The organism is Ruegeria sp. CE8 (assembly GCF_056537465.1).
Genome location: NZ_JBQFRP010000019.1, coordinates 1 through 57,247 on the forward strand (window position 1 = coordinate 1; position 57,247 = coordinate 57,247).

The 57,247-nt window shown below is 57.1% G+C and carries 51 protein-coding genes, 1 tRNA gene and 1 pseudogene (1 of these 53 cut by a window edge); 31 read left to right on the top strand and 22 right to left on the bottom strand.

From position 1 onward, the window contains the following. The first annotated feature begins 562 nt into the window (after positions 1–562). Positions 563–1,837 (top strand): adenylate/guanylate cyclase domain-containing protein, encoded by a 1,275-nt coding sequence (locus ACR0AA_RS22015; protein ID WP_480757446.1) that lies wholly within the window; start codon positions 563–565, stop codon positions 1,835–1,837. 569 nt (positions 1,838–2,406) lie between these two features. Here ACR0AA_RS22015 and ACR0AA_RS22020 read toward each other — a convergent pair. From ACR0AA_RS22020 to ACR0AA_RS22040, 5 genes are all read right to left on the bottom strand, one after another. Beyond that, entirely contained in the window at positions 2,407–2,784 is a 378-nt protein-coding gene (locus ACR0AA_RS22020) for a plasmid mobilization protein (RefSeq protein ID WP_480665995.1), read from the bottom strand. Then, positions 2,774–3,550 carry a helix-turn-helix domain-containing protein gene (locus tag ACR0AA_RS22025; protein ID WP_480665996.1) on the bottom strand — a complete coding sequence of 259 codons (777 nt, stop codon included), beginning with the start codon at positions 3,548–3,550 and terminating at the stop codon, positions 2,774–2,776. Before ACR0AA_RS22025 ends, ACR0AA_RS22020 begins: the two co-directional genes overlap by 11 nt. Next, positions 3,543–3,743, bottom strand: a complete 201-nt coding sequence (locus tag ACR0AA_RS22030; protein WP_480665997.1) for a hypothetical protein — start codon at positions 3,741–3,743, stop codon at positions 3,543–3,545. The genes ACR0AA_RS22025 and ACR0AA_RS22030 overlap by 8 nt, the downstream gene beginning before the upstream one ends. 29 nt (positions 3,744–3,772) lie before the next feature. After that, positions 3,773–3,849, bottom strand: a tRNA-Pro gene (locus tag ACR0AA_RS22035). A 99-nt stretch (positions 3,850–3,948) separates the two neighbouring features. After that, positions 3,949–5,064, bottom strand: a complete 1,116-nt coding sequence (locus tag ACR0AA_RS22040; protein ID WP_480665998.1) for a THUMP domain-containing class I SAM-dependent RNA methyltransferase — start codon at positions 5,062–5,064, stop codon at positions 3,949–3,951. A gap of 289 nt (positions 5,065–5,353) precedes the next feature. Here ACR0AA_RS22040 and ACR0AA_RS22045 point away from each other — a divergent pair, with 289 nt between their 5' ends. The 6 genes from ACR0AA_RS22045 to nqrF are packed head-to-tail and all read left to right on the top strand — an operon-like array spanning position 5,354 to position 11,214. After that, positions 5,354–6,697 (top strand): Na(+)-translocating NADH-quinone reductase subunit A, encoded by a 1,344-nt coding sequence (locus ACR0AA_RS22045; RefSeq protein WP_480757502.1) that lies wholly within the window; start codon positions 5,354–5,356, stop codon positions 6,695–6,697. A gap of 5 nt (positions 6,698–6,702) precedes the next feature. Next, positions 6,703–7,911, top strand: a complete 1,209-nt coding sequence (locus ACR0AA_RS22050) for an NADH:ubiquinone reductase (Na(+)-transporting) subunit B (protein ID WP_480757451.1) — start codon at positions 6,703–6,705, stop codon at positions 7,909–7,911. Next, positions 7,904–8,719 carry a Na(+)-translocating NADH-quinone reductase subunit C gene (locus tag ACR0AA_RS22055; RefSeq protein WP_480757453.1) on the top strand — a complete coding sequence of 272 codons (816 nt, stop codon included), beginning with the start codon at positions 7,904–7,906 and terminating at the stop codon, positions 8,717–8,719. Before ACR0AA_RS22050 ends, ACR0AA_RS22055 begins: the two co-directional genes overlap by 8 nt. After that, the gene (locus tag ACR0AA_RS22060) at positions 8,719–9,372 is read left to right on the top strand and encodes an NADH:ubiquinone reductase (Na(+)-transporting) subunit D (protein WP_170614094.1); all 654 of its coding nucleotides are present in this window, start codon (positions 8,719–8,721) and stop codon (positions 9,370–9,372) included. The genes ACR0AA_RS22055 and ACR0AA_RS22060 overlap by 1 nt, the downstream gene beginning before the upstream one ends. Next, positions 9,372–9,980 (top strand): NADH:ubiquinone reductase (Na(+)-transporting) subunit E, encoded by a 609-nt coding sequence (gene nqrE / locus ACR0AA_RS22065; protein ID WP_010441340.1) that lies wholly within the window; start codon positions 9,372–9,374, stop codon positions 9,978–9,980. Before ACR0AA_RS22060 ends, nqrE begins: the two co-directional genes overlap by 1 nt. A gap of 10 nt (positions 9,981–9,990) precedes the next feature. Beyond that, complete coding sequence (nqrF, locus tag ACR0AA_RS22070; RefSeq protein WP_480666001.1) at positions 9,991–11,214, top strand: NADH:ubiquinone reductase (Na(+)-transporting) subunit F; 1,224 nt, start codon at positions 9,991–9,993, stop codon at positions 11,212–11,214. A 355-nt stretch (positions 11,215–11,569) separates the two neighbouring features. Here nqrF and ACR0AA_RS22075 read toward each other — a convergent pair whose 3' ends face one another. The 4 genes and pseudogenes from ACR0AA_RS22075 to ACR0AA_RS22090 form a co-directional block, all read right to left on the bottom strand. Continuing rightward, positions 11,570–11,680: a hypothetical protein gene (locus tag ACR0AA_RS22075; protein ID WP_480666002.1), complete on the bottom strand. Its 111-nt coding sequence runs from the start codon at positions 11,678–11,680 to the stop codon at positions 11,570–11,572. A gap of 50 nt (positions 11,681–11,730) precedes the next feature. Continuing rightward, the gene (locus ACR0AA_RS22080) at positions 11,731–12,072 is read right to left on the bottom strand and encodes a hypothetical protein (RefSeq protein WP_480666003.1); all 342 of its coding nucleotides are present in this window, start codon (positions 12,070–12,072) and stop codon (positions 11,731–11,733) included. 156 nt (positions 12,073–12,228) lie between these two features. Then, positions 12,229–13,086, bottom strand: a pseudogene (locus ACR0AA_RS22085) (NAD-dependent epimerase/dehydratase family protein); the annotation flags it as partial. Between the two features lie 86 nt (positions 13,087–13,172). Then, positions 13,173–13,697 carry a CBS domain-containing protein gene (locus ACR0AA_RS22090; RefSeq protein ID WP_480666004.1) on the bottom strand — a complete coding sequence of 175 codons (525 nt, stop codon included), beginning with the start codon at positions 13,695–13,697 and terminating at the stop codon, positions 13,173–13,175. A 121-nt stretch (positions 13,698–13,818) separates the two neighbouring features. Here ACR0AA_RS22090 and ACR0AA_RS22095 point away from each other — a divergent pair, with 121 nt between their 5' ends. The 7 genes from ACR0AA_RS22095 (at position 13,819) to ACR0AA_RS22125 (ending at position 21,194) form a co-directional block, all read left to right on the top strand. Continuing rightward, positions 13,819–14,004 carry a hypothetical protein gene (locus ACR0AA_RS22095; protein WP_480666005.1) on the top strand — a complete coding sequence of 62 codons (186 nt, stop codon included), beginning with the start codon at positions 13,819–13,821 and terminating at the stop codon, positions 14,002–14,004. Positions 14,005–14,071: 67 nt separating this feature from the next. Next, positions 14,072–15,097, top strand: a complete 1,026-nt coding sequence (locus ACR0AA_RS22100; protein ID WP_480666006.1) for an FAD:protein FMN transferase — start codon at positions 14,072–14,074, stop codon at positions 15,095–15,097. Between the two features lie 15 nt (positions 15,098–15,112). Next, a complete protein-coding gene (gene nqrM, locus ACR0AA_RS22105) occupies positions 15,113–15,349 on the top strand; it encodes a (Na+)-NQR maturation NqrM (RefSeq protein WP_480666007.1) in 237 nt (78 codons plus the stop codon). 73 nt (positions 15,350–15,422) lie between these two features. Beyond that, the gene (locus tag ACR0AA_RS22110; protein WP_480757460.1) at positions 15,423–17,096 is read left to right on the top strand and encodes a sulfatase-like hydrolase/transferase; all 1,674 of its coding nucleotides are present in this window, start codon (positions 15,423–15,425) and stop codon (positions 17,094–17,096) included. A 103-nt stretch (positions 17,097–17,199) separates the two neighbouring features. Then, positions 17,200–18,717 carry a 2,3-bisphosphoglycerate-independent phosphoglycerate mutase gene (gpmI, locus tag ACR0AA_RS22115; RefSeq protein WP_480666009.1) on the top strand — a complete coding sequence of 506 codons (1,518 nt, stop codon included), beginning with the start codon at positions 17,200–17,202 and terminating at the stop codon, positions 18,715–18,717. Continuing rightward, on the top strand, positions 18,714–19,844 hold the full coding sequence (locus ACR0AA_RS22120; RefSeq protein ID WP_480666010.1) for a murein hydrolase activator EnvC family protein: 1,131 nt from the start codon (positions 18,714–18,716) through the stop codon (positions 19,842–19,844). The genes gpmI and ACR0AA_RS22120 overlap by 4 nt, the downstream gene beginning before the upstream one ends. Positions 19,845–19,850: 6 nt before the next feature. After that, positions 19,851–21,194 carry a S41 family peptidase gene (locus ACR0AA_RS22125; protein WP_480666011.1) on the top strand — a complete coding sequence of 448 codons (1,344 nt, stop codon included), beginning with the start codon at positions 19,851–19,853 and terminating at the stop codon, positions 21,192–21,194. Between the two features lie 50 nt (positions 21,195–21,244). Here the strand turns inward: ACR0AA_RS22125 and ACR0AA_RS22130 are convergent, their stop codons facing one another. From ACR0AA_RS22130 to ACR0AA_RS22140, 3 genes are all read right to left on the bottom strand, one after another. Then, a complete protein-coding gene (locus ACR0AA_RS22130) occupies positions 21,245–22,771 on the bottom strand; it encodes an MFS transporter (RefSeq protein ID WP_480666012.1) in 1,527 nt (508 codons plus the stop codon). A 90-nt stretch (positions 22,772–22,861) separates the two neighbouring features. Continuing rightward, a complete protein-coding gene (locus ACR0AA_RS22135) occupies positions 22,862–23,221 on the bottom strand; it encodes a hypothetical protein (RefSeq protein ID WP_480757467.1) in 360 nt (119 codons plus the stop codon). A gap of 10 nt (positions 23,222–23,231) precedes the next feature. Then, positions 23,232–23,993 carry a DUF6478 family protein gene (locus tag ACR0AA_RS22140; protein ID WP_480757470.1) on the bottom strand — a complete coding sequence of 254 codons (762 nt, stop codon included), beginning with the start codon at positions 23,991–23,993 and terminating at the stop codon, positions 23,232–23,234. A 244-nt stretch (positions 23,994–24,237) separates the two neighbouring features. On the opposite strand from ACR0AA_RS22140, the gene ACR0AA_RS22145 reads away from it, so the two are divergent. Genes ACR0AA_RS22145 through ACR0AA_RS22160 form a run of 4 tightly spaced genes read left to right on the top strand, consistent with a single transcriptional unit; the run spans position 24,238 to position 30,488 of the window. Beyond that, positions 24,238–27,336: an ABC transporter transmembrane domain-containing protein gene (locus ACR0AA_RS22145; RefSeq protein ID WP_480666015.1), complete on the top strand. Its 3,099-nt coding sequence runs from the start codon at positions 24,238–24,240 to the stop codon at positions 27,334–27,336. After that, entirely contained in the window at positions 27,329–28,225 is an 897-nt protein-coding gene (locus ACR0AA_RS22150) for a CPBP family intramembrane glutamic endopeptidase (RefSeq protein WP_480666016.1), read from the top strand. Before ACR0AA_RS22145 ends, ACR0AA_RS22150 begins: the two co-directional genes overlap by 8 nt. A 59-nt stretch (positions 28,226–28,284) precedes the next feature. Beyond that, the gene (gene accD / locus ACR0AA_RS22155; protein WP_480666017.1) at positions 28,285–29,217 is read left to right on the top strand and encodes an acetyl-CoA carboxylase, carboxyltransferase subunit beta; all 933 of its coding nucleotides are present in this window, start codon (positions 28,285–28,287) and stop codon (positions 29,215–29,217) included. Continuing rightward, on the top strand, positions 29,214–30,488 hold the full coding sequence (locus ACR0AA_RS22160) for a bifunctional folylpolyglutamate synthase/dihydrofolate synthase (protein WP_480757474.1): 1,275 nt from the start codon (positions 29,214–29,216) through the stop codon (positions 30,486–30,488). Before accD ends, ACR0AA_RS22160 begins: the two co-directional genes overlap by 4 nt. A gap of 9 nt (positions 30,489–30,497) precedes the next feature. On the opposite strand, the gene zapE is transcribed toward ACR0AA_RS22160, so the two are convergent. Next, entirely contained in the window at positions 30,498–31,556 is a 1,059-nt protein-coding gene (zapE, locus tag ACR0AA_RS22165; RefSeq protein ID WP_480666019.1) for a cell division protein ZapE, read from the bottom strand. Positions 31,557–31,702: 146 nt separating this feature from the next. On the opposite strand from zapE, the gene ACR0AA_RS22170 reads away from it, so the two are divergent. Then, the gene (locus tag ACR0AA_RS22170; RefSeq protein ID WP_480666020.1) at positions 31,703–32,941 is read left to right on the top strand and encodes an MFS transporter; all 1,239 of its coding nucleotides are present in this window, start codon (positions 31,703–31,705) and stop codon (positions 32,939–32,941) included. A gap of 1 nt (position 32,942) precedes the next feature. On the opposite strand, the gene ACR0AA_RS22175 is transcribed toward ACR0AA_RS22170, so the two are convergent. From ACR0AA_RS22175 to ACR0AA_RS22195, 5 genes are all read right to left on the bottom strand, one after another. Continuing rightward, complete coding sequence (locus ACR0AA_RS22175) at positions 32,943–33,563, bottom strand: HAD family hydrolase (RefSeq protein ID WP_480666021.1); 621 nt, start codon at positions 33,561–33,563, stop codon at positions 32,943–32,945. Between the two features lie 143 nt (positions 33,564–33,706). After that, on the bottom strand, positions 33,707–34,162 hold the full coding sequence (locus ACR0AA_RS22180; RefSeq protein WP_480666022.1) for a YaiI/YqxD family protein: 456 nt from the start codon (positions 34,160–34,162) through the stop codon (positions 33,707–33,709). Beyond that, positions 34,159–35,616: a Si-specific NAD(P)(+) transhydrogenase gene (gene sthA / locus ACR0AA_RS22185; protein ID WP_480666023.1), complete on the bottom strand. Its 1,458-nt coding sequence runs from the start codon at positions 35,614–35,616 to the stop codon at positions 34,159–34,161. The genes ACR0AA_RS22180 and sthA overlap by 4 nt, the downstream gene beginning before the upstream one ends. Positions 35,617–35,619: 3 nt before the next feature. Then, positions 35,620–36,453, bottom strand: coding sequence for an S-formylglutathione hydrolase (fghA, locus tag ACR0AA_RS22190; RefSeq protein ID WP_480666024.1), 834 nt, complete (start codon positions 36,451–36,453; stop codon positions 35,620–35,622). A gap of 102 nt (positions 36,454–36,555) precedes the next feature. Further along, positions 36,556–37,485, bottom strand: a complete 930-nt coding sequence (locus ACR0AA_RS22195) for an AEC family transporter (protein WP_480666025.1) — start codon at positions 37,483–37,485, stop codon at positions 36,556–36,558. Between the two features lie 207 nt (positions 37,486–37,692). On the opposite strand from ACR0AA_RS22195, the gene ACR0AA_RS22200 reads away from it, so the two are divergent. After that, the gene (locus ACR0AA_RS22200; protein WP_480666026.1) at positions 37,693–38,310 is read left to right on the top strand and encodes a TetR/AcrR family transcriptional regulator; all 618 of its coding nucleotides are present in this window, start codon (positions 37,693–37,695) and stop codon (positions 38,308–38,310) included. A gap of 81 nt (positions 38,311–38,391) precedes the next feature. On the opposite strand, the gene ACR0AA_RS22205 is transcribed toward ACR0AA_RS22200, so the two are convergent. Genes ACR0AA_RS22205 through ACR0AA_RS22215 form a run of 3 tightly spaced genes read right to left on the bottom strand, consistent with a single transcriptional unit; the run spans position 38,392 to position 45,307 of the window. After that, positions 38,392–39,762, bottom strand: coding sequence for an HlyD family type I secretion periplasmic adaptor subunit (locus ACR0AA_RS22205; RefSeq protein WP_480757484.1), 1,371 nt, complete (start codon positions 39,760–39,762; stop codon positions 38,392–38,394). After that, positions 39,759–41,516, bottom strand: a complete 1,758-nt coding sequence (locus ACR0AA_RS22210; RefSeq protein ID WP_480757487.1) for a type I secretion system permease/ATPase — start codon at positions 41,514–41,516, stop codon at positions 39,759–39,761. The genes ACR0AA_RS22205 and ACR0AA_RS22210 overlap by 4 nt, the downstream gene beginning before the upstream one ends. 59 nt (positions 41,517–41,575) lie before the next feature. Beyond that, positions 41,576–45,307 (bottom strand): beta strand repeat-containing protein, encoded by a 3,732-nt coding sequence (locus tag ACR0AA_RS22215; protein WP_480757489.1) that lies wholly within the window; start codon positions 45,305–45,307, stop codon positions 41,576–41,578. Positions 45,308–45,651: 344 nt separating this feature from the next. Between ACR0AA_RS22215 and ACR0AA_RS22220 the strand changes: the two genes are divergently transcribed. The 7 genes from ACR0AA_RS22220 to ACR0AA_RS22250 all read left to right on the top strand — a co-directional run bounded on the left by ACR0AA_RS22220 (position 45,652) and on the right by ACR0AA_RS22250 (position 53,389). Further along, positions 45,652–46,572, top strand: coding sequence for a LysR family transcriptional regulator (locus ACR0AA_RS22220; RefSeq protein WP_480666030.1), 921 nt, complete (start codon positions 45,652–45,654; stop codon positions 46,570–46,572). A gap of 227 nt (positions 46,573–46,799) precedes the next feature. Further along, the gene (locus ACR0AA_RS22225) at positions 46,800–48,383 is read left to right on the top strand and encodes an ABC transporter substrate-binding protein (RefSeq protein ID WP_480666031.1); all 1,584 of its coding nucleotides are present in this window, start codon (positions 46,800–46,802) and stop codon (positions 48,381–48,383) included. A 67-nt stretch (positions 48,384–48,450) separates the two neighbouring features. Next, positions 48,451–49,545, top strand: a complete 1,095-nt coding sequence (locus ACR0AA_RS22230; RefSeq protein ID WP_480666032.1) for a M24 family metallopeptidase — start codon at positions 48,451–48,453, stop codon at positions 49,543–49,545. After that, positions 49,545–50,552, top strand: a complete 1,008-nt coding sequence (locus tag ACR0AA_RS22235) for an ABC transporter permease subunit (protein ID WP_480666033.1) — start codon at positions 49,545–49,547, stop codon at positions 50,550–50,552. Before ACR0AA_RS22230 ends, ACR0AA_RS22235 begins: the two co-directional genes overlap by 1 nt. Next, entirely contained in the window at positions 50,552–51,454 is a 903-nt protein-coding gene (locus tag ACR0AA_RS22240; protein WP_480666034.1) for an ABC transporter permease subunit, read from the top strand. The genes ACR0AA_RS22235 and ACR0AA_RS22240 overlap by 1 nt, the downstream gene beginning before the upstream one ends. A 4-nt stretch (positions 51,455–51,458) precedes the next feature. Next, complete coding sequence (locus ACR0AA_RS22245; protein ID WP_480666035.1) at positions 51,459–52,436, top strand: ABC transporter ATP-binding protein; 978 nt, start codon at positions 51,459–51,461, stop codon at positions 52,434–52,436. After that, the gene (locus tag ACR0AA_RS22250; RefSeq protein ID WP_480666036.1) at positions 52,433–53,389 is read left to right on the top strand and encodes an ABC transporter ATP-binding protein; all 957 of its coding nucleotides are present in this window, start codon (positions 52,433–52,435) and stop codon (positions 53,387–53,389) included. Before ACR0AA_RS22245 ends, ACR0AA_RS22250 begins: the two co-directional genes overlap by 4 nt. A 12-nt stretch (positions 53,390–53,401) precedes the next feature. On the opposite strand, the gene ACR0AA_RS22255 is transcribed toward ACR0AA_RS22250, so the two are convergent. Next, positions 53,402–54,082, bottom strand: coding sequence for a GntR family transcriptional regulator (locus tag ACR0AA_RS22255; RefSeq protein ID WP_480666037.1), 681 nt, complete (start codon positions 54,080–54,082; stop codon positions 53,402–53,404). Positions 54,083–54,393: 311 nt separating this feature from the next. Here ACR0AA_RS22255 and ACR0AA_RS22260 point away from each other — a divergent pair, with 311 nt between their 5' ends. From ACR0AA_RS22260 to tcuB, 4 genes are all read left to right on the top strand, one after another. Then, on the top strand, positions 54,394–54,759 hold the full coding sequence (locus tag ACR0AA_RS22260) for a putative quinol monooxygenase (protein WP_480666038.1): 366 nt from the start codon (positions 54,394–54,396) through the stop codon (positions 54,757–54,759). A 249-nt stretch (positions 54,760–55,008) separates the two neighbouring features. Next, entirely contained in the window at positions 55,009–55,698 is a 690-nt protein-coding gene (locus tag ACR0AA_RS22265; RefSeq protein ID WP_480666039.1) for a GntR family transcriptional regulator, read from the top strand. 11 nt (positions 55,699–55,709) lie between these two features. Further along, on the top strand, positions 55,710–57,104 hold the full coding sequence (tcuA, locus tag ACR0AA_RS22270; protein ID WP_480666040.1) for an FAD-dependent tricarballylate dehydrogenase TcuA: 1,395 nt from the start codon (positions 55,710–55,712) through the stop codon (positions 57,102–57,104). Beyond that, on the top strand, positions 57,094–57,247 hold the beginning of the coding sequence (tcuB, locus tag ACR0AA_RS22275; protein WP_480666041.1) for a tricarballylate utilization 4Fe-4S protein TcuB. Its footprint extends 914 nt past the window's final position; only the first 154 of its 1,068 coding nucleotides appear in the window; its start codon is at positions 57,094–57,096; the stop codon falls past the right edge of the window. Before tcuA ends, tcuB begins: the two co-directional genes overlap by 11 nt.

Here is a 57,247-nt window from a genome sequence, read left to right on the forward strand (position 1 = left end):
AGATCATGTTTGGCAGGCTCAAGGATTGGCGCCGTGTGGCAACCCGGTACGACAGGTGCCCGAAGGTCTTCCTCTTAGCAATCGCCCTCGCAGCTCTCGTCATCTATTGGCGATCAGTCCTGACCCTAGGTTGTAGTGCAACTTGCTCAATGTGATGTTAGAAGCCGCTGGTTGTACAGGTTGTACAACCGCGACCAGGAACCCATCCAGACACAGGCTACCCCCTGTTTCGATCCAAATTTGGCGCAAACACATTTTCAGGTTTTCTGCTGAAAGGTTGCAGTGTTGGGAAGGTCTGCTTCGCGGACAAAGCGGCCGTTAGTTGCACCGCTGCACAGGACCTTGGAAAGACTACTTTAGAATTGAATAGTCACGTTTCTCTATCGACTGTTGCGCCTGGCACTTTTTCGTAGCTCGAAAAATTGACGGGTTTTGGCCAATATCGCGAGCGGACGCGCGCGAGAATTTTCAAACCCATCGCTAGAGAATTGAGCGTTCGCAGACAAACCGAATGACACGAGCCTTCGGCTGTAACAAGATGATGATGGTGGAGGTGTAAGTTATGGCGGATGTTTTCGACCGCATTGCAGATTGGCTGCAAAAGCTGGCCTTTTTTGATGCTGATCTTGGTGGACTAGTCGAGCAGTTAAGTAACAGGCTGATCGATGGTGGCGTGCCGGTCACGCGTGTTTCCTTGGGTCGCCTGATGATGCACCCTGTAATTGGATTGATCGATGCAACTTGGGATGCATCGAACCATCGTATTGAATGGACCGTTCTTCCACGCAGCTCAGTAACGGCTGATCTCTTCGACAAAGCACCCTTCGGAGAGAATTCGAAATTGGCCAATGAGATTGCGAAACAGCACTTTAATAAGGAAGTATGGGACTTGGCGGACGGACTTGCGAACGGTGCAATCAAGTTTCCTTTCATGCGAGCAAATCTGACTGACCAAGCGACCCGTGACAAATTTCCGCTATTCCGAAAACTCGCTGAAACAGGTGTCACCGACTATGTCGTATGCAGCGCACCATTCGGCAATCGTACCGTTGTCTTTGACGGAGAGATGGAGTGGGCTTTGGGCGCGTCCGTGTCTTTTGCTACAAAGCGTCGTTCTGGCTTCACAGACCGTGAGGTAGATGGTCTGTCGCGGCTATCGTTACCTTTGCTTGGTGCAGCACGTGTATTGTCGGAGCAGTTCTTGGCCGCTGAGTTGATGGAGGTCTATCTAGGCAAGTTGTCCGGTCGATCCGTACTGAACGGTCAAATAGCCCGGGGAGATGTCAGCATAATTGACTGTGCACTCTTGTTCAGCGATATGCGCGGCTCAACGGCTTTGAGCCAGCGCTTGTCATCGGAAAAATATGTCGCGACGGTTAACCAATTCTTCGATTGTGTCGGTGGGGCGGTACACGATCACGGCGGAGAGGTTCTTAAATTCGTTGGCGATGGGTTGCTTGCGATCTTTCCTTTTGATGGTCAACGAAGACTACCCGAAGACATGTGCGAAGCAGCCCTTTCCGCGGCGCGTGAAGCGTTCCAAAGGAATGAAGAACTTGATCCATCAGACCGTGCTGAATTTGGGGTTGGTTTGCACACTGGGGCGGCTGTCTACGGGAATGTTGGCACTGAAAAGCGCTTGGATTTTACGGTAACCGGCCCATCAGTCGCTATAGCCAGCAGGTTAGAGGGCCTGACGCGAAAACTGGAGGCGCGGCTTTTAGCAACGGGCGATTTTGTGAACTTGGTATCTGAAGAGCCGCAAAAATTGGGTCGGCATTCTCTGCGGGGTTTTGAGGAAGACTTAGAGGTCTTTTCTTACGAAATCATCACATAACGCTCAATTGCATTAGGCTTTTGGCAATCATTCGTTTTGGCGCGTTTTGAGGCGCAGCTACTGGAATGAATCCGTTCTGCTTTGGCTCGATGCAGTCATTCGCATGATTGCAGTGAATGTCTACTTTGCGGACAAAGTAGCCGTTTGGTTTCACCACCCAGTGACTACCTTTCGATGAAATGAAACTACGACCAATCGAAAAGCACTTTTCCATAAGTTGGGGGATGGCCCACTCACAAACCACCCCCCCCCCCAGCCGAACTGGACTGCAAAGGTCCAGGACGGTTGACTATAAGCCTTCAATCGCGGTTTCTACTTGGCCGCAAAACTAATCAATATCGCGCTCAAGCATACCGCTTTCTCGGGTCTCATCTCTGACCGCAGATAGTTCATCTACAACTACCCGCAAATCTTCTTCTGGAGCTGCCTCGGCGATGCGCACCAAAGCTCGAATAAGAGCGGCCGTTACGAGGCCATTGCCCCTGGCAGCGCGTCTCAGTGCCGGCATCGAGTCGTGAAACAGTGACTCTGCAGTGATGGTCGGGTAAACCACCCGCGCGACCCCGTCGTCATGCCGAACGAGGGCAGCTACTACGACGAATTAGCCAGCGGGCGATCTGATTGAGGTTGCCGCCGATGCGCCCAATGGCCAGCACCAGCGCTGGATCGACACGTGGCACGGGCTTACGGCGGCGCGCCTCGGTGAGGCCAAGCGCCTCACGCAAGAGAGTCGCGGCGGGTAGGCCAGCAGCCTCGGCCTTGGCGCGCAGCTCGGCCTTCTCTGCCGCCGTGCATCGGAAGACAAAGGTCTCCGTCAGCGGCTCTTTTGCGCGGGTCTTGCCCGCGCCGGTGGGGTTCGAAGGGGAGGCTTGCCGCCCCACGCAAGGTCCCGTGTCATCCGCGCCAGCGTATGACGCGGGTCGCCTTGCTGTTTGCTCAGACCGCATGGCGGTGCTCCACGGTTGCCGACGTGTCGCGGATCAAATCTCGCAGCGATTTGAGCTGGTCCTGCCATTCAGCGCTACTCATCGGGGCCGGTGTCCGTGCCGAAAGCCAGAAGCCCAGGTGATGTTTATGCGGTGACAGGGGCAGGCTGCGTTCCAGCGTTGTCATGCCTTCCCTCTCCAGCCTCTCGTTCCAGTCCCGGACAAAGCAGATGCCCCTCGGCACGAATGCCAGACGCTGGCCGCCTGGGGTACGTTCTAAACGTGTTCCGCCCGATTGCCCTTCATCGGGCAAATCCGGCGCGGACGCGCGCCCTTGTTCTTTTCTAAGTTCTTGTTCTCTGTTCGGGGGGCGATCCTGTCCCCCTTTGCCGGACAGGTGTGTCCCGCTTTGCGGACAGGATTGTCCCCCATTGGCACGGCTTAGCGGGACAACCTTGTCCCCCTCCCGGCGGCGTTCGGTGGCTCGTTGAATGGCCGCTTTGGTCGGACGGTAGCGAGAGGAATTGCCCTTATTGGTTCCGCGTTCGACGGTCATGTAACCCGCCGCTTCGACCTTGTTCAGCGCTCGCTTGACCGACTTGGCGTGTTTGCCGATAGCCGCGCCAATGGTCTCAAATGACGGACGGCTCTCCCCGGTTTCGTGATCGGCATGGGCAAGCGCTAGGTAGAGCGCCACGCGCAAGGCGTTGTCGTCCAGCTCGTGGTCGGTGACCATTTCCAGAAGGTATTGCAGCTTGATCTTGCAGAAAGCGAGAACCTCAGACATTGGCCCCTCCAGCGATTGCGATCATGTCCGCGATTTGGTATCCATTCAGTGCAAACTTTTCGATTTGGCCGTTGACGCGGGTGCCAGCCCGGTCAGCGGCCTTTCGGTTTCTGAGGGGGCTGGACTCACCGAAACCCGCCTCAAAAACCGCATAATCCGGATCAAATCCGGACCGACCCTTAACAAGGGTCATGACAAGATGGGCTAAGTATCTGGAATTATTGGTCGGAGTGAGAGGATTCGAACCTCCGACCCCTGCCTCCCGAAGACAGTGCTCTACCAGGCTGAGCTACACTCCGACCGTGGCGCGTGATCTATACCCGGCGATTTGGATGTGCAAGAGGGATTTTTGGCGGCCAGCCTGAATAGCGCGTGACCGCTCGTACCTTGGTATTGCGTCAGGTCAGAACATCGGTCTTGTACAGTCGGATTTTTGTACCTCCATGATCCACAACGGGGCCCGGCTGCAGCAGCGGCAGGCGCGTTGAACGGGCCAGGGACGTATTGCTGGTCACAATGCCGACACGCCAGCCTTTGAACCGGGTTTGCAAAGCCTTACCCAAGCTACCGTACACGGATCGCAAGCGTTTTTCATCTCCGATCCGCGCTCCATAGGGGGGATTGACGATGACAAGACCCGCAGCCTTCGATGGGGGTTTGATTTCGCTAACGGAACGTGTCTGAAACATGGTGACCTCAGCCACTCCGGCGCGTTCGGCGTTTTTGGTGGAAGCGTCTATCGCTCCGGCATTGCGGTCCGAGCCATAAAAAGCCAGGTCCGCTTTGATAACGGGCTGTGGCTGGCGCATCGAAGACCAAAGGTCGGGGTCGAAACTGACCAAATCCTCAAAGGCAAAGTTGCGAGAGCGGCCAGGGCGCAGCCCCAACGCGATCTCGGCCGCCTCGATGACAAAGGTGCCGGATCCACACATCGGATCCAAAACCGGCTCCGTCCCGTCAAATCCGCACTCCCGCAGAAACATCGCTGCCATGGTTTCGCGCATTGGGGCTTTGGCGACTGCGGGTTTGTGGCCGCGCTTGTGCAAAGGATCGCCTGAGCTGTCGATGGAAAACGTGCATAAGTCCTTTTCAATGCGCAGAAGAACACGCACTCGGGCATCACTAGAAATCGGCACACCGAGGGTTTCGGTGATCGCCCGCTCGACGCGTTGCCGTGCGGCGCCGGCGTGGTAGATCCGGGATTTGCGGCTCGTCGCTTCGACTTTTATCGGAACATCAGGGTGCAAAAAGTCGGCCCAAGGGAATTTTCGCGCCCTCTTGTCCAGTTGCGCCAAATGAACTGCCGGAAACCCGCCCACGCGTACCAGAACCTTGTTCGCGCCGCGCAGGCAAAGATTAGCGCGCCAGACCTCTTGCCAGTTTCCCTGGCAGGTCACGCCTCCCGATACTATTTTTGCGCCCGCGAATCCCTGTTCGACCGCCTCGGCATGCAATGGGCTTTCAAGGCCAGGCGTGGCCACCAGAAAGATTTCAAGATCGTTGTTTGGTTCCATATTCCGGTGCTTACACCGGAAGCGTTATGGGTGCGACATGCAATTTTGATCGGCGAAAATGCCGGGCTTCAAAGGAAAGTGACATTTTCTCGGTAATTTCGGCGGTAACGGGTTTGCGTTTGCGACCGTCCCCGCGTAAAGGGTCCCTGATCAAAACGAAGCTTGGAACGGAATGCGGCGGAATACGCCTTTTTCTGCTCGCAGGCTCCCACATACAGATCGTTTTGTGCCACTATGCAGTGGCTGTAACGATGTGTTGCAGGAAAGAGGCTTGGAAGACCGTAGCGACATGCAAACTTTCAAACTGAAAAAAGGGTTGGAGTTGCCGGTGCAGGGTGCACCTGAACAAACAATCCAACCGGGGCCTGAATTCAGCACGGTCGGGGTTTTGGGGGCCGATTACCTGGGCCTGAAACCGCGTATGCTGGTTCAGGAAGGTGAACTGGTTCAGCGGGGAACACCTCTGTTTTGCCACAAGGACGTACCAGAGGCGATGATGGTCGCCCCGCTCAGCGGCAAGGTCGTGGCCATCAACCGCGGGGCACGCCGGGTTCTGCAGAGTGTCGTTATCGAGGTATCTGACGCCAATGACACGGGTCTGGACTTCTCGGGGGTGGGTAACGCCGACAGTGCCGAAGGTGTGACCGCGCGGCTTTGTGCAGCTGGACTGTGGACTGCTTTCCGGACGCGGCCTTATTCGAAGATGCCCGCGCCAGGCACCAATCCTGCAGCAATCTTCGTGACCGCGATGGACAGCGAGCCTTTGGCCGCTGACGCTGCTGTCATTGTCAAGGATGCAGCCGACGCCTTTGCTGCCGGGTTGAGCGCTGTTACAAAATTGACCGAAGGCAAGACCTACCTGTGTCAAAAAGACGGTGCCTCGCTTCCAGGCGCTGATGTGCCGGGTGTTGAGGCCGCAGCATTCTCGGGACCTCATCCTGCAGGTCTGGCCGGAACGCACATTCACTTCCTTGAACCGCTGGCCGGTGAGAAGCAGGTCTGGACGATCGGCTATCAGGATGTCATCGCGATTGGCCGTCTGATGCAGACCGGCCACCTTGACCCGAGCGTTGTGGTTGCCTTGTCCGGCCCCGGTGCGCGCCAGCCACGTCTGATCCGCACGGTTATGGGTGCGTCGACCGACGATCTGACGCGTGACGAGATCAATGTGGACGGCACGGCCCGCGTGATTTCCGGCTCGATCCTGTCGGGGCGCCATGCCGAGGGACCGCAAGCCTATCTGGGCCGTTTTGCACGCCAGATCAGCATCATCCGCGAGGATCACGACCAGAATACGCTGGGTTGGATTCTTCCGATGCCATCAAAGTATGCCGTGCAGCCGGTGTTGGGTTCGGCCTTTGCCAAGAAGTTGTTTGCCCTTACGTCCAACCTGAATGGCGGACGTCGTGCAATGGTGCCAACCGGCACTTTCGAAGAGCTGATGCCGCAGGACTACCTTCCGACACAGCTGCTGCGGGCTCTGTTGGTGATGGACACGGACTCCGCGCAAGCGCTGGGTGCACTGGAACTGGATGAAGAGGATCTGGGTCTGGTGGGCTTTGCCTGTCCTGCAAAATATGAATACGGGCTGGCGCTGCGCGACTGCCTGACCAAGATTGAAAAGGAGGGCTGATCCGAATGGGTTTGCGCAACTTCTTTGACCGGATCGAGCCGAACTTTACCAAGGGCGGCAAGTACGAGAAGTATTTCCCCATCTACGAGATGGTCGAAAGCTTCATCTACACTCCGAAAACCGTAACCTCAGTCGCGCCCCATGCGCGGTCTTATGTGGATATGAAGCGGATCATGACTTACGTCGTGATCGCGACGATCCCCTGTATCCTGTGGGGCATGTGGAACACTGGTTATCAGGCCAACTCCGCCCTTGCTACACTGGGTCCGGACGCGGCCACGGGCTGGCGGATCGCTCTGTTGCAGATGTTTGGCATTTCTCTGGACCCGTCCAGCCTGTTTGCCAACGTGATGCATGGACTGCTCTATTTCCTGCCGATCTATATTGTCACTCTTGTGGCTGGCGGTATTTTTGAGGTTATCTTCGCCACTGTTCGTGGTCACGAAGTAAACGAAGGTTTCCTTGTTACTTCAATGCTTTACACGTTGATCATGCCAGCGACCACGCCGCTCTGGCAGGTGGCCTTGGGCATTATCTTTGGCGTCGTAATCGGCAAGGAAGTGTTTGGCGGTACAGGGAAAAACTTCCTCAACCCTGCGCTTGTGGGACGTGCGTTCCTGTATTTCGCTTATCCGGCGCAGATGTCCGGGGATGCGGTTTGGACGCCCGTTGACGGTTTCTCGGGCGCAACCGCGCTGGCCGTTTCGGCGGCAGATGGTTTCCAGGCGCTTGCGGCTGACGGTATCACCTGGTGGAACGCCTTCTTCGGGACCATTCAGGGCAGCTTTGGCGAGACATCCACATTGGCGTGTATGATTGGTCTGGCCTTCCTGCTGATGACCAAGATCGCCAACTATCGCCTGATCGTGGGCTGTTTGGGGGGCACAATCGCGTTCACGTTGCTGCTGAACCTGATCGGGTCTGACACCAACCCGATGTTCGCGATGCCATGGTACTGGCACGTAGTACTGGGCGGTTACGCCTTTGGTCTGGCCTTCATGGTGACCGAGCCTGTTTCGGCTAGCCACACTAATCTGGGTCGGTACATCTACGGTGCGCTGATCGGTGTCATGGTTGTATTGATCCGTGTGGTGAACCCCGCGTTCCCCGAAGGCATGATGCTGGCAATTCTGTTCGGTAACGTCTTTGCACCGTTGATCGACTACTTCGTCGTTCAGGCAAACATCAAACGGAGGGCGCGTCGCCATGTCTGATACGCAACCCCAAGAACCCAAGGGGGCGATTGCCCGGTTCCTGGCGGCCTCGCCGGACTCGGTTGGCAAGACGATCTTTGTTGCCGTCGCCGTCTGCCTGGTCGCTTCGATGGTCGTTTCAGCCGCCGCTGTCAGCCTGCGCCCGGTTCAGGAAGCAAACGCGCTGAAGGACAAGCAGGTCAACGTTTTGCAGGTCGCCGGTGTATACGAACCCGGCATCAATGTATCCGAGGCTTTCGCAGCGTTTGAACCTCACGTTCTGGAACTGGCTACCGGCGAATTCGCCGATGATAAGTTCGATCCGGCGACCTTTGACGACATCGCTGCCGCGAGTGATCCCGAGTTGAGCGTTGCTCTGGACAATGATCCGGCGGGTATTGGGCGCAAATCCAAATACCGTGTGATCTATCTGCTGCGCGACGACGCCGGCGACCTGGATAAAGTCATCCTCCCGCTGCACGGTTACGGATTGTGGTCAACGCTCTATGGCTTTATCGCGCTGGAAAACAACGGCAACGATATCTACGGCCTGCAGTTCTATCAGCACGGTGAGACCCCGGGCCTTGGCGCCGAGGTGGACAACCCACGCTGGAAAGCGTTGTGGAACGGCAAGAAACTACGTGACGATGCGGGCGATCTGCAGATCACCGTCTCCAAGTCGCAACCCGCCGCTGGTCCTGAGTTCTATGTCGACGCGCTGGCCGGTGCCACGCTGACTTCAGTTGGTGTCGATAACCTGGTGAAATTCTGGATGGGCGATGCGGGCTACGCTCCGTTCCTGGCCAAGCTGCAAGCAGGAGAGTTCTGATGTCTCAAACCAAGAAAGAGATGCTGGTCGACCCGCTTGTCGACAATAACCCGATCACCCTGCAGGTGCTGGGTATCTGTTCGGCACTGGCGGTGACCTCTTCGCTGCAGGTATCCTTCGTGATGGCGCTGGCGGTGACCTTCGTTACCTCGTTCTCATCCTTTTTCATCTCTTGCCTGCGCAACCAGATCCCGGGCTCTATCCGGATCATCGTGCAGATGGTGATCATCGCGTCGCTGGTGATCCTGGTGGATCAGGTTCTAAAAGCCTACGCGTTCGAGATCTCAAAAACCCTGTCGGTTTTCGTCGGTCTGATCATCACCAACTGTATCGTGATGGGCCGCGCCGAAGCGTTTGCGATGAAGAACCCGCCCGTCGCGTCCTTCATTGACGGTATGGGTAACGGTATGGGCTACGGTCTGATCCTGCTGCTGGTCGGTTTCATCCGCGAGCTGTTCGGCAATGGGTCGCTGTTTGGCGTCACCATTCTGGAGACCGTCAACAATGGTGGCTGGTATGTGCCCAACGGCATGCTGCTGCTGCCACCGTCAGCGTTCTTTATCATCGGTCTGATCATCTGGGCCTTCCGCACGTGGAAGCCGAACCAGGTCGAAGAACGTGAATACAAAATCCAGCAGGTAGAGGCGCACTGATGGAAGGGCTTATCTCTCTGGCCGTAAAGGCCATCTTTGTTGAAAACCTCGCGCTCAGCTTCTTCCTCGGCATGTGTACCTTCATCGCCGTGTCCAAGAAGATCTCAACCGCGCTGGGTCTGGGCATCTCGGTGATGGTTGTGCAGGCGATCACCGTGCCGACGAACAACCTGCTGCTCAGCTATCTGCTGAAGCCGGGTGCGCTGGCCTGGGCCGGCTTCCCGGATGTGGACCTGACTTTCCTTGGCCTGATTTCCTACATCGGCGTGATCGCCGCGATGGTTCAGATCCTTGAGATGGTATTGGATAAGTACTTCCCGCCGCTCTATAACGCGCTGGGGATCTTCCTGCCGCTGATCACTGTGAATTGCGCCATTCTGGGCGGCTCGCTGTTCATGGTCGAGCGTGACTATAACTTCGCTGAGGCAGCGACCTATGGTCTGTCTTCGGGCTTTGGCTGGGCGCTGGCGATCACTGCAATGGCGGGCGTGCGCGAAAAGCTGAAGTACTCGGATATTCCGGATGGTCTGCAGGGTCTCGGCATCACCTTCATCACCGCGGGACTGATGGCGATGGCCTTCATGTCCTTCTCGGGCGTGAAGCTGTAAGGAGGCGTCGATGGAAACTTTTAGCCTGGGCGTCGTCCTTTTTACCCTGATCGTTATTGCGCTGGTTGCCATCATTATGGCCGCGCGCTCGAAACTGGTTTCGACCGGAGATGTGAACATCACCATCAACGGTGAGAAAACCATCTCCGTTCCTGCGGGCGGAAAACTTCTGCAAACACTGGCGGCTGAGAAGCTGTTCGTCCCGTCGGCCTGTGGTGGCGGTGGTACTTGTGCGCAGTGCCGCGTGCGTGTGCATTCGGGCGGTGGGTCTATCCTGCCGACCGAAGAAAGCCACATCACCAAGCGCGAAGCTGCCTGCGGCGATCGCCTGTCCTGCCAGGTTGCGGTCAAGCAGGACATGGACATTGAAGTCCCGGAAGAGGTCTTCGGGGTCAAAAAGTGGGAATGCACGGTGCGTTCGAACGAGAACGTAGCGACCTTCATCAAGGCGCTGACGCTGGACCTGCCTGAAGGTGAGGATGTGAATTTCCGCGCCGGTGGCTACATCCAGATCGAAGCTCCTGCGCACCAGCTTAAGTACACTGATTTCGATGTGGAAGAAGAGTACCGCGAGGATTGGGATCGCTTCAATCTTTGGCAGTACGAGTCGGTTGTGAACGAGCCGATCGAGCGCGCCTATTCAATGGCGAACTACCCGGACGAAAAAGGCATGATCATGTTGAACGTCCGGGTTGCATCGCCGCCTCCGGGATCCGAAGGTATCCCGCCGGGTCAGATGTCGTCCTACATCTTCAACCTGAAACCGGGTGACAAGGTCACGATCTCGGGTCCGTTTGGTGAATTTTTCGCCCGCGAAACTGAAAAAGAGATGGTCTTCATCGGTGGCGGTGCCGGTATGGCGCCGATGCGCAGTCACATCTTCGACCAGCTCAAGCGTCTTGAGAACCGCAACCGCAAGATCAGCTTCTGGTATGGTGCGCGTTCGAAGAAAGAGATGTTCTTTGTCGAAGACTTCGACTCGCTAGCCGAAGAGTTCGACAACTTTGAATGGCACGTGGCCTTGTCGGATGCACAGCCTGAGGACGATTGGAAAGGCTATACCGGCTTTATCCATAACGTTCTTTTCGAGGAATACCTCAAGAACCACCCGGCACCCGAGGACTGCGAGTTCTATATGTGTGGTCCGCCAATCATGAACCAGTCGGTCATCAACATGCTGCTGGATCTGGGCGTGGACCGCGAAGACATCATGCTCGACGATTTCGGCGGATAAGAGACAAAGAAACCGGCGCTCATAGCGCCGGTTTTTACTTTGGCGTCACAGACGCAAGCCGCTGGCCTAAACGGGTAGAACGGATTTCACGTCGAATATGATGCTGGTTTCTTTCCCATAAGCACGGATCTTTGCAGGATCGACATCCAGAAACTCCCTATGTGCAGCGGCCAGAACCATCCCGTCATAGCTTCGCTCCGGTGGCGTTTCGACAAGTGAGATACCGTATCCGCGTGCTCCTCGGCCGTGTCGACGTGAGGGTCGTACGTATCGACCGCGATGCCATAGTCCTACAACTCGTTAATGATGTCGACGACCCGAGTGTAATGCAGATCGAGCCAGTTTTCCTTGAAAGTCAGTCCCATGACCAGCACCGGCGCCGATCCCATGTCGGTCCCGCTGCGCGTAGTACGGCGTTGGTATCAATGTCGAGACGCCCAAAGATCATCGCCAATTCGTTGACCAATGCGATGTTCAGATCGCGTCGCGTGTTTTCGATGACCTTCGCGGCTTTGGCTACGCGGATACTTCGGCTTTGCGCGTGCCAACGGCGACGATCCGGGCGTAAAGCGCGTCTATCAGATCGGCAACTTCCGGAGTTGAGCCTGAAGTCACCTTACAGATATCCGGAAACCGGTGTGTTTTGTCCCAAGGATTGATCCGTTCGGGGCGGTAGCCCGCAATGAAGTCCGTTTTGAACGCCAACCCGGAAACGCGTTTGAGTACTGGTACGCGGTCTTCTTCGGTTGCGCCGGGGTAGACCGTAGATTCGTAGATCACCAAATCGCCCTTTATCAGAAAGTGCCCGACGGTTTCGGACGCGCTTAGTAAGGGGGAGAAATCCGGTTGTTTGCCCACTGTGCTGGCGTTGGAACGGTGGAGATAAAGGTATCACATGCCGCCAAATCGGCGGGGTTCGTCGCAAAGGTCAGGCCTGTCGCTGCAGCCAGATCTTCCGGAACGATTTCCTGAATACTGTCCCGACCCGCGCGCAACGCCTCGGTTGATATCGAACCCGTCTTTTAAATCGGTCCGGGGAGGATACCCAGTCAAGTGTTGCAGCAGATCGTTGTTGGCCCAGGTCGCCGGGACGTCGCACATCTGCATCTGCATGTGGTTTCGGATTGCTATCTTTCCGACGGCTTCATTGATCGCATCACGAAATCCCTTTGCCGGATTTTTTTTCGCCATATACGATATTGACCACGCGCCACGGTGGGTTGTCGAAAGGCTGTCAACGTCCAAGGGCGGGACTTCAATCAGCAGTCTGATCCCCCGCACCAAGTCATCCACTCAGTTAAAATCCCGGTACATATCGCCGTGATCGCAGATATCGATCGGGCGATCATCCAGCATGGCATCCAAGAATTATGGAGCGCCAGGTCAGAGCGTTCCAAGGTGCCGTAAACGGTAAAGAACCGAAACATCGTTGTCGTCGGCAGGTTCCAAAGATGCGCGTAGGAGTGGCTCGTGGCCTCGTTCGACTTCTTGGTGGCGGCGTAGTTGGTCGGCGGCGTGTCAGCTTTTTCAACTTCGGCAAATGACATCAATTCAATTGCGCTGTAAACCGAGGACGTGGAGGTCATCAACAGGCGCTGAACTACATGTTGGCGCGCGACGTCCATGATATTGAAGGTGCTGACGATATTCGGGCGATATAGCTGCGTGGATTTTCAAGGCTGTATCGCACACCAGCTTGGCTTGAAAGGTGGACGATCACTTCTGGCTGAAAGTCCTCGGCAACCTGTAACGGTCTTTCAGCGTTTTCCAGCAAGTCCTAGGTCGCCGAGAACCCGAAATCCTTCGGCGAGGCAGCTTCGCCAGATGGAAGCCGATGAACCCTGCTGTGTCAGTAGCCAGAACCCGCTTCATTCCGCCCTCGACCTATGACCTGCTTTATTGCACCAGCAAGGGTACCTTCGGCCGCACAAGGTCAAGGGGAAATGCTGCCGGACCGGTCAGCCGACGATCATTTGCTTCATGCGAAGTGCTTCGTATTCCAGCTCCTTCAAGCGGTAATGAACCACGTCTCCAATTGTGATGATACCGCGCAGGTTGCCGTCGCTTAGAACTGGCATATGCCGGAACCGTCCTTCGGTCATGGTTTTCAGGACATCATTCAAAAGATCGTCCGGCGCGCATGTCTTAACCTCGCGCGTCATCAGATCCTCAACGGACTGAGGCAGAGTCTGACCGGGCGTATCTGCCATTCGTCTTACGATGTCACGCTCGGACAGGATGCCCTGCAATGCACCGTTCTGATCGGTCACGACAACGGCGCCGATCCGTTTTTCCTTGAGAGTGTTCACGACCGAGTGGATCGTGTCATTTGGGCGCACCGCAAAAACAGCATCCCCTTTGCCCTCAAGCAGTTTTGCCACTGTTGTCTGGGTGTGCGACAGGTTCGATTCAACCGACTGACTGTGCGTGGTTGTATCGGCCTTGTCGCCACGGGTGGGGGGCTGATATGAGGTTGGGGCCATTGGCAATCTCCTCTTATTTTTGAGATGGCTTTATCTACACCTTAGCGCAGCCAATCGGTCTGTATAGGGTGCAAATGCCGCAACAGGGGAAAACTGCCACAAAACAAGGATATCCAGCCTGTTGTCTGACCTATACCTGACACCGCCCATTGCCGCGCTGATTTTCTTTGCGGTCGTTGTCTGTGGGCATAATTTTCGAATGGCGTGGAAGCAGCAGGCCACGGGCTGGCAGAAAAAGGCCTGGTTGTTTGGCGTGCCTGCAGGCGTTGGATTGCTGGTGCTTGGGTTCCTGCCGCTAAAGCTCTGATGCCGGTTTGACTCTGCGGGGGGCCGCTGGCATATGCCGGGCACGGTTTTCCTCAGGAGGTCTCTCGATGCGCCTATTGCCTGTTTTGGCTGTCGCAACACTTGTTTCCGGCTGTCTCTTTGACAAAGAACCCGAAGTGGTGCGCCTGTCGGGTGAGACCATGGGCACCACCTTCAACGTCACGGCCATCGGCACGGATGTGGATGAGGACGCACTAGCCGTGGCAGTCGAAGAGACCCTGGCCGAAGTCAACGCCAAGATGTCCAACTGGGACCCGAATTCCGAGGTTTCGACTTTTTCCGCATCGACCAGTACTGAACCGACCGAAGTTTCGGACGAATTCGCATTGGTCATTGCTGCGGCAAACGATGTGCATGAAAAAACGGGCGGTACCTTTGATGTCACCCTTGGCCCACTGATCGAGCTTTGGGGCTTTGGTCCTCGCAAACCCGAAGATCCAGTGCCATCGGACGCCGAGATTCAGGCAGCACTCGACAGCGTCGGTCAGGCGCGTTTGCTGACGTTGAACAGCGAAAACGGTACCCTGGCAAAGTCGGATGCCGGGGTGGGTATCAATCTGTCCGCAATTGCCAAAGGGTACGGTATTGATGCGGTAGCCGGTGCCCTGCGCGACGCCGGGATCGAAAACTACATGGTCGAGATCGGTGGCGATCTCGTGACTATGGGCCAGAATGACAAGGGCGAGTCCTGGCGGATCGGGATCGAGAAACCGGAAGCAGGCGCCCAGAACATTCAACTGATCGTCGAGTTGGATAACCTCGGTATGGCGACCTCGGGCGATTACAAGAACTTCTTCGAACAGGACGGTGTGCGTTATTCGCACATCATAGATCCAACGACGGGACGCCCGGTCACGCATCATACGACTTCGGTGACTGTTTTGGCGGAAAATGCGATGATGGCGGATGCCTGGGCGACTGCAATGTTGGCTCTGGGTCAGGAAAAGGGCATGGAGCTGGCCGAAGAGAATAAACTTGCCGTGTATTTTATCTCGCGGGATGTGACAGGTGGCGAAGATGCCTATATCACGGTACACAGTACCGCGTTCAAAGACGCCTTGGGCACCAACTGACGGGTAGGGACCGGAATGAGCACCTTTATCATAGCTTTCTTTCTGCTGCTGATCATCGTGGTCGGCATGTCTCTTGGTGTTATGCTGATGGGTAAGACGATCAAGGGCAGCTGCGGCGGCCTGAACGCGATTTCGGGCGCGGACAAATGCGTGGTCTGCAAGAAAGATGTCGACCCGAACAGCCCCTTGCGCGATCAGTTGCAATGCAAACGCGCCAGGAAAATGCTGGACCAGATGGAACGTCAGGCCTAACGGCAGTTTGCGCTTCGCTCTTAGGGTGAAACTGGCTAAGTAATCCCCGAAGAAGTTCGGGGAGGACGCAGACTTGGCCGAAGCCAAAAACATCCTGTTCATCATGTTCGACCAGCTGCGCTGGGATTACCTGAGCTGTTACGGCCACCCGCATCTACAAACCCCGAACATTGACCGGTTGGCTGCGAAAGGCGTGCGGTTTAACCGCGCCTATATCCAGTCACCGATCTGCGGCAGTTCCCGCATGTCCTCGTATACGGGGCGCTATGTGCACTCGCACGGCGCCTCGTGGAATGGCATTCCTCTGAAGGTTGGCGAGATCACCATGGGTGATCATCTGCGCAAGGCCGGCATGGATTGCTTCCTGGTCGGCAAAAACCATATGCGCGCGGATGCTGAAGGGATGGCGCGGCTGGGTCTGGAGCCCGACAGCCTGATCGGGGCGCGTGTGGCAGAATGCGGGTTTGACGTATTCGAACGAGACGACGGAATGCTGCCCGAAGGTCCGGACGGCTATTACGATCCGGATGGAGCGAAGGAATACAACAAGTATCTGACCGCTAAAGGGTACGAGAGTGACAACCCCTGGCACGACTTTGCCAATTCTGGACTGGATGCGGATGGCAACGTCCTGTCTGGCTGGTTTCTGAAAAACTCGGCTGAGCCCGCGAATATCGCTGAAGAGGACAGCGAAACCCCCTATCTGACGGCGCGGGGCATCGAATTCATGGAAATGCATGATGGCCCGTGGTGCTGTCACCTGAGTTTTATCAAGCCGCATTGGCCTTACATTGTGCCGGAACCCTACGCTTCGATGTTTGGCCCCGAGCATGTGTTGCCCGTGGTTCGGTCCGAGGCCGAGCGTCAGAACGCCCATCCGGTTTTGCGGGCGTTCATGGACACGAAGATCGGCCAAACATTCTCGCGCCAGGACGTGCGCAATGCGGTGATCCCGGCCTATATGGGGCTGATCAAACAGGCTGACGACCAAATGGGACGCCTGTTCGATTGGATGGAGAAGACGGGCCGGATGGAGGACACGATGATCGTGCTGACCTCGGATCATGGCGACTTTCTGGGCGACCACTGGATGGGAGAGAAAACATTCTTCCACGATGCCTCAACCAAGGTGCCATTAATCATCTACGACCCGTCGCCCGAGGCTGACGCGACCCGCGGTACAGTCAGCGATGCGCTGGTCGAGTCTATCGACCTTGCCCCAACGTTTGTGGATGTGGCAGGCGGAGAGATCGCGGGCCACATCCTTGAGGGGCATTCCCTGCTGCCGATCCTGCAAGGGCAGCACGCGGAAACGCCACGTGATGTGGTGATTTGCGAGTACGACTACTCGGCCTCACCGATAGCAGACATGCTGAACGCCTCGGTCAGGGATGCGGTGATGTTCATGGCGGCCAACAAGAAATGGAAGCTGATCCATTGTGAAGGCGGGCACCGGCCAATCCTCTTTAATCTCCAAAACGATCCAGAGGAACTCACCGATCTCGGAGACAGAGCGGACCATGCTGATGTTATCGCCGAGATGTACGAACATCTGTTTGCCTGGACACGCCGCCAATCGCAGCGCACAACCCGATCGGAACAGCAGTTGATCGAGATGCGGACCAAAAGCCGGGGCAGGGGAGTTGTGGTCGGGGTTTATGACGAAAACGATGCGCCGTTGGACCTGACCATCAAGTATCGCGGCCGCAAAGCGCGCCCATATCAGGAAATCAGAAACAGGGAATGAGCCGTCGGGCATTAATTCTGGTCGCCAGCGCATAAAATACGGTTCAATTGCCAAAGGTCAGAAGATACAAGACCGAGAAAGAGCAGAAATCCGGAGAGCCTCAATGACCGCCCCCAAACCCGTCGTCCTGTGCATTCTTGATGGTTGGGGCCTGTCCGATGACACGCAATCCAACGCGCCTTATCTGGCGAATACTCCGACTTTCGATGCGATCATGGCCAACGGGCCGCACGCCACGCTGATCACGCATGGGCCGGATGTCGGATTGCCCAGCGGTCAGATGGGCAACTCTGAGGTGGGCCATACCAATATCGGTGCGGGGCGGGTTGTTGCGATGGATCTGGGGCAGATCGATCTGGCGATTGAGGATGGCAGTTTCTTTGAAAACGAAGCTTTGCAGGCATTCATCGCCAAGGTGAAGTCAGCAGGTGGGACGGCGCATCTGATGGGCTTGGTCTCGGACGGTGGGGTGCACGGTCACCTGAACCATATCGTTGCGGCGGCCAAGGCGATAACAGATGCGGGTGTTCCGGTGGCGTTGCATGCCATTACGGATGGGCGTGACGTTGCACCAAAATCCGCATTTACCTATCTGGCGGAGCTTGAAGATCGGCTGCCCGACGGCGCGCGTATCGTCACCGTCAGCGGGCGGTATTTTGCAATGGACCGGGACAATCGCTGGGAACGCGTCAGTGAAGCCTATGATGCGATGATCACCGGCCAAGGCCGTGCCGCCGCGACTGCGCATGGGGCTGTGGATCACGCCTATAATCAGTCGGAAACGGATGAGTTTATCGTGCCCACGGTACTTGTAGGCTATGACGGTGTAAAAGATGGCGACGGCTTTTTCTGCCTGAACTTCAGGGCCGACCGCGCCCGAGAAATCCTGCGGGCCATTGGTGAGCCGGACTTTGCAGAGTTCGACACTGGCCTGCGCCCGCAGTTGTCTGCTTTGCTGGGCATGGTCGAGTATTCAGACGGCCACAACGCCTACATGACGACCGTGTTTCCCAAACGGGATATCGTGAATACCCTGGGTGAATGGATTGCCAAGAAGGGTTTGCGACAGTTCCGTCTGGCCGAGACCGAGAAATACCCCCATGTCACCTTCTTCCTTAATGGGGGGAAGGAAACACCCGAGGAAGGCGAAGATCGCTACATGCCGAAATCGCCTAAAGTTGCGACTTATGACTTGCAGCCCGAGATGTCGGCACCCGAGGTAACCGACAAATTCGTCGAGGCCATCGAGGCGGGTTATGATCTGATCGTCACCAACTATGCCAACCCGGATATGGTCGGTCACACGGGTGATCTGCAGGCTGCCATCGAGGCCTGCGAGGCTGTCGATCAGGGTTTGTCTCAGGTTGTCGCCGCATTGAACAAGGTGGGTGGCGCGATGATTGTCACGGCCGATCACGGCAACTGCGAACTCATGGTCAATCCGGAAACCGGCGGCCCGCACACGGCACATACGCTGAACCCGGTGCCGGTGGCATTGGTCGGTGGACCAGAGGGCGCGGTTTTGCGCGATGGTCGTCTATCCGACCTGGCTCCAACGTTGCTCGACCTGATGGGGCTTGAACAACCGCCGGAGATGACGGGTCAGAGCCTGCTTTCATGAGGGTTCGCGCGCTTATCCTGGCGATGCTTTTGGCGTCGCCCGCCAGCGCTCAGAGCGATCCGTCAACGGCGGCGTTGAATGCCGCGCGGATGCTGGAACGGGCTTCGATCAACCTGACCGAAGCGGACGGCGCCCGTGATCGCGTTCGTGCCCTTACCGAGACCATTCAAGCCTATGAGGCCGGGTTGTCCGCGATGCGGGACGGTTTGCGCATGGCTGCGACGCGAGAGGCGCAGTTGACTGCGGAATTGCGTGCCCGGGAAAAGGACGTGGCGCAGCTGTTGGGCGTGCTGCAGACTATCGAAACAACGGCGCCCCCGGTTCTGATGCTGCATCCGTCGGGGCCCCTTGGGTCAGCGCGGGCGGGTATGATGTTGTCCGAGGTCACGCCCGGCCTGAACGCCCGCGCGCAGGCGCTGGCCCGCGATCTGAAGGAGGTCCAAACGCTCCGCCAATTGCAGCAAAGCGCCTCGGAAACCTTGGTCGAAGGCCTGACCGGCGTCCAAAATGCTCGCACCTGGCTCAGTGAGGCAATTGCCGACCGCACCGATTTGCCGCGCCGTTTCGTCGAAGATCCGGTGCGAACGGCGATCCTGATCTCGTCGACCGAGACATTGGACGGATTTGCCAGTGGCTTGTCCGAAATCTCCGAGGGTGAGATTGCCGAGACAAACGCAGATGTTTCGGACAGGAAAGGGCGGATTTCCTTGCCAACCCAAGGGGTCATTCTCCATCGCGCAAATGAGACCGATGCAGCGGGCGTGAACCGCCCCGGAGTGGTTCTGGCAACCCGACCACGTGCAATTGTTACATCCCCGACAGCAGCAACAATCCGGTACCGTGGACCGTTGCTGGAGCTTGGGAATGTGATGATCCTTGAGCCTCAACCAGGTTTGTTGTTCGTGTTTTCGGGCCTTCAGGAGGTTTATGGTGACACCGGTCAGGTGATTCCCGAAGGGACACCGGTTGGGCTAATGCCCGGTGAAACGCCTGAAATCGGCGCTATTTTGTCAACAAGCAGTGATGGCACTGGAACTGACCGGTCAGAAACGCTCTATATAGAGGTAAGACAGAACAATACCCCCGTGGACCCGGAAGCGTGGTTTCGGACCGACAAGGATGGATAAACGAGTATGAAGAAATTTCTGATGGCTGGCCTGGCCGGTACCGTGGCAGGCGTAATCGCAACAACACAGATCGCCGGGCCTTTGCTGGCGCAAGAGGCCGACCGTAAGGCCAGTGTTTATGAGCAACTTGATCTGTTCGGCGATATTTTTGAACGCATCCGCGCCCAATATGTCGAAGAAGTTGAGGCCGAAGAGCTGATCGAAGCGGCCATTGATGGCATGCTGACATCGCTGGACCCGCATTCCAGTTACCTTTCGCCCGATGATGCCGAACAGATGCGCGTTCAGACGCGGGGCGAGTTCGGCGGACTTGGTATCGAAGTCACGCAGGAGGAAGGCTTTGTTAAAGTCGTCTCGCCAATTGACGACACGCCGGCGGATGAGGCCGGGATCGAAGCAGGCGACTTCATCACCCATGTTGATGGTGAAAGCATTCTTGGCCTGACGCTGGACAAGGCCGTTGATCTGATGCGCGGACCGGTCGGGTCTGAAATCGTCATCACAGTTGTTCGGGAAGGTGAACAGGAGCCCTTTGATGTCACCATCATCCGCGACACGATCAAGCTGACGGCAGTTCGCGCCCGGACCGAAGGCACCAGCGTTGTTCTGCGTGTGACCACGTTCAACGACCAGACGTTCCCGAACCTGCAAGAGGGTTTGAACGAGCAGATCGAGGAGGCCGGCGGCCTCGAGAAGGTAAACGGCGTCGTTCTGGATCTGCGGAACAATCCCGGTGGATTGCTGACGCAGGCTATCAAGGTCTCGGATGCATTCCTGAACGAAGGTGAGATTGTTTCCACCCGCGGTCGCGACCCAAGCGATGGAGAACGGTTCAACGCAACACCGGGCGATTTGGCGGAAGGCAAGCCGATAGTTGTGCTGATCAATGGTGGTTCGGCCTCTGCTTCCGAGATCGTTGCCGGCGCGCTGCAGGATCACCGCCGCGCGATTGTCGTCGGAACCAAGAGCTTTGGCAAAGGTTCGGTTCAAACGGTCATGCCATTGCGTGGTGATGGCGCAATGCGCCTGACCACCTCGCGCTATTATACGCCGTCAGGGCGTTCGATTCAGGCGCTGGGTGTCAGCCCGGACATCATCGTTGAACAGCCACGTCCGACACCGGATGCCGAGGAAGACAAAGCAAACGCGCGCACACGGTCCGAAGCGGACCTGCGCGGCAGCCTGAACAACGACAGTCTGAGCGAGGACGAAGTCCGTCAGATCGAAGAAGACCGTGCCAAAGCCGAAGCTACGGCTGAGCTGCGGGAAGAGGATTATCAGCTGGCCTACGCCATTGACATCCTCAAGGGTCTGTCGGCGTTCAATCCTACTGGCGGGCCGTCCCAGTAAATCGGAAATAGAGGCCGCCGATATCGGCGGCCTTTTTGCAAGGTTAGGGCTTAGCTCTCGACCTTGTGGAGTTTCTCTTCGTCCAGCATCATCGCCAGAATAACTCCAATCGAGACCGAAATGGCTGCGAACACAAACGCCATGTTCATGCCGATGTCGAATGCGGAGGCGATGGCGGATTTGACTTTTTCGACCTCTTCCGAGCTCAGTTTTTCTATGACCGCACGGGCCGTGTCGGTTGTAAGCGACCCACCGTTGATGGCTCGTTGATCGGCCTCTGACATGTCTATCCCATCCGCTGCCAGTTGTTTGCCAAGATTGGACAGGCTGGTGGCATACATAATCGCCGTTGCGCAGGCGACGGATATCGCGCCATAAACCAGGTGCGTCATGAAGCTAAGGCCGCCAACAAGACCTGCGCGCTCGGGTTTGACTGCGCATACGGCGGCCGTGCCCGAGGGCCCTACGGTCAACGTTGCACCCAGCCCGATCATCGCCATTCCCGGCAAAATCTGAAAGTAACCCCATCCGATAGGCATAACGACTATGCTCAGCGCGCCGATCGTTGCGATCATGTACCCCCAGAACAGCAGGCGTTTCGGACCGAAATCGTTGTAAAGCGAGCCCGAGACAATCGAGCCGACGGCCAGAAGGACCGTCAGTGGAGCCAGTCCAACCGCCGATTCAAATACGGACCAGCCCAGAACTTTTTGCATGTATTGCGGAAAGTACAGCAGCCCGACAAAGGCAGCGGAAACATTGAACATATTCAGCCCTAACGTGATACGAAATTCGCGGTTCTGCATCATCTGCGGCAGCAACAGCGGCTCTTTCACGCGCTTTTCGACCTTGGGGAACAGGAAGAACAAGACCGCGCTCACAAAGAACAGCATCAGCAACGGGACTGAGTTCCAGCCCCAATCGGCGCCTACGTCCAACCCATAAAGCAGCAGAAGAACAGCGAAAGACAGTATGCCCATTCCGGCAAAGTCGATGTGCTCACCCTGTTTGTGGTGGGTTTCGCGCTCCATGAGGACAAGGGCGGTAATCATCGAAATGGTCGAAAATACCACGTTGGCAAGGAAGAACAGCCGCCAGTCGCCAAAGTTCACCGCTGCGCCGCTGATCAGGGGGCCAAAAACATTGCCGCAGGTCACGCCTGCAAGGATCATCCCCATGATCATGGCGCGATGCTCGGGGCGAGAGACTTTGGTCGCACCGAAGGCAAGTGTGCAGGGCCAGACACAGCCTGCTCCGATACCCTGCAGCGCACGGGCACCGATCAGAAAGTCGAGGCTGGGCGAAACAAAGCACATGACGGAGGAAAACAGAAAAATCGACAAGCCGATGATCATCATCTTGCGATGCCCGAACATGTCGCCCATCCGGCCTCCGGCGACCATGGTCATGGCGAAGAACAGTGCATAGATGTTCAGAACCCACTGGGTGCTGGTGATATCTGCATCAAAACTGTTCTCGATGGCAGGGACCAGAATTAGGGCACCGGTAAAGTCGATACCGATACCAAACCCTGTCACCATCAGGGCGATAACTTTGACGATACTGCTGCGGTCCATATGCGCACCCGGATTGCTGCGGATGACGTTAATGATGCACGGAAATCAAAGGAAAGATAGGGAAACTGCCCTTGCCGAGCGGCTCGACCGTCAGTCCGTCGAAGCCTGAGAGCGTCGAAATGCCCGTTTCAGCATGTCCAGTTCAGCGCGCAATAACGCAACTTCGGACCGCAAATCGTCGTCGGCGGGAGCCCCGGCAATTATCGTAAAGTCCCCGAGTTTCTGCGACGTCAACGTGTCCGCAATCACAAAGCAATGGACCCCTTCGGATACCGCTGCAGGGGGTACCGGCACGGTGATCTCCCAACCTCCATCGATTGCCGACAAAAGGACATTATCAAGCACCTGGTCCAGATAGCGCACTTCGATGGCAGGTTCTGTTTCTGTTTGCAGAATTCCGCGCCAAATACCGTTTTCGAACAGGGTGGGTGTCAGGATCGGTTGTGTCATGGACATGTTCTCACAAGTCGGCGCGGTGGTGGCGGCAAAAGGTCAGGTCTCGGATGACCACGCGGTTCATTGCCGGATTGCTCAGAACCAGATCCAGCCAGATCTTGTCGATACGCCGCTCGTTCAGGGGCAGTTTGGCAAGGTCGAAATCCAGTGAGTTCGAGGGGGCAGACAAATCCAGCGCCCGTGGTACGGAATCGGTATTGGGGCCGTGCTGAATATTGAGCCGAGCGAAAATCTCTAGTGGGCGTTCGGTCTCAATCAGCGCATCAACACGAATAAGATGCTGCCGGGTCAACCCCTCGGCGGCCTCGGGCGGTAGATCCAGGGACAGGGATAGAAAAGTACCTGAAAAGCCAAAGACCTCTATGCTGAGCCCGAAAGCTGCCAGATCTTTTTCATCTGTGTTTCGTGATTGCCGAACGCCGATCTCGGACAAGGTACAGTCATGAAAGATCCCCACCTGCCGATCCAGCTCCGCCCTGCGCGGGATCGAGGCTGTGCCAAGTTGGGGTAGCGGATCGCGCCACAATTCCGGGCGCCAGCTCCAGTCAGTACCCAGAGGTTTCGGGAACTGGGTTGATCCAATCAAGGGCCGCGTCAGCCGACCGTTTGCTTCATGTATCAACCGGTCCAGCTGTACCCGTAATCTGCGCGCCTCGTCGCGCTGTTGGCGCAATTGCGGTGTCGTGGCCCCGACCGCGCCTTGCGCAGCCCGCCGCCAACGCGCAAGCGCTTTGCGGTGTAAATATCGATCCAGAAGTCTGCCCATGGTCCCATCGTCTGAACTTGACCCTCTTTAGTCAAAGACGGTGGCAAGGATAAGACCGAATGCGCGAATTTGCGGATAATTCTGCCCACCTGTTGACACGCTTGTGACTGGGCATCGCCGATGACGTCTGCTAGGGCGACCGCCGTTCTTGCAATCAACCAGGACTGTGCGTACCGTCCGGCACTTGATTGCTGTGGATCATCCGAAAAAAACCGCGTATCAATTTCTGAGGCAAGGCCGGGGCATGGAACCCACTCTATTTGCGTTCATCTGGAAGTATTCGAAAAAGCAACAGCTTGTGCTGTTGTTTCTGACAGTGCTGTCATTTCCGTTTCTCTATGCCTCGCTCGAACTGCCAAAGCAAATCATCAACGACGCAATTGGTGCGCCCAGTGATAGCGTCACAGTTCTGGGCATCACATTTACGCAGGTCCAATACCTGCTGATCCTTTGTGTGGCCTTTCTGGCGACTGTAATCGCCAGTGGATTGATGAAAATGCGTATCAACACGATGAAAGGTGTGCTGGCCGAACGCATGTTACGTCGGCTGCGCTTTACCCTGATCCATCGTACCATGCGTTTTCCGAAATCGTACTTTGCCACGACCAGCCAGGGTGAGCTGGTTTCGATGATCACGTCGGAGGCCGAGCCGATGGGCGGCCTGATGGGTGACGCGATTGCCCAACCGGTGTTTCAGTTCGGTCAGATGATGACAATCGTCACCTTTCTGTTCATGCAAAGTGTGTGGTTCGGACTGGCCAGTATTGCGCTGATCCCGTTGCAGGCTTGGCTGATCCCCAAGCTGCAGCGCCAGATCAATCTGCTGAACAAAGAGCGAATTCAAGAGGTGCGACACCTAAGCTCGGAAATCGGTGAAAGCGCGGCGGGGATCAGCGATCTTCGTACCAATGGCGGTTGGCGGTACCGGCTGGCCCAGTTCAGCCACCGGTTGGGAACTTTGTTTGAGATCCGATTCAAGATCTACAACAAAAAGTTCTTCATGAAGTTCCTCAACAATCTGATCACTCAGATGACGCCGTTCCTGTTCTATTCGGTTGGTGGTTATCTGGCGATCAAGGGTGAGGTGACGGTGGGTGCGCTTGTTGCGGCGCTTGGGGCATACAAGGATCTCAGTGGCCCATGGAAAGACCTGCTAACCTATTACAATCAGGTTCAGGACATGTCGCTGCGCTGGGAAGTCGTGACCGAGCGCTTTGCACCGGACAACATGATCCCCGAAGAACTGTTTGTTGGTAAGCCTGACTCGATTCCCCACCTCACCGGCGACATTGAACTGCGCAATGTCACGGTGCGGGATGATGACGGGAAAACGATCCTCGAAGACATCGACCTGACCATCCCTAAAGGCGCACGTGTTGCCATCCAATCGGCAAGCGCGGCCGAGCGCGGCGCATTGGCACAATTGCTGACACGAGAGCTTTTGCCGGTTCAGGGGGAAGTCACAATCGCGGGCCATGATCTGCGAAAGCTGCATCAGTCTGTGATAGCTGCACGGATTGGTTATGCGTATTCACGGCCTTATCTTTTCGATGGAACACTGGGTGATAACCTATTGATGCCGTTGCGGACGCACCCGCAACACGAAGCAGATGCGAAAAAGGCACCAAGTCGCCGGCAGATTGAAGCTGTGCGTGCGGGGAACCCGCCGGACTCCTTGTCGGATGAATGGATTGATCCCGGCTTGGCCGGGTTGGAAGACATTGAGGATATCCGTAACTGGTGGTTCCGACTGGTCGAGGCGATGGGCATCGACGAATTCATGTTCCGCCGAACGCTGCGCACACAGTTCGATCCGGAACAGCATCCTGCTTTGGCCAGGGACATTGTGAACTTGCGCGAAACGGTTGCGCACAGGCTCGAGGAAAAGGGGCTGGCCCGGTATGTCTATCGGTTCGACCCGGAACGGTTCAACCCGGCGGTTCCGCTGGGTGGCAACCTGCTTTATGCCGCCCCGTCGCGCGATATTTCTCCGGATATTCTGGCGGGCGACGATCGGTTCATGTGGATGCTGCGCCACCATGATCTGGACGATGATGCAATGAGCATCGCAAGCGCAGTGCTTGAGACGTTGAACCAGACATTCGGCCGGGACGGGGCGGACCACCCGTTGTTCCTGCGCCTGGGTATGGCGAAGGACATGTATCACCGTTTGCTCGACATCGAGGATCGCCGTAAAGCCAGAGGTGATGCGGGTATCAGTGATCGCGAAAGGGCCTTGTTACTGACTGTTCCGTTCCTGCTGACAGCCGAACAGATCGGTCCCGATTTCCCGGACGAGTACAAAGACAAGATTTTGGCCATTCGAAGCGGACAGGCTGAAAAGTTGCGCTCGTCCATGAATGGTATGTTTATCCCGGTCACGCCGGAAACCTATATTGAACGCATGACGGTTATGGAAAACGCTCTGTTCGGGCGCATTTCCCTGATGGCCGGGGCGCATAAGGATGAGATTGAAGACGTTGTGGCCGACGCCATGAACGAAGCGGGCCTGCGCCGTCGAGCGGCTGCCACCATCTACGACCTGCCTTCGGGATTGGGCGGAAACAACCTGCCTACGGTGTTCCAGGAACGCGCCGCGTTCTCGCGCGCAGGTATCAAGCGTCCGGACGTGTTGATCCTAGACAAAGCTCTGGCCAGCCATGATTCCGAGAGCAGGTTGAGGACAAGGTTGAAACTGCGTGAATTGCTGCCGGAATCGATCATGCTGTTCATGGAAGACCATTTTGCCCACCCCGAGGCATATGATCTGTTTGTCGAGATCAAGGACGGTCGCATAGATGGTGTTTCGAGAACCCGAACCGACGAAGACGCCAGCACCACGGACGATCTGAGCCGGAAACTCAAGATCATCTCTTCGACCGAGCTGTTCTCAGGGATCGACGGGCGAAATCAACGGTTGTTGGCGTTCTCGGCGCAATGGTACGATGCCGCAGCTGGCCAGATAATCTTTTCCGAGGGGCAGGCGCCGGATGCCGCTTACCTGTGCGTATCGGGTGAAGCCGACCTTATTTGGAACGAAGAGAACGGGACAGCGCGCACAATTTCGGTCATCGAACCGGGCCGCCTGATCGGAGATTTGTCGATAATCACGGGTGAGATCCGGCAATTTGACCTGGTTGCGGTCAAGAATTGCTCGTTCCTGCGCATTGGGGCCGAAGAATTGCGCGCTGTTATCGAAAGTGACGCAGGTGTCGCATTACAGCTTCTGCAAACGGTCGCTGGCTACCTGACCACAATTTCTCAGAGGTTGAACGCCGCCAATGCAACGTCACTGATCTTTGATGACGACCAGCAGAGCGAGGAAACGGCCGGTAATGTCTGACACCCGACCAGCCGCATACGCCGCACATGAGCGTCTGGTGAAACCCGGACGTGCACGACCCGAACTGTGGCGCCTGCTGGTGGGGCTGGCCATTGTTGGTGTTGTCGTCACGTTGCTGAACCTCGTGTTGTTTGCTCTGGTCTCTGGCCTTGGGTCCTTCGAATGGGCTGAAAATCTGCTGACCGGCGCATCGCCGGCTGCGATGCTGGTGCTTTTGGCGAGTTTTGCCTTCGTCACGTTCGGCGTATCCATTGCGGCACGACGTCTGCAGCATCGGTCGCTGCGCTCGATTCTGGGGCCTCGACGCGAAGGTATCGTGCAATTCTGGAGCGTTTTCAGGGCGTTGGTTGTGGTGGGGATCATCGTGGCCATCCTTCCCCCGTATGATATGGGGGCGACACTGACGCGGAATCTGGCGCTGTCGACCTGGCTCTTGTTTCTTCCCTTATCTCTGATGGCTGTACTGATTCAAACCAGCGCCGAGGAAGTGCTATTTCGCGGGTACATGCAGCAAAGCCTGGCCGCGCGGTTCCGGTCTCCGATCATCTGGATGGGGCTGCCGTCGTTCCTGTTTGCCGCAGGCCATTTCGCCCCAGGTTCTGCGGGAGACAATGCTTTACTGGTGGCGGTGTGGTCCGGCATGTTCGGCTTATTGGCAGCAGATCTGACGGCCAGATCGGGAACGCTGGGGCCAGCTATTGCATTGCATCTATTCAACAATATGGTGGCGCTGTTATTCATCTCACTGCCTGATGGCTTGAGCGGACTAGCCTTATATCTTTTGCCGTACGACATGTCGGACACTGGGGTGCTGCGGCAATGGCTGTATGTGGATTTCGCCGTGATGATTGTCAGTTGGTTAACAGCGCGGGTTGCGCTCAGGCGTTGATTGCATTTCTTTCCGTAGCGTCTTATTTGACGTCAAAGCCGCACTAGCAAGGTTCCGACATGAACTGGATCACAAACTACGTCCGCCCACGGATCAACTCGATCTTCTCGCGCCGCGAAGTGCCTGAAAACCTTTGGCACAAATGCGATGAATGCGGAACGATGCTGTTTCATCGCGAACTGGCGGAAAACCAGAATGTCTGCACCCAGTGCGGGCACCATATGGCGATCACGCCGCGCGAACGGTTCCAGCACCTGTTCGACGGTGGCATCTTCACCGAAGTGGCGGTGCCCGCTCCTAAGGACGATCCTCTGCAGTTCCGTGATCAGAAGAAGTATCCGGATCGGATGAAGGCAGCGCAGAAAAAGACGGGCGAGAAAGAGGCAATGCTTGTTGCCAAAGGTGAAATCGGGCGTACCCCGATCGTCGCCGCCGCTCAGGACTTTTCGTTCATGGGCGGATCGATGGGCATGTATGTCGGCAACGCCATCATTGCGGCCGCGCAAGAGGCGGTTAAGTTGAAACGCCCGCTGATCTTGTTCTCGGCGGCCGGTGGCGCGCGGATGCAGGAAGGGATCCTGAGCCTGATGCAGATGCCGCGTACGACCGTGGCGGTGGAAATGCTTAAAGAGGCGAATCTGCCTTACATCGTCGTGCTCACGCACCCGACCACAGGTGGTGTGACGGCCTCTTACGCAATGTTGGGCGATGTCCATATCTCGGAACCCAACGCCCTGATCTGCTTTGCCGGCCCGCGCGTGATCGAGCAGACCATCCGTGAGAAACTGCCCGAAGGGTTCCAGCGCGCGGAATATCTGCTGGATCATGGTATGTTGGACCGCGTGACCAAGCGCACCGAAATGCGTGACGAATTGGTCACCATCACGCGCATGCTGATGAACCAGCCTCCGGCCGTCAAAGGCGATCTGCCTGCGCCAGAGCCCGAGGACGTAAAAGCCGAAGCTCCGGCTGAAGTTGCGGAAGAGAAATGACCACCCAGACATCAGACGTCATCCTTGATCGGATGATGGCGCTGCACCCCAAGATCATTGACCTGACCTTGGACCGCGTTTGGCGTTTGCTGGCCGCCTTGGGTAATCCGCAGGACAAGCTGCCCCCGGTGATCCATATCGCTGGTACGAACGGCAAAGGCTCGACACAGGCGATGATCCGTGCGGGTCTGGAGGGGGCAGTGCTGTCTGCGCACGCCTATACCTCGCCGCATCTGGCACGGTTTCATGAGCGTATTTGCTTGGCCGGCGAGTTGATTTCCGAGCCCGATCTGACGGCGGTGTTGGATGAATGCTATGCCGCCAATGGTGGTGAGAACATCACCTATTTCGAGATCACGACCTGTGCGGCCTTGCTGGCGTTCGCACGGTCGAAGGCCGATTTTACCTTGCTCGAGGTCGGGTTGGGCGGTCGGTTGGACGCTACCAACGTCATTCACGAACCGGCGGTGACGGTCATCACTCCGGTCTCCATCGACCATGAACAATTCTTGGGAAACACGTTGGGCAAGATCGCGGCGGAAAAGGCCGGAATCATAAAGCCCGGCGTACCCTGCATCGTTGGGCCACAGCAGGACGAAGCGCTGGAGGTTATCGAGTACACCGCAGCGCGTCTGGGCGCGCCGTTGCTGGTGCATGGTCAGCACTGGCACGTCACCGAGGAAAATGGTCGGCTGGTCTATCAGGACGAAACGGGCCTGCGCGATCTACCCTTACCCAACCTTCTGGGCGCACATCAGATCCAGAATGCTGGGGCTGCGCTGGCCGTATTGCGCCACCTGAACCTTGGGGACGACGCATACGAGGCCGCTGTGACCAAGGCCGAATGGCCCGCTCGCATGCAGCGCCTGAAAACCGGACCGTTGGTCGAACAGGCCCCAAAGGCCGAGCTGTGGCTGGATGGTGGGCACAACGCGGCTGCAGGGCATGCGTTGGCCGATCTGCTGTCAAAACTACCCGAACGCCCGACCCATATGATCTGTGGGATGCTGAACACAAAAGATGTCACCGGGTATCTTGCCCCGTTGGCAACGCAGGCGCAAAGCCTAACGGGCGTGTCTATCCCGGGCGAAGCGAATACACTGACCGCAGAAGATACGGCCGATGCAGCCGCTCAGGTCGGACTGACGGCGTCTACGGCCGGCACTGTTTCAGAGGCTCTGAAAGCCATCACCGAAAAAGACCCGCTGGCACGGGTTCTGATCTGTGGTTCACTGTATCTGGCCGGAAACATCCTGCGCGAAAACGGGTAGGGCGGGGCGTTACTGGCCCCAATGCTGATCCTGCATCTCACGTAGACGCGAAGCCGTACGTTCGAATTCGAACGTTCCTTCGCCTTCGACATACAGCATTTCAGGTTCGGCGGCGGCGGAACAGATCAACCGGACCTTCGCCTCATATAGAGCGTCGATCAGTGTGACGAAGCGTTTGGCTTCGTTGAAGTTGTTCCGGGACAGGCGTGGGATGTCCTCCAACACCAATACTTTGACCTCTTCGGCTACGGCAAGGTAATCCGCCGGCCCCAACATTCGCCCGCAGAGGTCGTAAAAGCTGGCACGGGCCACGCCGTTGCGGAAGGCAGGCAGCTCTACCGCGCGCCCGTTGACTTGCAGGATCAGTGGTTCGGCCTTGCCCCCTGCCAGATCGTTCCAAACGCTGCGGATGCTCTCGCGCGCTTCCGGCCCGATTGGCGTAAAATAAACCGGAGCGCCCTCCAACCGGTTCTGCCGGTAATCGGTCGGCGAGACCAGTTCCCACACTTCCAACTGTTCTTTGATATGCGCGATGAAGGGCAGGAAAAGCTGCCGGTTTAGTCCGTCCTTGTACAAGTCGTCCGGGTGGCGATTTGATGTCGTGACCACCACGACTCCGCCGTCATGCAACAGATCAAACAGACGGCCAACGATCATCGCGTCGGTGATGTCGGTGATCTGCATTTCGTCAAACGCCAACACTCGCACCGACTTCACAACCGAGGCGGCGACGGGGGCTAATGCATCCTCTACCCCATCCTTGCGAGCCTTGTGCATACCTGCGTGGATTTCTTGCATGAAGGCATGAAAATGCACACGTCGGGCCGGGATTTCGCCAAGCGAGTCGACGAACATATCCATCAGCATAGATTTTCCACGCCCGACTCCGCCCCATAAGTACAGGCCTTTTGGCGGCGGTGGCGCCTTGCGGAACAACCCGCGTTTCACAGGTTGCGCCAAAGCGGCTCGGATACGTTCAAAATGGGGAAGAACGGCCTCTTGCGCGTCGTCTCTGGTCAGGATGCCTTCGGCGACCTGCGTATCATATAGCGAAATCAAACCCGTCATGTTTCGAGGCATAGCGTTCGGCTTGACCGTTGAAAAGTGGCCATTTCCTGGACGCATCAATTTTGCTTATCCGTGACCGCAAAACTCCTGAATTGACGCGCGACTCAAACGGGGTAACTTCTGGCCTCTCAACGTCCGAGGTCACAATGCCCCAATACGCCCGCCTGCTTAACCCAATCCTGATCGTCGGGTGTATCATCATTACGGTCAGCTTTGCAGTGCGCGCGTCTTTTGGCGTGTTCCAGATTCCAATTGCGGATGAATTTGGCTGGCTGCGCACGGATTTTTCGATGGCGATTGCGATCCAGAATCTTGCATGGGGCATTGGGCAACCGATTTTCGGTGCGATTGCCGAAAAAGTCGGCGACCGTCGCGCTATTGTTCTGGGGGCGCTGACCTATGCCGCCGGTATGGTGCTATCGGCGTGGTCGGTCACGCCGTTCGAACACCAGATGTATGCCTGGCTGGTCGGTTTCGGTATCGCAGGGACAGGGTTCGGTGTGGTCCTTGCCGTGGTCGGTCGGGCCTCGTCGGATGAGAACCGCTCCATGTCGTTGGCGATCGTCACGGCAGCGGGCAGTTTCGGGCAGGTCCTTGGCGCTCCTGCCGCCGAGTGGATGTTGAGTTTTATGCCATGGCAGCAGGTGTTCATCGTGTTTGCCATCGCAATTCTGGCGCTTGTTCTGACGCTTCCTTTCATGCGTGCACCACAGGCAGCCAGTAAGGTGGAAATCGAAGAGAGCATGGGGGAAATCCTGACCAGGGCTTTCCGCGACCCCTCTTATACGCTTATCTTTCTGGGCTTTTTCAGCTGCGGCTATCAACTCGGATTTATTACGGCCCATTTTCCTGCATTCGTAACCGAGATGTGCGGACCCATCGAACCCGGTGGCATGCTGCATTCGATTGGCATCACGACCACTTCGGCGCTGGGGGCTGTGTCGATCTCTTTGATCGGGATGGCAAACATAGCTGGCACGCTGCTGGCAGGTTGGGCCGGGAACCACTTCCCGAAGAAATACCTGTTGGCAACGGTTTACACCTTGCGCACAGTTGCGGCAGCGGCCTTCATAGTGTTCCCGATCACGCCGCTGTCGGTGATCGTGTTTTCGCTGATCATGGGCTCGCTCTGGCTGGCAACTGTGCCGTTAACATCGGGGCTGGTCGCGCATCTTTATGGATTGCGCTACATGGGCACGCTGTACGGGATCATCTTCCTCAGCCACCAAATTGGCAGCTTCCTCGGCGTCTGGCTGGGCGGGCGTATGTACGACCAGTACGGAGACTACACCATGGTCTGGTGGATCGGCGTCGCCATTGGGGCATTTAGCGCCATTGTTCACTTGCCCATTCGCGAGAACCGTACGACGGTGGTCGCAGCCTGAGTTAAACGGCCTCCTCCGGCGTCAGAAGACATTCTTTCACGAGGCGGTCTGCCCATCCCTGAGGCCCGGTGAAGTGGTGCGTTTGCCAGCCGCGCGCCCGGGCTGTTTCGATGTTGTCGATCCTGTCATCGGTAAACAGAAGGGCCTCGGGTGGCAGACCGCAATCGGCCTCGACCATTTCGTAGATCGGAACGTGGGGCTTCACGGTTTGCATCCGGCCTGAGACGTATTGTTTGTCGAATTCGTTGAGGAAGGGATAGACCGTGGTTGCATAGTCAAAGTTTTGCACTCCGAAATTGGTAAGGGCAAAAACCGGTACGCCGTTCGCCCGCAAAGCGCGTTGCAACCGAACCGAATGCGGAATTTCCGGTGCGGCAAGTTCGATCCACTTATCGTGCCACATGCGGATTTCATCGCGCCACTCGGGGTATTTCTCGGCCCAGTTGTAGATCGTATCGGTGAAGTGATGTCCCTGATCGACCAGGTCATTCATCCCGTGCAGATCAACTTCCCGGAACATGGCGCGGCGACGATCTTCCCCTATGACCCGGTCATAGTAGCGCTCGGGTTGCCATTCGATCAGCACGTTCCCAATGTCAAAAATCACGGCCTCTACCGACATGTGTGCACCTGTTTCTTCAATCTCTGATTGACCGGACTGCACCAATCTCAACAGCATTAATCAAGGCCCGACCGCAGCGCGCAGCGCTGCCTGGCCCAACCGGAGAAGGCGCATCTTCGATGCGACTTTGGCGGGCGGGAGCACTAACCCCGCTGCGCTGCCCTCAATTCCCGTTCCAAAGCATCCAGAAATCGGGACCGATCAGCCTTGCCGAACGGTTTGCCGCCGCCGCCGGCGCCTAGCGGGTTGGCGGCGCGCAGATCAGCCATCAGGTCGCGCATCGCCAGCTGTTGCCCGATATTTGTTGCCGTAAACACCTCGCCGTTGGGGCGCAGGACACGTGCCCCGGCCTCAACACATTTTGCGGCCAACGGGATATCCGATGTGACCACAACATCCCCGTGACCGCAGCGTTCAGCGATCCATTTGTCCGCTTCATCCGCGCCCTCTGATACAATCACGACTTGTACCAGAGGGTTTGCCGATGGCCGAAGCCCACCGTTCGAGACCAGGGCCATCGGGATCTTGTGCCGTGTGGCAACACGTTCGGCCTCGGCCTTCACCGGGCAGGCATCACCATCGACATAAAGAGTCGTCACGCTTTCTTGGCCTCTTTTTTGGCTGGTTCTGGCGCCTTTTTGCGGACCTTGAACTCTTCAGGGATCGGCATCCGGTTAAACGCGTCCAGACCTGCGATTTTATAGGCTTCAGCCAGGGTCGGATAGTTGAACGTGTTCTGCACGAAGTAGTCCACGGTGCCCTTCAGGTTCAGAACGGCCTGAGCGATATGGATCAATTCCGTTGCGCCTTCACCCACGATCTGCACGCCCAGCACCCGGCGGGTTTTGAGTGAAAACAGCATCTTCAGCATGCCATGTTCCAGCCCCATGATATGTCCGCGAGAGGTTTCGCGGAACCGGGCCACGCCGACCTCGTAAGGAATGCCGCGCTCCTGCAACTCTTCCTCGGACATTCCGCAGGTAGAAATCTCGGGCACCGAATAGATGCCGTAAGGGTACCAGGGACTTTCCGGCAGGGTCGGGGTTTCCAGCGCGTGACAAGCCGCAACACGACCCTGTTGCAGTGAAGTGGACGCCAAAGACGGGTGCCCGATCACATCCCCGGTCGCATAGATATGCGGTACGGCGGTTTGGTATGTCTTTCGGTCTACGTTGATCCGATTGCGGTGGTCGGTTTCCAAACCGACGGCTTCCAGATTCAATGCCGACGTCGCGCCCATGCGGCCAGCGGCAAACAGCAGCATCTCGGCCCGGACATGGCGGCCATTTTCAAGTGTCACCTCAACGTGGCTGCCTGCGTCTTCGATCTTTTCCACGGCCGATCCAAGCCGCAGGTCCACGCCGTTTTCGCGGATCTGATGGGTGAAATCGTGGATCAACCGGCTGTCGATGAAGTCAAGGAACGTATCCCGTGGTTCGATCAGCGTCACCCGCACATCCAGCGCCGAGAACATGGTGGCATATTCCACGCCAATAACTCCGGCACCAATCACGACCAGCGAGCGTGGAATTTCCGCCATTTCCAGAAAGTCATCGCCGTCCACAACAGTTTTGCCATTGAATGGTACATAATCCGGGCGGTATGTTTTAGTGCCTGTGGCGATCAGGAACTTCGCCGCCGTCAGACGTGTGGTTTCGCCTGCATCGGTGGCAACTTCGACCTCATGCGGGCCGATAAACTTGGCCAGCCCGTTCAACGTTTCCACGTGGTTTCGGTTGAACTGGTGCTCCAATACATCGACTTCGTGGTCCAGCGTCATGTGCAGACGGGCCTTCAGATCCTCGGCGCGGATCTGGTCCTTGACCCTGTAGGAACGGCCATAAAAGCTGCGCTCACGCCAGCCCGACAGGTTCAGCACCGTTTCGCGCAGGGTCTTGGACGGAATGGTGCCGGTATGCACCGACACGCCGCCCAACCTGTCCTTGCGGTCGATTACCAGAACACGGCGTTTCAGTTTGCCCGCCTGAATCGCTGCCGCCCGCCCCGAAGGGCCAGACCCAATGATGATCAGGTCATAGTCGTACTTGCTCATGCCTCAGTCCCCGTACAACGCTTCGGCGTGGAATGTGATGTGGTCTTCCATAAAGGTCGACACGAAGAAATAGGAGTGGTCATAGCCCGGCTGCAGACGGAACGTTGCCTGCTGGCGACGTTCGGCAATCGCCTGCGCCAGAGTCTCGGGGCGCAGCAGGTCGATGAACTGGTCATTTGCGCCTGTGTCGATCAGCACTGGGCCGTCGAAGCCCTTTTCCCTCATCAGTACCGAAGAGTCATGCTTGTTCCAAACGGACTGATCATCGCCCAGATAGGCGCTCAGTTGCTTGCGACCCCAATCCGCACCAGTGGGGTTGGAAATCGGCGCAAAAGCGGACACGGACCGGAACCGCCCCGGCAGGCTCAAGGCCAGTGTCAACGCTCCGTGGCCGCCCATCGAATGGCCGGTGATGGCCTGACGGTCTCCGTCGATGGCAAAGTTCTCGAGCAGCAGCGCAGGCAGTTCCTCAGCCACGTAGTCCCACATGTTGAAATGCGGAGCCCAAGGCTCTTGCGTTGCGTTCACATAGAACCCGGCGCCCTGACCCAGATCGTAATCTTCGTGATCAGAAACTCCTTCACCACGCGGCGACGTGTCAGGAAATACCACGGCAATGCCTTGCTCTGCCGCCCATGCCTGAGCACCTGCCTTGGTCATAGCGTTTTCATGGGTGCAGGTCAGTCCGGACAGATACCAAAGGACCGGCACCGGACCGTCCTTGGCCTCAGCTGGCAGGAACAGGCCAAAAGTCATGTCGCATTTGCACGCGGTCGAGGCGTGACGGTAGACACCCTGAACGCCTCCAAAACATGCATTTTCCGAAATGGTTTCCATCTGGTTTTGTCCTTACGTTGGGTTTGCGCCATGGCTATCCTTACACGGCCAATACGTAAAGACTGAGTGCCTTGCCCGTGGCTATTTTTCACAAGCTGGCGATCAGGGTGTACCCACCCAAGCTATGACGAGCGGCACCGTCAGGATGCTTGCGGCTGTTGACAACAGGATTGCGGCGGACGCTCTATGCGGAGCGACGCCGTAGTGCGCAGCCAGCATGTAGACATTGCCCGCCACCGGCAACGCAGCGGCGGCGATGGCGACGGACGCTGGGAACGTGGCCACTGGTAAAAGCCAGAGCAGAACGATGGCGACGCAAACCGGGTGAATAACCAGTTTGCAAAAACTCAGCCATCCGGCGATCTGAACGCGTTCGGCGGATTTGCTGGCCAGAGACGCGCCGATCGCGAACAGTGCACCCGGCGTGGCTGCGCCACCCAAAATCGTTAGAAAATCGTTCAGCGGGGCCGGGACAGGGACTTGGAATGCAGACCAGAGCAGACCTGCAGAAATCGAAACGATCATTGGGTTCTTGAGCAGACCGATCCCGATCAGGCGAAAAGTTGCGGGCGTCAACCGACCATCGCGCCCACCGTTGATCAGGATGACGATCAGGGATGAAAAAACCACCAGATCGACAGTCAGAACCAGCATCACCGGGCCAATGGCCGCTTCGGTAAACAACAGCGCCAGCATAGGCAGGCCCAGAAATCCAACGTTGCCGATTGCGGCGCATTGCGCCTCGACAGCAGCAGTTGGGATGTCGAGCCGCCGTATCCAGGCGACAAGAGTGGCCAGCGCATACACGGCTGCGGTGCCAATTAGGTACCCCACGACCAACCGGGCGTTGAAAATCTCGGCAAAGGGCAGGGTGGCGGCAAATCGAAACAGCATCGCCGACAGGGCAAAGTAAAAAACGAACTTGGTCAGATAGGCGGTGGCTTCTTCCGAGAAGAACCGGCTGCGCCCGGCCCAGTATCCCAGGCCGATGATCGCGAAAAAGGGCAATGTGCGCAGGAAGATATCGACCATGCCCTGAGTGGTAGCACGGATTTTGCGGGCCGCAAGTCCAGCCTGCCCGGTCGCATCATTTTGATGTCTCGATTGGAGATTTCGTTGGGTCTCACAAGGGAAAACCCAGCGTAAATCCAGTTGTCGCTCTCAATGGATGTGTGCGAATCGTTGTATCTGAACTGAACGGTTTATACATTTGTCATCCATACAACCCAAGGAGAGCACATGACCGAAGCGACCGCCATCCTACGTACAGGCCGAAAATTTGATCAGGTACTGCGCGGAGCCCGAGAGGTTTTCATGGCGGACGGTTTCGAAGGCGCAAGCGTCGATGATATTGCGCGCGCCGCAGGGGTCTCCAAGGCAACGCTTTACAGCTATTTCCCGGATAAACGCCTGTTGTTCATGGAGGTCGCCCAGGTCGAGTGCAAACGGATGGCCGAGAACGTCGTCGCCATGGTCGACGATTGCAAGCCAGCACGCGAAGTCCTGATGATTGCCGCGACGGAACTCACCGCATTTTTGGTTTCGGATTTCTCGCAACAAATGTTCCGTATCTGCATTGCTGAACGCAGCCGGTTTCCAGAGCTTGGTCAGACTTTCTATGAAGCCGGTCCACAGAATGGCCAGCGCAAGATGGTCGAGTATCTGGAGAAGGCGGTCAACAAGGGCGAACTGGCAATCGACGATCTTCAGATGGCGGCCGAGCAGTTTAGCGAACTGTGTAAGGTCAGAATCTGGACCCGTGCCGCAATCGGAGTCCAGAAGAGCTTTTCCAAGGCGGAAATCGACGAAATTGCATTACAGGCAGTCGATATGTTCATGGCTCGTTACGGTGTCTGAACAACAAAACTTCGCAGCGGTTTGCGGGATATCGGCCTGCATCTGAGCCCGTCACCGGCAACCGGCCACGGGCTCGACCATTCACTCGATAAAGGTCTTGGCCAGCCGGTCGCTGATCGGTTGCGACAGGTAACTGATCACCGCTCGCTCGCCGGTATTCACGAACAGATCTGCAGGCATTCCCGGCACCAGCTCCAGTTCGGCAACTTCCGTGGGCTGATCGGAGTCCAGTTTTACCCGAGCCTTGAAATATGGCTCGCCCGTGCGATCGTCCTCCAGCGCGTCGGCTGAGATGTCAAAGATCCGGCCACTGGCCTCGGGTACATCGGCTTGCGCGAAGGCTGACAAGCGAATGCGCGTCGTTTGACCAATGTGCAACTTGTCTATGTCCCCGGTTTTGATCCGCGCCTCGACGATCAAAGCCTGATCAGCCGGCACGATATCCATGATCGGTTCGCCCGGTCGAATGACGCCCCCGGTTGTGGACACGGCCAGATTAACGACCCGCCCACTGGTTGGCGCCAATACATGCGTTCGTTTCAGGCGCTCGGATGCGCCCTTGAATTGAGACTGGATCAAATCAAGTTGGGCGTCGACCACAGCCAGTTCTCCGGCAATCACCTCCTCGCGCAGCTTTTGCTGACTGATCAAAGCCAGCTGCATTTCCCGTACCTGATCCTCCGCCTGAGCAATCTGGGTGCGTAGCGATGCGTCAACGCCACCCAGACGTTCCAGCTCGATCTGTCGCGCGCTGACCCGCGTCACGGCAACCAGCCCTTTGGCCAGCAAGGACTGAAGGTTGGAGAGTTCGACCTGGGTAATACCGATCTGGTTTTGAGTGGCACTGCGTTGTTCGTTCAGCCCGGCGATCTGGTTGCGCAGACCCTGAATGCGCTGCGCGTTGATCTGCGCTTCTGTTCGTCTGGCGCGGGCTTCGGCGTCGAACAGCTGTTTTTGCGTCAGGTACGGGGACACCCAATGCAGGCGGTCCATGCCATCCCAGAAACCTGCCAGAGCCATGGGTTCGTCGAACTGTTCGTTCCCGCTCATTTGCGCCAACAAACGCGCGCGGCGCACGGACAATTCACCCAACTGGCTGCCCAGAACGCTCAGGTCTACGTCGATTTCCGTGCTGTCGAGCCGCACGAGGGGCTGCCCCGCCTGTACGAACTCACCGTCCGCCACAAGGATCGAGTCAATTATGCCGCCATCCAGGTGCTCGACCGTTTTGCGATCACCCTCGACCACGAAAGAGGCGGGCGCAACCACGGCTCCATCCAGTTTGGAGGTGACAGCCCAGTAAACGCTGCCCCCGACAAAGGCCGTCAGTGTAAGAAGTCCGAACAGAACATAGCGTTTGATCCCTGAAGAATTGTCCGGGATTTCCACGAATTCTGCGTCGCGCACGGTAAAGGAGTTGAGGGGATGAGAGAGTTGGATCATCTGTGTCATTGGGTGGCTCCGGTGATCTGAGTTGCTTTGGCCGGGCGAAATGCGGGTTGTTTCGCATCAGGTTGCGCTGGATTGTTCAACACATTGCGGCGATTGACCTTTAGAACGTCGTCCTTATCTCCGAACTGCGTCTGGGACCCCTTGCGCAGAACCATGACCTTGTTGGCAACCTGTAAAGTCGCCGGACGGTGGGTCATGACAATGGTGATCGCGCCGCGTGCCTGAGCTGCAATAATCGCGTCACTCAGGGCCTGTTCACCTTCGGCGTCCAGATCCGAGTTTGGTTCATCCAGGATTAGAACAAACGGATCGCCGTAAAGTGCCCTGGCCAGCGCCAGCCGCTGACGTTGACCACCGGACAAAAAGAAACTGCGACCGATACGGGTGTCATATCCGTCCGGTAAGCTGCTGATCATCTCGTGCACTCCGGCTTCGCGGGCGGCGCGCAGGACTTCGGTGTCGTCGATTGAAATGGAAAACCGCCCGATGTTTTCACGGATCGTGCCGTCGAACAGTTCGACATCCTGCGGAAGGTATCCGATCTGCTTGCCGAGATCTTCTTGATTCCATTTGGACATTGGAGTGCCGTCCAGCAAAACTTCGCCCCTTTGCGGGTGCCAGATACCCGTCAGCATCTTGCCCAGCGTGGTCTTGCCCGAGCCACTGTGCCCGATGACGGCCAGCACGTCCCCGGGCGTCAGACTAAAGTCGATCCCGCGGAGCGAGGCATTTATGGCGCGCGGTGGTCCAGCCTGTGCAATCCTGACGTCCAATGACTTGAACGCGCGTGGCAGGTGTAGGTTGGGTGGCGCCTCGCCAAACTCTTCAGTCAGCTTTTTCAACTTGGAATAAGAGCCGCGCGCAGCCAGAAATGTACGCCACTGGCCGATCAGTTGGTCGATCGGTGCCAGGGCGCGGGCAAGAATGATGGTGGCGGCAATCATGACGCCAGCGGTGGTTTCACCGGTGATGGCAAGCGCTGCACCAAGGCCCAGAATGGCTGATTGCAAACCCATCCGAACGGTCTTGGACATAACTGAAAAGCTGGCGACCTGATCGGCAGCCCGGGTTTTGTGCTGATGTGCGTCGGCCTGGAGCGACGCCCAGCGTCGCCGCAGATCTGCTTCCATGCCAAGCGCATGGACCAGTTCGGCGTGTTTGTCGCTTGTACTGAAAAGAGCGTCCGAACGTCCGCGCGCCTGTGAAGCCAATTGCATGGGAGGGCGGACACGGGCGTTGTTGATCAGCGCCATGACCGTCAGCGTCAGCGCTCCGACCAATCCAAGCAGGCCCAGATAGGGGTGCAGAACAAAAAGTGTCAAAAGATACACCGGAATCCACGGTGCATCGAAAAAAGCTGTCAGAGTGGTGCCCGAAATGAACTCGCGAAAGCCGTTCACGTCCTCAACAAGGTTTTCTCCGGCTTCGCTTTCTCCTTGCACACGGCGGCGCATAGCAGCGCCAAGGACCGGAGCGCCGACGCTGAGTTCAAAGCGGGCGGCCAGACGGCCAAGAATGCGCATGCGTGTCAGGTCAAGGCAGGCGACAACGACGAACACGCCGGCCAGCAGAAGGGACAAGGCGATCAGCGTATCGACATTCTGGCTGGTCAGAACACGGTCATAGACCTGCAGCATGTAAAGTGGTCCGGCCAGCATTAGAAGGTTCAGAAACAAGTTGAAAAAGGCCACCGCGACAAAGCCCTTGCGCAGCGAGCCCCAGGCGGTTTTGACGGGATTGGCTATATGGAACATCAGGGAACCCTTTCCGGTTGGGCAAACGGGGCAGTCCAGGCCGCCCCGCTGTCGATCGGTTAGACGATGAAGTCGTTTTCGTTCAGGTCAGCGACATCGATGCCGGCCAGGCGGATCGACCCGGCGTCGCCAAAGCTGATCACAGCGTCCTCACCATCCTGAACGGCGTTCTGTTCACCGTCGAATTCCGGACCCAGATCGCCGACCTGGATTCTGTCCACGCCAGTTTCGAAGTCCGTGACGGTGTCGTCGCCAAACGTGCCCTGGAACAGGAAGGTGTCTGCACCTGCGCCACCGATCAGGACATCATTGCCGCCCTCACCGTTCAGCAGATCGTCGCCATCTCCTCCGTTCAGGACATTTTTCAGACCGCTCCCGACGATCACGTCACCATCGTTTGAGCCGATGACGTTTTCGATCGAGAACAGAATGTCGGTTTCTACCTGGTTCTCGACCACGTCTTGCCCGATGACGCCGGTGCCATCGGTGGCATCGGCATCCAGCGTCGCGCCCGCATCCACCAGCGTGTCCTGCACAACCGGGCCATTTGCCCCGGTAGGTGCATTGTGCAGATGGATGGCTGATACAACACCGGGGATCGGCGTGTTCAGATCGGCTTCGTTCAGACCGACGACGCTCAGCTCGCTGGAATAGGTGACTTGGCCTGTTGCAAGGTTGTGGGTGATGACAACAGTAGCGTTTCCGGTGGCGGCGCTGTCCGATGTCGGTCCAGGCTCTTGCGCCGCATCCAGACCGCCGCTCAAGGACACGGTGCGGACGCCATTCTCGGTCACGTCGCTATCGACAAGCAGCTGCCCACGGATTTCCCCGGCAGGGAAATCTTCGGTGTGGATGTTGTAGTACAAGTTGCCCTGAACTGCTTGTTCAACAAATGCAGCGCCGTCGGCGATGTTCGACCCGAACTGGTCCGGCGCGGCGACGACCGCATCCACGATTGATACGTTGAAGCCAGTGTCACGTACTGCGGTTCCGTTGCCATTGGCATCAAGACGGACCTCAACCGTGACATCCTGATCCGAGAAGTCGGCCGTGTCAGTGCCTTCGCCACCGTCGATGAAGTCATTGCCCAGACCGCCGGTCAGGACATTGTCCGCATCTCCCGCGATCAGAACGTCGTCACCAGCGCCACCGTTGATGTCACCATTGGTGGTCCCAAAGTCGACAAAGATGTCTTCACCATCGCTAAGCAGAACGTTGCCATTGATGACGCCTTCATCGTCATTGACGATTGTCACCGTACCGGCTTCCGAAGCGTCGATCGCATTGACCGTGCCGCGGATTTCACCTTCGTTCAGGATCGCTCCCAGCAGGTTCAAACCCCCGTCCACGCGGACGCCCGCAGCAGCATCCGAGTCCTCGGAACCGGCGATCAGGCCTTCGTTGACGACAACGCCAGCAAAGGACGCATCGTCTTGGCTGCTGAACAGGCGCAGACCGTCGCCGACCTGGTTGCCTTCAACGGCGTCGCCACGGCCTTGCAGGACCCCTTCGTTCAAGATCGCAGCTGATACAACGTCACCCGACACATCACCGGTTTGCAAAGAAACCGCTGAGCCGTTGTTACCCTCGCCTGCATCGACCAGACCGGTGTTGGTAAAGGTGTAGTTATCGGCGGTGCCATCGGCATAAACGGTGCCATTCCGCTGGTCGCCGGTGCCAAGGATCGTTCCCGAGTTTTCAACTACGAGGCCATCGCCATCGATGTTCAGCGCGCGGCTGCCCGAAGACACAAGGCCTTCGTTCACGAACGAACCGCCAGCGTGATCACCGGTGCCGAAGTAGACACCGTTTTGAACGCCTGAGATGATCCCCGCGTTGGTGAGTGTGCCCTGGAAGTTCACCCCGTTGACCACGCGTACCCCAGCCACGCTTCCGTTGGCGCCTTCCGACGCAATTTCGCCGGTGTTGGTAATCGTTGCATCGGTCGTGCCGGCGTTGCCTACATTTCCAATACGCACTCCATCGCCAGCCTGCGACGTGGCAGCACCCGCGTTGCCGCGGCCCTGAATGACGCCCGTGTTGTCGAGCCTGAACGTGTTCGCGCCGTCCGCTGCCTCGCCGATTTCGGCGCCAAAGCCCGAACCCTGGTTCCAGTCGCCAGCGTCGATCCGGCCCGAATTGACGACCGCAAAGTCGTCCGCCGTGCCGTCCGCGTAGGCCGTTCCATTGCGCTGATCGCCGGTGCCCAGAATGGACCCTTCGTTTTCAATCTGCAGGCCGGCGCCGTCTATGTTCAGAGCGCGGCTGTCCGAAGACACGGTGCCTCGGTTTACAAACGAACCGCCAGTATGGTCACCGGTGCCGAAGTAAACGCCGTTCTGAACGCCTGCGAAAACACCGGTCGCTTCGTTGATCAGCTCGCCCTGGAAATTGACGTTGTTGACTGCGCGAAACGCGCCAACGGTTCCGTTTGCACCTTCTGATGTGACCGAGCCGCTATTTGTGATCGTGCCTTCGAACAGGGCAGAGCCAAATCCTCCGCCTTCAAGCCGTGCACCTTCCAACCGGATGCCATCGCCCGCGGTGCCCAACCCTGCACCTGCGTTCCCACGCCCCGAAATGGTGCCGGCGTTCTGGACCTCGACCTCGCCATTGCCATCTTCGGCCAACGACAACGAGATACCCGCACCGTCATTGTGCTCGCTCGCGTCAATCGAGCCTGTCGCAAGGTTGTTGATCGAGAAATCTCTGGCGGTGTCATCCGCATACACAGTTCCGTTGCGTTGATCACCGGTGCCCAGGATGTCACCGCCATTGATCAGATCAACGCCTGAGCCGTCGATGTTCACGGCTCGGCTGCCGGATTGGATGGTGCCGAAGTTCAGCACATCCAGGTCATGCTCGCCATCGCCGATATACAGGCCATTTCGAGGACCTTCGATCACGCCGGTCGAGGTGTTCAGGATCTCGCCATCGGTGTTTGCGCCGTCCGCGATGCGGATCCCAGCGGCGGTGCCCTGATTGCTTTCGGTTGAGATCAGGCCGCTGTTGACGATTTCGGTTTCCAGAATGGTGCCATCAGCGCCATTGTCGATGCGGATACCATCACCAGCCAGACCGGTGTTCGCCGCCGCTTGACCACGGCCTTGAATTGTTGCGCCGAAACCGTTGAAAACGTCTGTTTCAACGCGATCACCAACCTCGTCACCGATCTGCAGAGAGATACCGGCACCCTGGTTGCCTTCGCCCGCATCAATCGTGCCGCCCGAAAAGTTCGAAATCGAAATGTCTTCGGCCGTGCTGTTGGTGTAGATCGTACCGTTACGTTGATCACCGGTCCCGATGATGTCACCGAAGTTGCGCACATCGATGCCCTGACCCTGAATATCCACGGCACGGCTGTCCGAGCTGATCACTCCGCCACGAAAGTTGTCCAGACTGCCCGAGCTGCCTGCTCCGGCAAACTGGACACCGTTAAATTCACCGGCGATCTCGCCGAAGTTGCGTACAGCGGCGCTGCCGGTGACCTGAATACCGGTGGCCAAAGCGTCCAAGCCGCTATTGGCCTCGATCCGGCCAGAACGGAAGTTAAAGACATCGACGTCCTCGCCCTGTGCCTGAACGGCTGCAACGGCGTTGTTGGTAACGATCTCTCCAAAGTTCAGCAGGCGGGAAGAGTCGTTTGCCAGAACAAAAGCCGGGGTGTCATCCAACACCGTGCTTTGAAAGAAGTTGTTGAAAAGGGTTTGGCCGTCACGTGTTGTCTCTTGCGCCAATGTAGACGTGGTCAAGAGACGAGAGCGCAGGCTTGTCAGAAGTTGGGACAGCATGAGGTACTCCGTCAAAAATTGTTACGTTTGGCAGCCCGCCCGTTTGTCTGGGCGTTCCACGTAACAAAGGGGTAGAGGGCACCCCGGGTCCGCTGAAATTCATCCTGCAAATCGGAGCTATAACCAATGCGAATACTCACGATCTTCGTGAGAACTGACATGTTTACATGCCGAAAAATCATCGCGTTACGGCGTCATGACCTTTCGCGAACTTCTATTCGCATGCGCCGGTTGACAGTTTTGTCAGTGGAATTGATCTCGATTTCCTGCAGCCGGGCCTGCTTTGCGGTATGAAGAGAGCGGCTTTGGGCCGTCATTTGAACGACCGCAGAGAGATTGAGCGGATGAATTTCAGGGATTTGGAATACGTGCTTGCCATTGCAAAGCATGGCCAGTTCAGTCAGGCGGCGGTTGCTTGCAACGTTTCGCAGCCCGCGTTGTCGAACCAGATCAAGAAGCTGGAACAGGAACTGGGTGTCGAATTGTTCCTGCGGCTCAACAACGAAGTGCGCCCAACCGCGTTTGGTCAGCGTATTCTGCGGATCGCTGACAGCATCCTTTCGGACGCTCAGAAAATTCGCGATACGGCGACCGAGTTTCGCGATCCTGAGGCCGTTCCTTTCCGGATCGGCATGACGCCAACCCTGGCGCCTTATTTGACGCAGTATTTCTCTGAACTGTTCAGCGATCTCTTCCCGCGCATGCGTGTTACGATGATAGAGGACCTTCCGCAGAATATGCTGGATATGGTCGAGGACCACCGGCTGGATCTGGCTTTGGTTGCTCAGGTCAATAACAGCGCGGCCTTGGATTTCACATCGATCTGGACCGAGCCGCTGTTTCTGGCCCTGCGCGAAGGGCACCCGTTATGTACTCTGCCGTCTATCGCGCCCGAGGACGTGCCACCACATGACTTCATCCGGCTTCCTCACAGCTTTGGCTATGAGCTTGAGGATCGGTTGCCCAAAGCCGATCCGGCGTTCCGGGTCAGCAAGCGGTTTGATCTGAGCGCTTTGAGATTTGAGACGATCTGCCGACATATCTGCCACTCGGACGATTGTACCATCGTTTCAGCATTGGCGGCAGAACAGTTCAAACGGGACAAGTGGCCGATATGCTTTATCCCTTTTGACGCCCCTGGCCACCTGCGCAATCTTGGTGCAGCCACCCGCCCCGGATGCCCGAGGCGACCCTTGCTGAACCGTATCGGCGCGTATATTCGGGGCAACCCTCCGGTCGGTGTGACGCCTACCTTCACCCAGTAGCGCGTTACCCCCGGATTTGTTTGCTTGTCGTTCCTGTATGGGGCATGCGAAAGGCCGCATCCCGTCGTTGATTCCGCGAATTGTTCAGGCTCTCAAAGTGAGTTGACAATGGATTTTGTATTTTGGATACATTGAGCACAGATTTCGCGGCGATGAGAGTCGTCTTTGATTGCTTGGCAAATAAAAGCAACGCGAAAGCCGAACGAAAATATTTCTGGGAGACAATCATGAAACTTAGACTATTGGCTGCAACAGCGGCAATTGCCCTGTCCAGCGCGGCCGCGCATGCAAACACGCTGGTTTATTGTTCAGAAGGTTCACCTGAAGGGTTCGATCCGGCGCTGTTTACGGCCGGTACCACCTTTGATGCCTCGTCGCATCCGATCTATAACCGCCTGCTTGAATTCGAAACCGGTACGACCAACGTGATCCCGGGTCTGGCGGAAAGCGTCGAAGCCAGCGATGACGGTTTGGAATACACGTTCAAGCTGCGTCAGGGCGTCAAGTTCCATTCGAATGACGAATTCACTCCAACCCGCGACTTCAACGCCGACGACGTGATCTTTTCGTTCATGCGTCAGAAGGACGACAGCCACCCCTATAACCAAGTTTCGGGCGGCACCTGGGAATATTTCAAGGGTATGGGTATGCCCGACCTAGTGGAGTCCATCGAAAAGATCGACGACTACACTGTGAAATTCACTCTGACCAAGCCCGAAGCTCCGTTCGTCGCCAACATGGCGATGGACTTCGCATCGATCCTGTCCGCGGAATATGCGGATGCGATGATGGAAGCGGGCACACCTGAAAAGCTGAACACCGCACCGATCGGTACCGGGCCGTTCTCGTTCTTGGCGTACCAGAAAGACGCCGTGATCCGCTATGCCCAGAATGCCGACTACTGGAAAGACCCTGCGGCGGTTGAAAACCTGATCTTTGCGATCACTCCGGATGCCTCGGTTCGGTATCAAAAGCTGAAGGCAGGCGAATGCCACATCATGCCGTATCCGAACCCCGCCGATATTCAGGCGATGAAGGATGATGCTGACATCAACATGATGGAGCAGGAAGGTCTGAACGTCGGCTATCTGGCCTACAACACGACCATGGCGCCGTTCGACAACCCGAACGTCCGCAAGGCGCTGAACATGGCAATCGACAAGAACGCCATCATTGACGTCGTGTTCCAGGGCTCGGGCCAGGTTGCGAAGAACCCGATCCCGCCGACCATGTGGGGCTATAACGACGCCATCACCGACGACGCCTATGATCCCGAAGCTGCCAAGGCGATGCTGGAGGCCGAAGGTGTTTCGGACCTGTCGATGAAGGTCTGGGCGATGCCCGTACAGCGTCCGTACAACCCGAACGCACGTCGTATGGCTGAACTGATTCAGGCGGATTTCGCCAAGATCGGTGTCGATGTCGAGATCGTGTCCTACGAATGGGGTGAGTACCTGTCGCGTTCGAAAGATCTGAACCGTGACGGCGCCGTTCTGCTGGGTTGGACCGGCGACAATGGCGACCCAGACAACTTCCTGGCAGTTCTGCTTGGTTGTGACGGTCGCGAAGCGTCAAACCGTGCACAATGGTGCCACGAGCCATTCGAAGATTTGATCCTCAAGGCCAAGCAGTCCACGGACCAGGCTGAGCGTGCCAAGCTGTACGAAGAGGCTCAGGTCATCTTCAAAGAGCAGGCCCCCTGGGCGACCATCGCACACTCGGTTGTTTACATGCCGATGAACAACAAGGTTCAGGGCTACAAGGTGCACCCGCTTGGCGGTCACATCTTCTACGGTGTGAGCGTCGAATAAATCACCACTCACTTGCCGGAGCCGCCCATCGGGTGGCTCCGGCTTCTTTTTTGGGAGGTCGGCCTGAATGCCGGATTTGTCCGAGTACCGTCAACTGGCAAAGGACATGTCAGTAGATGCCGTGGCACTGGTGCCCGGCCCGAATTTTACCCGCGCTTTGGGAAAGCCCTTCATGAGCCACGAACGACCCTTTGCGGTCGTGATCCCGGCCGAAGGGACTCCGGCAGCAATTGTGCCCAATCTGGAATTGGGGTCATGGGAATTGGTCGGTTTCGAAGGCGCAGTCTTCGATTGGCGCGATCAGACCGGATATGACGACGCATTTGCCGCACTAGCCGAGTTTTTGCCGCTGCGATCACTGGCCGTCGAAGGTCAGGTCATGCGGGTTTTCGTTTCAAAAGCCTTCACGCGAGCGCTGCCAGACCTGCGTATCGTCGACGCAGAACGAGAAATTTCCGGCCTGCGGATCATCAAAACTGATGAAGATATCGCGGCGCTGCAAGCTGCCATCGATATCTCGGAACGTGCGCTGGAACGTGTGATCGCAGACGTCCGCGTCGGTCAAACCGAGCAGCAAATCGAACAGGCGTTGATCCAGGCCCTGTTTGCCGAAGGCGCGGCCTCGCTGGCCTTTTCACCGATCGTCACCGCCGGGGATAACTCGGCACGCCCGCACGGCAAGGCTCGGGCGGATTATCAGATCAAACCGGGCGACGCGCTATTGTTCGACTTCGGTGCCCGCAAGCACGGATTTGCCGCCGATATCACGCGGACATTCTTTGTCGAAGAGGTCTCGGATGAGGGCAGGGCGGTTTACGACACTGTTCTGCGCGCCAATCTGGCCGGGTTCGAGGCGTGCCGACCGGGTGTTACCGCCCATGACATCGACGATGCCGTGATCAGCGTGCTTGAGGCCTCGCCCTATGCTGATCGTATTCGCACCAAAACGGGTCACGGGCTGGGTCGAGACGTGCACGAGGCGCCATACATCATGCGCGGTAATGATCAGGAAATCCTTGCAGGGATGGTCTGGACGAACGAGCCGGGCCTTTATGATCTGGACAATTTCGGCGTTCGCATCGAAGATGATGTTCTGGTGACCGAAAACGGTTGCCGGTCGCTGACCAGCTTTCCCAAAGATCTAACAATCATAGGTCGCTGATGTTTGGCTACTTACTTACCCGTCTCGGTATGTTCATACCGACATTTCTGGGCGTGACCCTGATCTCATTCATGTTCATCCGGGTTCTGCCGGGCGATCCCATCATCGTCATGGCCGGTGAACGCGGGATGACCGAGGAACGCTATCAGGAGATGGTCGAAAAACTGGGCTTCGACAAACCGGTTTTGCAGCAATATTGGGACTACCTCGTAGGCGTTCTGCACGGCGATCTGGGCGAAAGCTTTGTGACCAAGAAACCGGTTTGGGATGAGTTTTTTGCTCTGTTCCCCGCCACGCTGGAACTGTCCCTTTGTGCTATGATCTTCGCTGTCGCTCTGGGTTTGCCGGCCGGAGTGATCGCAGCGGTGAACCGGGGCAAGTTCTTTGACCGGGCGCTGATGTCTTCGGCATTGGTCGGATATTCCATGCCGATCTTCTGGTGGGCACTGCTGCTGATTATCGTGTTCTCAGGCAATCTCGGCTGGACGCCGGTCTCGGGCCGGATCGACCTGTTGTACTACTTCCCCAGCGTGACCGGCTTTATGCTGATCGACAGCCTGCTCTCGGGGCAGTCGGGAGCGTTCGGCTCGGCAGTGCGCCACCTGATCCTGCCAACGATCGTGCTGGGGACCATCCCGCTCGCTGTGATCGCACGTCAAACCCGGTCGGCCATGCTGGAAGTTCTGGGCGAAGATTATATTCGGACCGCGCGCGCCAAGGGTCTTTCACCCTCGCGGATCAATGGTCTGCACGCGCTGCGCAATGCACTGATCCCGGTCGTTACGGTGATCGGCTTGTCGGTTGGCACTCTGCTGGCTGGCGCTATCCTAACCGAGACGATCTTTAGCTGGCCCGGTATCGGTAAGTGGATGGTCGACAGCATTTTCCGCCGGGATTACCCGGTTGTGCAGGGCGGCCTGCTGATGATCGCCGTGATCGTGATGCTGGTGAACCTTCTGGTCGATGTCCTTTACGGCATCATCAACCCCAAAATCCGGAGGCGGTGATGGCCGAACTGTCCGCAACCCCACCCAAAACCGAAGACCGCCCCAGTGCCCTGCGCGAATTCTGGTTCTATTTCAGCGAAAACCGAGGCGCTGTCATGGGGCTGTGGGTGTTCTCTGCCTTTGTGCTCTGCGCCGCCTTTGCACCTCTGCTGGCGCCTTACGATCCGACCGAGCAGTTTCGCGACCACATCCTGCAGCCACCCGCCTGGCAAGAGGGCGGTAGCTGGGCTTTCCCTCTGGGCACCGATCCGTTGGGGCGGGATATGCTGTCGCGCCTGATCATGGGATCACGTTACTCATTCTTTGTCGGGATCGTCGTGGTATGTGTCGCAGTAACCGGCGGAGTGATCATCGGTTTGTTGTCCGGATTTGCGCCCAAATGGGTCGACACTCTGATCATGCGGATTATGGACATCATCCTGTCTTTTCCCTCGCTGTTGCTGGCACTGGTTCTGGTCGCAATCCTCGGCCCGTCGCTGACCAATGCGATGATCGCCATCGCCATCGTGTTCCAACCGCATTACGTGCGCCTGACCAGGGCGTCAGTGTTGTCGGAACGTCAGAAAGATTATGTGACTTCGGCCCGCGTGGCGGGAGCGGGCAAAGCGCGGCTGATGTTCAAGACCGTGCTTCCAAACTGTCTGGCTCCGATCATCGTACAGGCCGCGCTGTCGTTTTCGACCGCCATTCTGGACGCCGCCGCCCTTGGCTTTCTGGGCATGGGGGCGCAACCTCCCACGCCCGAATGGGGCACCATGCTGGCCGAAGCGCGCGAGTTCATACTGCGTGCCTGGTGGGTGGTGACATTCCCCGGCCTCGCCATCCTGATCACAGTGCTCGCCATCAACCTGATGGGCGACGGTCTGCGCGATGCGCTGGACCCGAAACTGAAGCGGAGCTGACGATATGAGCCTTTTGGATATCCGAAACCTCACCGTCGAGTTCGCCACCGCTTCGGGTAAGTTCCGCGCCGTGGATGGCGTCGACCTCTCGGTCGACAAGGGCGAGTTGATGGCCATTGTCGGCGAAAGTGGATCAGGTAAATCCGTGTCAATGCTGGCCCTTATGGGCTTGCTGCCGTGGACTGCTACGATTACCGCCGACGAGTTGCGCTTTGAAGGTATCGACCTGACCAAAATCTCGGCACGGGATCGGCGTAACATCATCGGCAAGGACATTGCTATGATCTTTCAGGAGCCGATGTCCTCGCTGAACCCCTGTTTCACGGTTGGTTTCCAGATCAAGGAAGCGCTGCGCATTCATCTGGGTCTGAACCGGAAAGAGCGGCACCAGCGCGCGATCGAACTGTTTGATCAGGTTGGCATCCCTGCGCCTGAAAGCCGGCTAAACACCTTTCCGCACCAGATGTCAGGCGGCATGAACCAGCGTGTGATGATTGCGATGGCGATTGCCTGCAAACCCAAGCTGCTGATTGCGGATGAACCTACGACCGCACTGGATGTGACCATTCAGGCACAGATTCTGGACCTCCTTGTTCGACTGCGTGACGAACAGGGCATGGGACTTGTCCTGATTACGCATGACATGGGTGTCGTTGCTGAGACGGCCGAACGCGTGCAGGTGCAATATGCCGGCCAAAAGGTTGAAGAGCAGCCTGTCCGTGATCTGTTCCGAACGCCGCGCCACCCCTATACATCTGCACTGCTGAGCGCGCTGCCCGAACGCGCAACGTCTAAGATGTTGCCGACTATTCCTGGCGTGGTTCCGGGTCAGTTCGACCGTCCCAAAGGATGTCTGTTCAGCCCAAGATGCAAGTATGCGGACGAGCTGTGTCGGAGTACGCCGCCAAAACCACACAGCGCTGAGTTCGGGAAAGCCCGCTGCCACTATGTCGAGAAGATAACCGCCGGAGAACTGGTATGACCGCACCTATCGTACAGGCCAATGCGCTGGTCCGGCACTATATCGTCAAAGGCGGGTTGTTGTCGAAATCGGCCACGGTGAAGGCGCTATCCGGCGTGGATTTTGATTTGAAGCCGGGAAAAACGCTGGCGATCGTGGGTGAATCCGGTTGTGGGAAATCGACACTGGCACGAGTTGTGACAATGATCGAGGAACCAACCTCGGGCACTTTGACCATCGACGGTGTCGACATTACCCCATCGAAATGGGCTGAGATGCGCGAAACGGTGCAGATCGTGTTTCAGGACCCTTATGGTTCACTCAATCCGCGTCAGCGGATCGGACAAATCCTTCAGGAACCGCTGATTATCAACCGTCCTGATATGTCGGCCGCTGACCGTGAAGCCCGTGCGCGCGAAATGATCGACCTCGTGGGTTTGCGCCCTGAGCACTATGACCGCTATCCGCACATGTTCTCGGGCGGTCAGCGTCAGCGCATTGCCATCGCCCGCGCCCTGATGCTCAATCCAAAGGTTCTGGTATTGGACGAGCCCGTGTCGGCGCTGGACGTTTCGATCCAGTCACAAATTCTGAACCTTCTGGTCGAGCTGCAGGAAAGGCTGAATCTAGCCTATCTGTTCATCTCGCATGACTTGTCGGTCGTGAAGCATTTTGCCGACGACGTGATCGTCATGTATCTGGGTCGCGCGGTTGAGAAGGCCCCGAAGGAACAGTTGTTTGCAGCACCGCGGCACCCGTATTCCAAGGCGTTGTTGTCGACGACGCCTCGGGCGGACCCCGACGCGCGGAAAGATCGCATCAAGCTGGAAGGTGAGCTTCCGTCCCCCATGAATATCCCGAAAGGGTGTGCATTTGCACAACGCTGCTGGCTTGCGACCGAAGAATGCCGGGCGGCTCCGCCAGAGCTAAGCGGGACCACGCACAAGGTGGCGTGCCTGCATCCGTTGGAATAACACGAGCGAACGTCAGCGCGCCTCGGTTTTACGCGTGGTGATGACCATCGCCAGCAGTTGATCCTTGGTTCGTTGAATGTGCTGAGTCAGCAGGTCGCAAGCGGCCTCGACCTGGCCCATTCGCGCCAGCGATAACAGCTGCCTGTGGTCTTTCTTGGCTGGTTCGCGCTGTTCCATAACGCTCAGATGCATGCGGACATAGCGATCCGATTGCAGGTTGACCCTTTGTAGAATTTCAGTGGTCAATCCCCGGTCAGCTGCCGCATAGAGGGCCTTGTGATATTCATAGTTCAGGCTACCCCAACGACCAACATCGTAAGCTTCGTAAGACCTCTCCATATCGTCGAGCAATTGTTCGCAAGCGGTGAAATCAGCTTCTGTCATCAAAGGTATGGCACGTTTGAATAGATCGACTTCCAGCAGGACGCGCAGATCGAAAATCTCTCCGATTTCGGAAAGCGAGTGCGAGGTGACCGACGCGCCACGGTTGTTTGTCAACTGGACGAGGCCCTCGGCGTCAAGCCGCTTCAGGGCTTCGCGAATGGGCATTCGCGAGACGTCGTAATCCTCGGCTAGCGCCTCTTGCCGAATGGTTTCGCCTTCGGCCATCTCGCCGCTCAAAATACGCTCGCGCAGATCGTTCGTTATAACATCTGGAAGGCTTTGACGTGCAATCGCGCGGGTTCTGGGCATGTGAGTGGTCTCAGTCGGTGTATTCTTGTATCCAAAATACAAAATCAAAGTTCGATTTCCAAGGGTGTTGCGCCTATAGAAAATAATAAGGTGATGTCCGGCCGTTGCAGACAGATCAAGCTGTGAGACTGCGCAACCAGACAAAAGGTCAGCGACGGCTCTGGTTCAACCGACGCGGATGTTTGCAGGAACATACGTGTATGATTTCAAGCACAAAATTTTTCATTCATGAAACTGCTGCGGTGATTTGGCAGTAGATTCGCTGGGCTCGGAATTACCATTCCGGCATGACGCTCGAAAGAAGTGTCGAAATGTTTAGCAAGATCGTTACCTGGTGTCTGAAACTCGAAAGCCGGTCCGAGGGAATTGCAGCGCTCAAGCAGTTGGCCATCGATATCGAGGCAAAGGAACCGGGCACGTGGGGATACCTCATACACTCCGGTGCTGCGGGTTCAACTTCGCCATGTAGCGACGATACTATCGTCTTTGTGGAAATCTACAGGGACGAACAGGCTTTAATCGGCCATTTACACGGTCCGGTCTTTACGAAATTCATGACAGACCACGGCGATCTTCTTCAAGGCGGGCCGGGCGGTGACAGCCCTTTCGTGCAGTTTCAGAATGTCGACCGCATTCAGGGGTTTCTGCGGCCTGAAGCCGGTTCCGGGAAAGGCTGACTTGCCAACGGCCTGACCCGCAAAGGTTAATGCCCAGCATGGAACACACTTCAACCCAAGCGTTGGCAGGTGTTTTTCAGCCATCTCGTGGCATGCGAGACTAAAACAACTATTGGCTGCGCGCAGATGGGTGTCGCGCCCTATTTTGTCAGATGTGAAGGTGTGTTGGTCTGTGCGATCAGTTGAGGTTTCAACGATGTTGACTCCATATGTATCCAAATGTATACATATGGACGCATTGAGAAAGGCATGCGCGCGATGACCATTCAGGGCGACCCCTTACAGCCAGGCCCGCAAGGCAATTCTGCGTATCAACGCCTGTCAAAAGAGATTCGCGAAGGCTCACTTCCGTCCGGCGCACGCCTACGCGAGAGTGAGCTTTCTGAACGGTTGGGCGTCAGCCGCACCCCGGTACGCGAGGCGATCCGGCAGTTGGAGGCTGACGGGCTGGTCACCCATGTTCCTCGACAGGGCGTTATGGTGCACAGTTTAGATTACGCCGAGGTCATGGAGCTCTATGAAATGCGCGCCGTGCTTGAGGGGACCGCGGCCAGACTGGCGGCGCGTGCGGCGTCGGATGTCGAATTGGACGAGCTGGACATGCTGAATGATCGGTTGGCCGAGGCTGGCACCGGCCCGGATGCGGCTCGGATCAATCGGGTTTTTCACGCCACTCTTCTGGACGCTGCCAAGAACCGTTTTCTTGCCAAGTCCATGTTATCCCTTCAGAAAGCGCTACTGATCCTTGGACCTTCACAATTGTTGGACAGTGATCGGGCCGGATCGGCCGGAGCCGAGCACCGTTGTATCATGGCCGCTTTGAAGGCACGCGATGGTGCGGCGGCCGAAACAGAGATGCGTGCGCATATTCAGGCCGCACAACGGGTGCGCATCCGTGCATTGCAGGACAGCGACCGCTCAATCGACGAAAATCAGTAGGTAGACAGGATATGGCCACCCAAAAGGAAGCTTACGATATCGTTGTGATCGGTGGCGGGAACGCTGCCCTTTGCGCCGCGATGACCGCCGCCGAGGCAGGCGCGCGCGTTTTAATCTTAGAGACGGCGCCAAAACCCTATCGTGGCGGAAACTCACGTCACACGCGCAACTTTCGTTGCATGCATAAATCTCCATTGGGACCGTTGATCGAAGAGTACAGCGAGGATGAATATCTATCTGACCTGCTGAAAGTCACCGATGGAAAAACCGACGAGCATTTGGCCCGACTGGCGATCCGAACCTCGGAGGAATGCCTGCCGTGGATGGAGGAACACGGCGTTCGCTTTCAACCCTCACTGTCCGGGACACTCTCACTGGCCCGGACAAATGCCTTCTTTATGGGAGGCGGTAAGTCTCTGGTGAATGCCTATTTCAGAACAGCGGAAGGTCTGGGCGTTGACGTGCTGTATGAAGCTGCCGTGACGCATTTGGAGCTGAGCGGCGATAGAGTCGAATGGGTAGACTACACATATGAGGGTCAATCTCACCGGATTTCTCCTAAGGCAGTGATCGTTGCTTCGGGCGGATTTCAGGCCGACACGGATTGGCTCACACGCGCTTGGGGTGAGCCCGCAAAGAACTTCCTGATCCGGGGCACGCCCTACAACCGAGGTGTGGTGCTGGCCGACCTTCTGGATCAAGGCATCGAAAGCGTTGGCGATCCAACCCAATGCCACGCTGTCGCCATTGATGGCCGCGCGCCGAAATTCGACGGCGGCATTGTCACCCGTCTGGACTGCGTGCCGTTTTCCATCGTCGTGAACAAGGATGCTGAGCGGTTCTATGACGAGGGCGAGGACGTTTGGCCAAAGCGCTACGCAATCTGGGGGCGGTTGGTAGCGGCCCAACCAGATCAAGTGGGTTACGTTATCATTGATGCAAAGTCGCTGAACCTGTTCATGCCTTCCGTTTTCCCGCCGCTGAAGGCGGATACCTTGGAGGAACTGGCCGGGATGATGGACCTGCCAGCGGACAAGCTGACCGCGACTGTCGCTGAATTCAACGCCGCTTGCGGAGATACCAGCCGATTTCACCCAACCGAGCTGGATGGGGTCGCGACCTCGGGCTTGACGCCGCCCAAGACCAATTGGGCCCGACCAATCACCCAACCGCCATTCTATGGCTACTCGCTGAGAACGGGTGTGACCTTCACCTATCTGGGCCTCATGGTTGACGACACAGCGCAGTGCTCGACCCCCAACGGCAAGATCAAGAACCTTTGGGCGGCTGGCGAGACCATGGCCGGGTCGATCCTTGGACAAGGCTATCTGGCCGGCTTCGGCATGACCATCGGAACCGTTTTTGGACGCATCGCAGGACGTGAGGCTGCAGCCTATGCAAACTGATCTTATTCAAGAAGCCCGTCGTCAGGCCGAGATCTGCAACGCCTGCCGGTATTGCGAGGGCTACTGCTCGGTCTTCCCGTCACTGCATGCCGAACGCGCGTTTTCAGATGGGGATGTTACGCAACTTGCCAACCTCTGCCACA

Bases quoted from the DNA above. Each gene is read 5' to 3' on its own strand.
- nqrM (WP_480666007.1), top strand. From the start codon at position 15,113: ATGAGCACCTTTATCATAGCTTTCTTTCTGCTGCTGATCATCGTGGTC.
- ACR0AA_RS22225 (WP_480666031.1), top strand. From the start codon at position 46,800: ATGAAACTTAGACTATTGGCTGCAACAGCGGCAATTGCCCTGTCCAGC.
- ACR0AA_RS22040 (WP_480665998.1), bottom strand. From the start codon at position 5,064: ATGGAACCAAACAACGATCTTGAAATCTTTCTGGTGGCCACGCCTGGC.
- ACR0AA_RS22215 (WP_480757489.1), bottom strand. From the start codon at position 45,307: ATGCTGTCCCAACTTCTGACAAGCCTGCGCTCTCGTCTCTTGACCACG.
- ACR0AA_RS22210 (WP_480757487.1), bottom strand. From the start codon at position 41,516: ATGTTCCATATAGCCAATCCCGTCAAAACCGCCTGGGGCTCGCTGCGC.
- ACR0AA_RS22090 (WP_480666004.1), bottom strand. From the start codon at position 13,697: ATGGCCCCAACCTCATATCAGCCCCCCACCCGTGGCGACAAGGCCGAT.
- nqrE (WP_010441340.1), top strand. From the start codon at position 9,372: ATGGAAGGGCTTATCTCTCTGGCCGTAAAGGCCATCTTTGTTGAAAAC.
- nqrF (WP_480666001.1), top strand. From the start codon at position 9,991: ATGGAAACTTTTAGCCTGGGCGTCGTCCTTTTTACCCTGATCGTTATT.
- accD (WP_480666017.1), top strand. From the start codon at position 28,285: ATGAACTGGATCACAAACTACGTCCGCCCACGGATCAACTCGATCTTC.
- ACR0AA_RS22250 (WP_480666036.1), top strand. From the start codon at position 52,433: ATGACCGCACCTATCGTACAGGCCAATGCGCTGGTCCGGCACTATATC.
- ACR0AA_RS22025 (WP_480665996.1), bottom strand. From the start codon at position 3,550: ATGTCTGAGGTTCTCGCTTTCTGCAAGATCAAGCTGCAATACCTTCTG.
- ACR0AA_RS22160 (WP_480757474.1), top strand. From the start codon at position 29,214: ATGACCACCCAGACATCAGACGTCATCCTTGATCGGATGATGGCGCTG.
- ACR0AA_RS22145 (WP_480666015.1), top strand. From the start codon at position 24,238: ATGGAACCCACTCTATTTGCGTTCATCTGGAAGTATTCGAAAAAGCAA.
- ACR0AA_RS22020 (WP_480665995.1), bottom strand. From the start codon at position 2,784: ATGCGGTCTGAGCAAACAGCAAGGCGACCCGCGTCATACGCTGGCGCG.
- ACR0AA_RS22265 (WP_480666039.1), top strand. From the start codon at position 55,009: ATGCGCGCGATGACCATTCAGGGCGACCCCTTACAGCCAGGCCCGCAA.
- ACR0AA_RS22205 (WP_480757484.1), bottom strand. From the start codon at position 39,762: ATGACACAGATGATCCAACTCTCTCATCCCCTCAACTCCTTTACCGTG.
- ACR0AA_RS22235 (WP_480666033.1), top strand. From the start codon at position 49,545: ATGTTTGGCTACTTACTTACCCGTCTCGGTATGTTCATACCGACATTT.
- ACR0AA_RS22230 (WP_480666032.1), top strand. From the start codon at position 48,451: ATGCCGGATTTGTCCGAGTACCGTCAACTGGCAAAGGACATGTCAGTA.
- ACR0AA_RS22135 (WP_480757467.1), bottom strand. From the start codon at position 23,221: ATGACACAACCGATCCTGACACCCACCCTGTTCGAAAACGGTATTTGG.
- ACR0AA_RS22130 (WP_480666012.1), bottom strand. From the start codon at position 22,771: ATGGACCGCAGCAGTATCGTCAAAGTTATCGCCCTGATGGTGACAGGG.
- zapE (WP_480666019.1), bottom strand. From the start codon at position 31,556: ATGACGGGTTTGATTTCGCTATATGATACGCAGGTCGCCGAAGGCATC.
- ACR0AA_RS22125 (WP_480666011.1), top strand. From the start codon at position 19,851: ATGAAGAAATTTCTGATGGCTGGCCTGGCCGGTACCGTGGCAGGCGTA.
- ACR0AA_RS22045 (WP_480757502.1), top strand. From the start codon at position 5,354: ATGCAAACTTTCAAACTGAAAAAAGGGTTGGAGTTGCCGGTGCAGGGT.
- ACR0AA_RS22030 (WP_480665997.1), bottom strand. From the start codon at position 3,743: ATGACCCTTGTTAAGGGTCGGTCCGGATTTGATCCGGATTATGCGGTT.
- ACR0AA_RS22195 (WP_480666025.1), bottom strand. From the start codon at position 37,485: ATGGTCGATATCTTCCTGCGCACATTGCCCTTTTTCGCGATCATCGGC.
- ACR0AA_RS22055 (WP_480757453.1), top strand. From the start codon at position 7,904: ATGTCTGATACGCAACCCCAAGAACCCAAGGGGGCGATTGCCCGGTTC.
- fghA (WP_480666024.1), bottom strand. From the start codon at position 36,453: ATGGAAACCATTTCGGAAAATGCATGTTTTGGAGGCGTTCAGGGTGTC.
- ACR0AA_RS22050 (WP_480757451.1), top strand. From the start codon at position 6,703: ATGGGTTTGCGCAACTTCTTTGACCGGATCGAGCCGAACTTTACCAAG.
- gpmI (WP_480666009.1), top strand. From the start codon at position 17,200: ATGACCGCCCCCAAACCCGTCGTCCTGTGCATTCTTGATGGTTGGGGC.
- ACR0AA_RS22200 (WP_480666026.1), top strand. From the start codon at position 37,693: ATGACCGAAGCGACCGCCATCCTACGTACAGGCCGAAAATTTGATCAG.
- ACR0AA_RS22170 (WP_480666020.1), top strand. From the start codon at position 31,703: ATGCCCCAATACGCCCGCCTGCTTAACCCAATCCTGATCGTCGGGTGT.
- ACR0AA_RS22140 (WP_480757470.1), bottom strand. From the start codon at position 23,993: ATGGGCAGACTTCTGGATCGATATTTACACCGCAAAGCGCTTGCGCGT.
- ACR0AA_RS22240 (WP_480666034.1), top strand. From the start codon at position 50,552: ATGGCCGAACTGTCCGCAACCCCACCCAAAACCGAAGACCGCCCCAGT.
- tcuA (WP_480666040.1), top strand. From the start codon at position 55,710: ATGGCCACCCAAAAGGAAGCTTACGATATCGTTGTGATCGGTGGCGGG.
- ACR0AA_RS22255 (WP_480666037.1), bottom strand. From the start codon at position 54,082: ATGCCCAGAACCCGCGCGATTGCACGTCAAAGCCTTCCAGATGTTATA.
- ACR0AA_RS22120 (WP_480666010.1), top strand. From the start codon at position 18,714: ATGAGGGTTCGCGCGCTTATCCTGGCGATGCTTTTGGCGTCGCCCGCC.
- ACR0AA_RS22150 (WP_480666016.1), top strand. From the start codon at position 27,329: ATGTCTGACACCCGACCAGCCGCATACGCCGCACATGAGCGTCTGGTG.
- ACR0AA_RS22015 (WP_480757446.1), top strand. From the start codon at position 563: ATGGCGGATGTTTTCGACCGCATTGCAGATTGGCTGCAAAAGCTGGCC.
- sthA (WP_480666023.1), bottom strand. From the start codon at position 35,616: ATGAGCAAGTACGACTATGACCTGATCATCATTGGGTCTGGCCCTTCG.
- ACR0AA_RS22260 (WP_480666038.1), top strand. From the start codon at position 54,394: ATGTTTAGCAAGATCGTTACCTGGTGTCTGAAACTCGAAAGCCGGTCC.
- ACR0AA_RS22100 (WP_480666006.1), top strand. From the start codon at position 14,072: ATGCGCCTATTGCCTGTTTTGGCTGTCGCAACACTTGTTTCCGGCTGT.
- ACR0AA_RS22245 (WP_480666035.1), top strand. From the start codon at position 51,459: ATGAGCCTTTTGGATATCCGAAACCTCACCGTCGAGTTCGCCACCGCT.
- ACR0AA_RS22220 (WP_480666030.1), top strand. From the start codon at position 45,652: ATGAATTTCAGGGATTTGGAATACGTGCTTGCCATTGCAAAGCATGGC.
- ACR0AA_RS22060 (WP_170614094.1), top strand. From the start codon at position 8,719: ATGTCTCAAACCAAGAAAGAGATGCTGGTCGACCCGCTTGTCGACAAT.
- ACR0AA_RS22175 (WP_480666021.1), bottom strand. From the start codon at position 33,563: ATGTCGGTAGAGGCCGTGATTTTTGACATTGGGAACGTGCTGATCGAA.